This window comes from Desulfuribacillus alkaliarsenatis, assembly GCF_001730225.1.
In the GTDB taxonomy this organism is placed as follows: domain Bacteria; phylum Bacillota; class Bacilli; order Desulfuribacillales; family Desulfuribacillaceae; genus Desulfuribacillus; species Desulfuribacillus alkaliarsenatis.
Genome location: NZ_MIJE01000022.1, coordinates 57672 through 115342 on the forward strand (window position 1 = coordinate 57672; position 57671 = coordinate 115342).

General features: G+C 39.2%; 55 protein-coding genes (1 of these 55 only partly in view). 47 read left to right on the plus strand and 8 right to left on the minus strand.

Features of this window, described 5'->3' with window-relative positions:
- The 8 genes from BHF68_RS07610 to purN form a co-directional block, all read left to right on the plus strand.
- Positions 1-1151: the 3' portion of an NCS2 family permease gene (locus BHF68_RS07610; RefSeq protein ID WP_245669648.1), read on the plus strand. It extends 175 nt beyond the left edge of the window; only the last 1151 of its 1326 coding nucleotides appear in the window; its start codon lies off the left edge, out of view; its stop codon occupies positions 1149-1151.
- A gap of 142 nt (positions 1152-1293) precedes the next feature.
- Positions 1294-1779, plus strand: coding sequence for a 5-(carboxyamino)imidazole ribonucleotide mutase (purE, locus tag BHF68_RS07615; RefSeq protein ID WP_069643056.1), 486 nt, complete (start codon positions 1294-1296; stop codon positions 1777-1779).
- Positions 1780-1814: 35 nt separating this feature from the next.
- On the plus strand, positions 1815-3068 hold the full coding sequence (gene purK / locus BHF68_RS07620) for a 5-(carboxyamino)imidazole ribonucleotide synthase (protein ID WP_084019285.1): 1254 nt from the start codon (positions 1815-1817) through the stop codon (positions 3066-3068).
- 107 nt (positions 3069-3175) lie between these two features.
- Positions 3176-4471, plus strand: coding sequence for an adenylosuccinate lyase (gene purB / locus BHF68_RS07625; protein ID WP_069643057.1), 1296 nt, complete (start codon positions 3176-3178; stop codon positions 4469-4471).
- 27 nt (positions 4472-4498) lie between these two features.
- A complete protein-coding gene (purC, locus tag BHF68_RS07630) occupies positions 4499-5212 on the plus strand; it encodes a phosphoribosylaminoimidazolesuccinocarboxamide synthase (RefSeq protein WP_069643058.1) in 714 nt (237 codons plus the stop codon).
- Positions 5212-6606 carry an amidophosphoribosyltransferase gene (gene purF / locus BHF68_RS07635; protein ID WP_069643059.1) on the plus strand — a complete coding sequence of 465 codons (1395 nt, stop codon included), beginning with the start codon at positions 5212-5214 and terminating at the stop codon, positions 6604-6606. The genes purC and purF overlap by 1 nt, the downstream gene beginning before the upstream one ends.
- 58 nt (positions 6607-6664) lie before the next feature.
- Positions 6665-7735 (plus strand): phosphoribosylformylglycinamidine cyclo-ligase, encoded by a 1071-nt coding sequence (purM, locus tag BHF68_RS07640; RefSeq protein WP_069643060.1) that lies wholly within the window; start codon positions 6665-6667, stop codon positions 7733-7735.
- Positions 7695-8375 (plus strand): phosphoribosylglycinamide formyltransferase, encoded by a 681-nt coding sequence (gene purN, locus BHF68_RS07645; RefSeq protein ID WP_084019286.1) that lies wholly within the window; start codon positions 7695-7697, stop codon positions 8373-8375. The genes purM and purN overlap by 41 nt, the downstream gene beginning before the upstream one ends.
- Positions 8376-8507: 132 nt before the next feature.
- Here purN and BHF68_RS07650 read toward each other — a convergent pair whose 3' ends face one another.
- Complete coding sequence (locus BHF68_RS07650; RefSeq protein ID WP_069643061.1) at positions 8508-8693, minus strand: hypothetical protein; 186 nt, start codon at positions 8691-8693, stop codon at positions 8508-8510.
- A gap of 301 nt (positions 8694-8994) precedes the next feature.
- On the opposite strand from BHF68_RS07650, the gene purH reads away from it, so the two are divergent.
- The 4 genes from purH to BHF68_RS07670 all read left to right on the plus strand — a co-directional run bounded on the left by purH (position 8995) and on the right by BHF68_RS07670 (position 14210).
- Complete coding sequence (gene purH / locus BHF68_RS07655) at positions 8995-10539, plus strand: bifunctional phosphoribosylaminoimidazolecarboxamide formyltransferase/IMP cyclohydrolase (protein ID WP_069643062.1); 1545 nt, start codon at positions 8995-8997, stop codon at positions 10537-10539.
- Between the two features lie 64 nt (positions 10540-10603).
- Positions 10604-11893 (plus strand): phosphoribosylamine--glycine ligase, encoded by a 1290-nt coding sequence (gene purD, locus BHF68_RS07660; RefSeq protein ID WP_069643063.1) that lies wholly within the window; start codon positions 10604-10606, stop codon positions 11891-11893.
- A complete protein-coding gene (locus tag BHF68_RS07665) occupies positions 11883-12704 on the plus strand; it encodes a TIGR01457 family HAD-type hydrolase (RefSeq protein ID WP_069643064.1) in 822 nt (273 codons plus the stop codon). Before purD ends, BHF68_RS07665 begins: the two co-directional genes overlap by 11 nt.
- A gap of 324 nt (positions 12705-13028) precedes the next feature.
- Complete coding sequence (locus BHF68_RS07670; RefSeq protein ID WP_069643065.1) at positions 13029-14210, plus strand: mechanosensitive ion channel family protein; 1182 nt, start codon at positions 13029-13031, stop codon at positions 14208-14210.
- Between the two features lie 98 nt (positions 14211-14308).
- Here the strand turns inward: BHF68_RS07670 and BHF68_RS07675 are convergent, their stop codons facing one another.
- Positions 14309-15835 carry an SDR family oxidoreductase gene (locus tag BHF68_RS07675; protein WP_069643066.1) on the minus strand — a complete coding sequence of 509 codons (1527 nt, stop codon included), beginning with the start codon at positions 15833-15835 and terminating at the stop codon, positions 14309-14311.
- A 206-nt stretch (positions 15836-16041) separates the two neighbouring features.
- Between BHF68_RS07675 and BHF68_RS07680 the strand changes: the two genes are divergently transcribed.
- The 3 genes from BHF68_RS07680 to BHF68_RS07690 all read left to right on the plus strand — a co-directional run bounded on the left by BHF68_RS07680 (position 16042) and on the right by BHF68_RS07690 (position 20881).
- Positions 16042-18153: a methyl-accepting chemotaxis protein gene (locus tag BHF68_RS07680; protein WP_069643067.1), complete on the plus strand. Its 2112-nt coding sequence runs from the start codon at positions 16042-16044 to the stop codon at positions 18151-18153.
- A gap of 156 nt (positions 18154-18309) precedes the next feature.
- Entirely contained in the window at positions 18310-19602 is a 1293-nt protein-coding gene (locus tag BHF68_RS07685) for a diguanylate cyclase (RefSeq protein WP_069643068.1), read from the plus strand.
- A gap of 1 nt (position 19603) precedes the next feature.
- Entirely contained in the window at positions 19604-20881 is a 1278-nt protein-coding gene (locus BHF68_RS07690; RefSeq protein WP_069643069.1) for an MFS transporter, read from the plus strand.
- An 8-nt stretch (positions 20882-20889) separates the two neighbouring features.
- Here the strand turns inward: BHF68_RS07690 and BHF68_RS07695 are convergent, their stop codons facing one another.
- Positions 20890-21342 (minus strand): DUF5665 domain-containing protein, encoded by a 453-nt coding sequence (locus BHF68_RS07695; RefSeq protein ID WP_084019288.1) that lies wholly within the window; start codon positions 21340-21342, stop codon positions 20890-20892.
- A gap of 235 nt (positions 21343-21577) precedes the next feature.
- Here BHF68_RS07695 and BHF68_RS07700 point away from each other — a divergent pair, with 235 nt between their 5' ends.
- The 8 genes from BHF68_RS07700 to BHF68_RS07735 all read left to right on the plus strand — a co-directional run bounded on the left by BHF68_RS07700 (position 21578) and on the right by BHF68_RS07735 (position 32508).
- A complete protein-coding gene (locus tag BHF68_RS07700; RefSeq protein WP_069643070.1) occupies positions 21578-22681 on the plus strand; it encodes a DUF3048 domain-containing protein in 1104 nt (367 codons plus the stop codon).
- Positions 22682-22812: 131 nt separating this feature from the next.
- A complete protein-coding gene (locus BHF68_RS07705) occupies positions 22813-23121 on the plus strand; it encodes a YerC/YecD family TrpR-related protein (protein WP_069643071.1) in 309 nt (102 codons plus the stop codon).
- A 72-nt stretch (positions 23122-23193) separates the two neighbouring features.
- Complete coding sequence (locus tag BHF68_RS07710) at positions 23194-24210, plus strand: methyl-accepting chemotaxis protein (RefSeq protein ID WP_069643072.1); 1017 nt, start codon at positions 23194-23196, stop codon at positions 24208-24210.
- 31 nt (positions 24211-24241) lie between these two features.
- A complete protein-coding gene (gene pcrA, locus BHF68_RS07715) occupies positions 24242-26485 on the plus strand; it encodes a DNA helicase PcrA (protein WP_069643073.1) in 2244 nt (747 codons plus the stop codon).
- Between the two features lie 42 nt (positions 26486-26527).
- Complete coding sequence (locus tag BHF68_RS07720; protein ID WP_069643074.1) at positions 26528-27853, plus strand: putative manganese-dependent inorganic diphosphatase; 1326 nt, start codon at positions 26528-26530, stop codon at positions 27851-27853.
- Positions 27854-27874: 21 nt separating this feature from the next.
- Complete coding sequence (gene ligA / locus BHF68_RS07725) at positions 27875-29935, plus strand: NAD-dependent DNA ligase LigA (protein WP_069643075.1); 2061 nt, start codon at positions 27875-27877, stop codon at positions 29933-29935.
- 62 nt (positions 29936-29997) lie between these two features.
- Complete coding sequence (locus BHF68_RS07730) at positions 29998-30963, plus strand: glycosyltransferase family 4 protein (protein WP_069643076.1); 966 nt, start codon at positions 29998-30000, stop codon at positions 30961-30963.
- 57 nt (positions 30964-31020) lie between these two features.
- Positions 31021-32508, plus strand: coding sequence for an alkaline phosphatase family protein (locus BHF68_RS07735; protein ID WP_069643077.1), 1488 nt, complete (start codon positions 31021-31023; stop codon positions 32506-32508).
- A 56-nt stretch (positions 32509-32564) separates the two neighbouring features.
- On the opposite strand, the gene fdxA is transcribed toward BHF68_RS07735, so the two are convergent.
- On the minus strand, positions 32565-32735 hold the full coding sequence (gene fdxA, locus BHF68_RS07740; RefSeq protein WP_069643078.1) for a 4Fe-4S ferredoxin: 171 nt from the start codon (positions 32733-32735) through the stop codon (positions 32565-32567).
- A gap of 303 nt (positions 32736-33038) precedes the next feature.
- Here fdxA and gatC point away from each other — a divergent pair, with 303 nt between their 5' ends.
- The 9 genes from gatC (at position 33039) to rlmD (ending at position 40608) form a co-directional block, all read left to right on the plus strand.
- The gene (gene gatC, locus BHF68_RS07745; protein ID WP_069643079.1) at positions 33039-33326 is read left to right on the plus strand and encodes an Asp-tRNA(Asn)/Glu-tRNA(Gln) amidotransferase subunit GatC; all 288 of its coding nucleotides are present in this window, start codon (positions 33039-33041) and stop codon (positions 33324-33326) included.
- A gap of 51 nt (positions 33327-33377) precedes the next feature.
- Positions 33378-34844: an Asp-tRNA(Asn)/Glu-tRNA(Gln) amidotransferase subunit GatA gene (gene gatA, locus BHF68_RS07750; RefSeq protein ID WP_069643080.1), complete on the plus strand. Its 1467-nt coding sequence runs from the start codon at positions 33378-33380 to the stop codon at positions 34842-34844.
- Between the two features lie 13 nt (positions 34845-34857).
- On the plus strand, positions 34858-36303 hold the full coding sequence (gatB, locus tag BHF68_RS07755; RefSeq protein ID WP_367114264.1) for an Asp-tRNA(Asn)/Glu-tRNA(Gln) amidotransferase subunit GatB: 1446 nt from the start codon (positions 34858-34860) through the stop codon (positions 36301-36303).
- A 15-nt stretch (positions 36304-36318) separates the two neighbouring features.
- Entirely contained in the window at positions 36319-36534 is a 216-nt protein-coding gene (locus BHF68_RS07760; protein ID WP_069643081.1) for a hypothetical protein, read from the plus strand.
- Positions 36515-36841 carry a YbjQ family protein gene (locus BHF68_RS07765; RefSeq protein ID WP_069643082.1) on the plus strand — a complete coding sequence of 109 codons (327 nt, stop codon included), beginning with the start codon at positions 36515-36517 and terminating at the stop codon, positions 36839-36841. The genes BHF68_RS07760 and BHF68_RS07765 overlap by 20 nt, the downstream gene beginning before the upstream one ends.
- Before the next feature lie 115 nt (positions 36842-36956).
- Positions 36957-37823 (plus strand): hypothetical protein, encoded by an 867-nt coding sequence (locus BHF68_RS07770; RefSeq protein ID WP_069643083.1) that lies wholly within the window; start codon positions 36957-36959, stop codon positions 37821-37823.
- Complete coding sequence (locus BHF68_RS07775) at positions 37811-38032, plus strand: hypothetical protein (protein WP_069643084.1); 222 nt, start codon at positions 37811-37813, stop codon at positions 38030-38032. Before BHF68_RS07770 ends, BHF68_RS07775 begins: the two co-directional genes overlap by 13 nt.
- Before the next feature lie 117 nt (positions 38033-38149).
- Entirely contained in the window at positions 38150-38833 is a 684-nt protein-coding gene (locus BHF68_RS07780; protein ID WP_069643085.1) for a 4Fe-4S dicluster domain-containing protein, read from the plus strand.
- Between the two features lie 395 nt (positions 38834-39228).
- Complete coding sequence (gene rlmD, locus BHF68_RS07785) at positions 39229-40608, plus strand: 23S rRNA (uracil(1939)-C(5))-methyltransferase RlmD (RefSeq protein ID WP_069643086.1); 1380 nt, start codon at positions 39229-39231, stop codon at positions 40606-40608.
- Positions 40609-40822: 214 nt separating this feature from the next.
- On the opposite strand, the gene BHF68_RS07790 is transcribed toward rlmD, so the two are convergent.
- Entirely contained in the window at positions 40823-41401 is a 579-nt protein-coding gene (locus BHF68_RS07790; RefSeq protein ID WP_069643087.1) for a TetR/AcrR family transcriptional regulator, read from the minus strand.
- A gap of 195 nt (positions 41402-41596) precedes the next feature.
- Here BHF68_RS07790 and BHF68_RS07795 point away from each other — a divergent pair, with 195 nt between their 5' ends.
- The 15 genes from BHF68_RS07795 to BHF68_RS07860 all read left to right on the plus strand — a co-directional run bounded on the left by BHF68_RS07795 (position 41597) and on the right by BHF68_RS07860 (position 52884).
- Complete coding sequence (locus tag BHF68_RS07795) at positions 41597-42661, plus strand: alpha/beta fold hydrolase (RefSeq protein WP_069643088.1); 1065 nt, start codon at positions 41597-41599, stop codon at positions 42659-42661.
- A 329-nt stretch (positions 42662-42990) separates the two neighbouring features.
- Positions 42991-43374 carry a hypothetical protein gene (locus BHF68_RS07800; RefSeq protein ID WP_069643089.1) on the plus strand — a complete coding sequence of 128 codons (384 nt, stop codon included), beginning with the start codon at positions 42991-42993 and terminating at the stop codon, positions 43372-43374.
- Positions 43375-43438: 64 nt separating this feature from the next.
- Positions 43439-43597: a hypothetical protein gene (locus BHF68_RS15370; protein WP_176719900.1), complete on the plus strand. Its 159-nt coding sequence runs from the start codon at positions 43439-43441 to the stop codon at positions 43595-43597.
- Between the two features lie 317 nt (positions 43598-43914).
- On the plus strand, positions 43915-44130 hold the full coding sequence (locus BHF68_RS07805) for a DNA-binding protein (RefSeq protein WP_069643090.1): 216 nt from the start codon (positions 43915-43917) through the stop codon (positions 44128-44130).
- Positions 44123-44356: a hypothetical protein gene (locus BHF68_RS07810; RefSeq protein ID WP_069643091.1), complete on the plus strand. Its 234-nt coding sequence runs from the start codon at positions 44123-44125 to the stop codon at positions 44354-44356. Before BHF68_RS07805 ends, BHF68_RS07810 begins: the two co-directional genes overlap by 8 nt.
- A 55-nt stretch (positions 44357-44411) precedes the next feature.
- On the plus strand, positions 44412-45512 hold the full coding sequence (locus BHF68_RS07815; protein WP_069643092.1) for a plasmid pRiA4b ORF-3 family protein: 1101 nt from the start codon (positions 44412-44414) through the stop codon (positions 45510-45512).
- Positions 45513-45561: 49 nt separating this feature from the next.
- Positions 45562-46596 (plus strand): virulence RhuM family protein, encoded by a 1035-nt coding sequence (locus BHF68_RS07820; protein ID WP_069643093.1) that lies wholly within the window; start codon positions 45562-45564, stop codon positions 46594-46596.
- A gap of 112 nt (positions 46597-46708) precedes the next feature.
- On the plus strand, positions 46709-47665 hold the full coding sequence (locus BHF68_RS07825; protein WP_069643094.1) for a DNA methyltransferase: 957 nt from the start codon (positions 46709-46711) through the stop codon (positions 47663-47665).
- Between the two features lie 111 nt (positions 47666-47776).
- Entirely contained in the window at positions 47777-48088 is a 312-nt protein-coding gene (locus BHF68_RS07830; protein ID WP_069643095.1) for a type II toxin-antitoxin system RelB/DinJ family antitoxin, read from the plus strand.
- Complete coding sequence (locus BHF68_RS07835) at positions 48078-48404, plus strand: type II toxin-antitoxin system RelE/ParE family toxin (RefSeq protein WP_069643096.1); 327 nt, start codon at positions 48078-48080, stop codon at positions 48402-48404. The genes BHF68_RS07830 and BHF68_RS07835 overlap by 11 nt, the downstream gene beginning before the upstream one ends.
- Before the next feature lie 211 nt (positions 48405-48615).
- Positions 48616-49314 (plus strand): cell division ATP-binding protein FtsE, encoded by a 699-nt coding sequence (ftsE, locus tag BHF68_RS07840; protein ID WP_069643097.1) that lies wholly within the window; start codon positions 48616-48618, stop codon positions 49312-49314.
- Positions 49295-50179, plus strand: coding sequence for a permease-like cell division protein FtsX (ftsX, locus tag BHF68_RS07845; RefSeq protein WP_069643098.1), 885 nt, complete (start codon positions 49295-49297; stop codon positions 50177-50179). The genes ftsE and ftsX overlap by 20 nt, the downstream gene beginning before the upstream one ends.
- Positions 50180-50194: 15 nt before the next feature.
- Positions 50195-51625, plus strand: coding sequence for a DUF3048 domain-containing protein (locus BHF68_RS07850; protein WP_069643099.1), 1431 nt, complete (start codon positions 50195-50197; stop codon positions 51623-51625).
- A gap of 113 nt (positions 51626-51738) precedes the next feature.
- Positions 51739-52284 carry a helix-turn-helix domain-containing protein gene (locus BHF68_RS07855; protein WP_069643100.1) on the plus strand — a complete coding sequence of 182 codons (546 nt, stop codon included), beginning with the start codon at positions 51739-51741 and terminating at the stop codon, positions 52282-52284.
- 3 nt (positions 52285-52287) lie between these two features.
- Positions 52288-52884, plus strand: coding sequence for a rhomboid family intramembrane serine protease (locus BHF68_RS07860; protein WP_069643101.1), 597 nt, complete (start codon positions 52288-52290; stop codon positions 52882-52884).
- A gap of 148 nt (positions 52885-53032) precedes the next feature.
- Here BHF68_RS07860 and BHF68_RS07865 read toward each other — a convergent pair whose 3' ends face one another.
- Genes BHF68_RS07865 through fdnG form a run of 3 tightly spaced genes read right to left on the minus strand, consistent with a single transcriptional unit; the run spans position 53033 to position 57514 of the window.
- A complete protein-coding gene (locus BHF68_RS07865) occupies positions 53033-53671 on the minus strand; it encodes a formate dehydrogenase subunit gamma (RefSeq protein ID WP_069643102.1) in 639 nt (212 codons plus the stop codon).
- On the minus strand, positions 53643-54476 hold the full coding sequence (locus BHF68_RS07870; protein WP_069643103.1) for a 4Fe-4S dicluster domain-containing protein: 834 nt from the start codon (positions 54474-54476) through the stop codon (positions 53643-53645). Before BHF68_RS07870 ends, BHF68_RS07865 begins: the two co-directional genes overlap by 29 nt.
- Positions 54476-57514, minus strand: coding sequence for a formate dehydrogenase-N subunit alpha (gene fdnG / locus BHF68_RS07875; RefSeq protein ID WP_084019291.1), 3039 nt, complete (start codon positions 57512-57514; stop codon positions 54476-54478). Before fdnG ends, BHF68_RS07870 begins: the two co-directional genes overlap by 1 nt.
- Positions 57515-57671: the final 157 nt, after the last annotated feature.

Consider the following 57671-nt stretch of genomic DNA (forward strand, 5'->3'; position numbering starts at 1 on the left):
CAACGGTTATCGCTGCAACTATTGGTAGTTTGATTATGGGGTTATATGCTAACTATCCAATCGCGTTAGCGCCAGGTATGGGTCTGAATGCATATTTCTCATACACTGTAGTATTAGGAATGGGCTATTCTTGGGAAGTTGCTTTAGGAGCAGTATTCGTTTCCGGGGTATTATTCTTGATTTTAACAGTATCAAAAATACGTGAACTTATTATTAATGTAATTCCACCAGGTTTGAAAAGTGCTGTTGCAGCAGGTATTGGTTTGTTTATTGCTTTTATTGGTTTAAAAAATGCTGAGGTTATTGTAGGTTATGATGCAACACTAGTAGCGTTAAATCCTGAATTTCTGTCTGGGACACCGCTATTGACAATGATTGGTTTAGTAATTATTTCTTTATTAATAATTCGTAAAGTACCAGGCGGAATTTTTATTGGTATGTTAATTACAGCGATTATAGGTATTTTTATGGGTGAAGTAGTGCGACCAGAGGGTATAGTAGAGGCACCACCTAGTTTAGCTCCTACATTTATGGCGATGGACATTTGGGGTGCGTTAGAGTTAGGTGCATTGACAATAGTATTTGCTTTCTTGTTCGTTGACTTCTTCGACTCTGCTGGAACATTAACTGGAGTTGCTAAGCAGGGTAATATGTTAGTTGACAATAAGCTTCCTAGAGCAAGCCGTGCATTAACTGCAGACTCTGTAGCTACAATGTCAGGTGCAGCGCTTGGTACATCAACAACTACAGCTTACATAGAATCATCAGCGGGTGTTGCGGCTGGTGGACGTACTGGTATGACAGCTGTTGTTACTGGATTATTGTTCTTAGCTTCGTTACCGTTTTTCCCAATTATTAAAGCGTTAGCTTTATCGCCAGGGGTTACATCACCTGTTTTAATTATAGTGGGTGTATTCATGGCTTCAAGCTTAAAGGATATTGAATGGAAAGAGTTTTCCGAAGCAGTACCAGCTTTTATGACGGCGTTATTTATGCCGCTAAGCTTTAGTATCGCCAACGGTATTGCATTTGGTTTCATTGCATATCCGCTTGTAAAGGTTTTTGCAGGTAAGGCGAAGGAAGTTCATCCATTAGTATATATTATCGGTTTCTTATTCGTGCTCCGATTTATTTTCCTCGGAACGGACTAAGGCAATTGGAGATATTAAATTTTTAGAAATCTAGAAGTTCATAGAGAGGGCTCTTTTATAGGGTCCTCTTTTACTTCAAGTATGGATACATTAAAATACGATTAGCTATAAATAAAACCAGAGGAATATGGAGGATTATAATATGGACAAGCAGACCTTAGTGGGTGTTATTATGGGTAGCACTTCTGACTGGGAGACTATGAAACACGCATGCGATATGCTAGACGAATTAAAAGTACCCTACGAAAAAAAAGTAGTGTCAGCCCATCGAACTCCAGATTATATGTTTAACTATGCGGAGACCGCCAAGGATCGTGGGATAGAAGTTATAATAGCGGGTGCGGGTGGAGCGGCCCATTTGCCAGGTATGGTTGCCTCTAAGACTGAGCTACCAGTAATTGGTGTGCCTGTGAAATCTAGCAACTTAAATGGCTTAGACTCATTGCTGTCTATTGTGCAAATGCCTGGGGGCATCCCAGTGGCTACAGTAGCCATTGGCAAAGCAGGAGCGACCAATGCAGGAATACTTGCAGCGCAGATATTAGGGATTAAATATCCAGAATATCAGCAAGCAGTGGCAATAATGCGCCAAAACAAGAAGGACACGGTATTATCAGAGGAACTGTAATTTCAGAGGAACTTTAATTATGAATTGTTAAATGAATGAATGTAAAAGTATTGGGGTGTATTACTGTGGATGATAATAATAAGGTGATAGAACCAGGCTCTACAATTGGGATATTAGGTGGCGGGCAGCTTGGTAGAATGATTATATTAGCTGGGAAGGCAATGGGGTATCGATTTGTCACACTTGACCCGCATAGCAAATGTCCAGCAGCGCAGGTTTCCGATGACCATATTGTGAGTAAGTTTGACGATTTTAAGGGTGCTGATTATCTAGGTCGTAATAGTGAGGTTATAACTTATGAATTTGAAAATGTAGATTCTGCAGTTGCCAATAGGCTAGAGGAAAAATACTATTTGCCTCAAGGAAGCCTATTATTAAAAATTACACAAAATCGTAGCAATGAGAAGTCTGTTTTACGGTCACTAGGTCTACCAGTTGCACCATTTGAAGTTATTAAAAGAGATCCATACGAAGTAATCAATAATGAGCCATTAACACACCTTAAACTTGTATCAAAAGATGAGCGACGCTTAGAGACAGCACTGCTGAAAGCTGTAGATAACTTAGGGATGCCAGCGGTTATGAAGACAACTACAGGTGGCTATGACGGTAAAGGACAGTGGTTTATCCGTAATGAGCGCGATTTTATATCTGCTAGTAATGCTTTTAACCGTATCGAGTTTGTCAATTCAGATTTTATTGTTGAGAAATTTGTACCATTTGAACGAGAACTCTCCGTGATTGTAGCTAGGAATAAGAAAGGTGAAATAGAAACATATCCAGTAGCAGAGAATATTCACAATAACAGCATCTTGCATATGACAATAGTTCCAGCAAGAATTCCTGTCGAGGCTCAGGAGCAAGCACAGAAAATTGCTAAACAGCTAGCAATAGATATAGATCTTATTGGTTTGTTAGCAATAGAAATGTTTTATAAAGAGGATGGCACAATCTATATCAATGAACTAGCACCAAGACCACACAATTCTGGACATTATACAATGGACGCATGCATGACGTCGCAGTTTGAACAGCATGTGCGGGCAATCTGTAATTTACCATTAGGCAAGACTGATTTATTAACGCCAGTAGTGATGGTAAATCTATTAGGACAGCATATTGCTCCGTTTATGGAATCGATTCCTAACATGCCGAAAGAAGTAAAATTCCATTTATACGGAAAATCAGAAGCAGTATATAACCGGAAGATGGGACATATCAACGTATTAAGTGCAAGTGTTGAAGATGCATTAAGTATTATTAACAACCTACCGTTCATTGATGCATAACACTAGCTAGTTACTATGACAACAACGCGCAAGCTGCAATATATACAATAAGACCCAGTGGGTAAGATACAAACCAACATGATGGGTAAAAAAATGGAGGATAAGAAATGATAGAAAGATATTCAAGGCCAGAAATGGCAGCAATTTGGACAGAAGAAAATAAATTCAATGCATGGCTTCGTGTTGAAATAGAGGCTTGTGAGGCGTGGGCGGAGCTAGGTGTTATTCCGAAAGAGGATGTACAAAAGCTTTGGGATAAAGCAGGCTTTGATGTGCAGCGCATTCACGAAATTGAAGCAGAAACAAGACATGATGTTGTTGCCTTTACTAGAGCGGTATCTGAAACCCTCGAAGAAGAGAAAAAATGGGTTCACTATGGACTTACTTCAACTGATGTAGTAGATACAGCACTAGCTTTTCTAATAAAACAAGCGAATGATATTATCCGCAAGGATATTGAGTATGTTATAGAAGTATTACGTAAGCGAGCAATTGAGCATAAGGACACTATAATGATGGGTCGAACCCACGGTGTGCATGCGGAGCCAACAACCTTTGGCTTAAAGCTAGCCTTATGGTATGAAGAGATGAAGAGAAACCTTGAGCGCTTTAACCGTGCTGCTGAAGAGGTAGAGTTTGGTAAAATGTCAGGAGCTGTAGGAACCTATGCAAACATTAACCCTGCAGTAGAAGAGTATGTCTGTAAGAAACTAGGCTTAACCCCAGCGCCAGTGTCAACGCAAACTTTACAGCGTGATCGTCATGCGCACTATTTATCAGTTCTAGCTTTAGTCGGGACAACCCTAGAGAAAATCGGCGTAGAAATCCGTGGGTTACAAAAAAGTGAAGTGCGTGAGGTCGAGGAACGCTTCCATAAGGGGCAAAAAGGTTCATCAGCTATGCCGCACAAACGTAATCCAGTATCAAGTGAAAACATTTGCGGTTTAGCTCGTGTGCTACGCGGCAACATGGTTGCAGAATATGATTGCGTTCCACTATGGCATGAACGTGACATATCACACTCATCAGTTGAACGTGTAATCATACCTGATAGCACGATATTGCTAAACTATATGCTCAGACGTATGGGCAAAGTACTTGATGATTTAACGGTATTCCCTGAGAACATGCGTCGCAATATGGACCGCACCTTCGGACTTATTTTCTCACAAAGAGTATTACTTAAGCTGATTGAGAAAGGCATGTCTAGGGAAGCGGCTTATGATATGGTACAACGCAAAGCAATGCAGGCCTGGGAGGAACAGACCTCATTTAAGGGATTGGTAGAAGCAGAAGCAACTATAATGGAGCACTTGACGGAAGATGAAGTCGAGGATTGCTTCGATCCTAGATATCATGTGAAACATGTAGACACGATTTTCAAACGTATTGGTTTAATATAGTTTAAATTTTTAGGAGGGTATTTTTAAATGCAAAAGGGTCAAATGCTTTATGAAGGAAAGGCAAAGAAAATATTTCGCACCGATGACGAAAACATCTATTGGGTTGTATATAAAGATGACGCTACTGCATTTAATGGCGCAAAGAAGGGGCAAGTAGCTAACAAAGGCTTATTAAATAACAAAATAAGCTCATTATTCTTCAAAATGCTTAAAAAAGAGGGCATTGATAATCACTTCATTGAGAACATCTCAGAGAATGAACAGCTTATTAAAAAGGTTGAAATTATCAATGTAGAGGTTGTTGTCAGGAACGTGGCTACTGGATCTTTAGTTAAAAGGTTAGGATTCACGGAAGGCGAAGAATTATCAGAGCCAATTGTTGAATTTTATTACAAAAACGACGCATTAAATGACCCTTTTATAAACGAAGACCATATAAAGATTTTGAAGCTTGCAGACCCTGGACAGGTACAGCAAATGAGGGAGCAGGGTTTACGAGTAAATACAGTATTAAAGCGTTTTATGGAGCAGCTAGGTATTATATTGGTTGATTTCAAGCTAGAGTTCGGAGTAGACAGTGAAGGTAAAGTATTACTGGCTGACGAAATATCTCCTGATACCTGTCGATTCTGGGATATAAAAACCCAGGAGAAGCTAGACAAAGACCGTTTCCGTCAAGATTTAGGTGGCGTAGAAGAAGCCTATCAAGAAATTCTAAAACGATTGGAGGCCAAAATATAATGTGTGGTGTATTTGGCATCTTTAACAACAAAAATGCAGCTCAGCTCACGTATTATGCCTTATATGCACTACAGCACAGAGGTCAAGAAAGTGCTGGAATCGTAGCAAATGACAATGGCAATCTTAATTCTCACAAAGGACTTGGACTAGTTGCAGATGTGTTCACAGAAGAGAAAATAGAAACTCTGAAAGGCACTTCGGCTATTGGGCATGTGCGTTACTCAACAACAGGCATAAACTCACTACAAAATGTACAACCGATTTTCTTCAATTATCGTCGTGGAAACCTGGCAATTGCTCATAATGGAAATCTTGTTAATGCCCATCAGTTACGAAGCCACCTGGAGCGCCAAGGGAGCATTTTCCAGGGTACGAGTGATACTGAAGTAGCTGCCCACCTAATTGCCCGTTCAGGCTATGAGAACACTGAGGAGGCTGTCAAAGAGAGCTTAAGTATGCTTAAAGGTTCATATGCGATGCTATTCATGTCTGATACTAAGCTTATTGCTGTAAGGGATCCTAATGGCATTCGCCCACTTTCTTTAGGGAAATTAAATGGTAGTTATGTAGTTTCCTCAGAGACCTGTGCATTCGATACGATCGGTGCTACTTATATTCGTGACGTAGAGCCTGGTGAGATTATTATGATTACTAAGGACGGAATTACAAGTGATCGTATCACTAGCTTTCCAAAAAGAGCTACCTGTGTGTTTGAATATATTTATTTTGCGCGTCCAGATAGTAATATTGAAGGACTTAACGTTCATTCTGCTCGCAAAGAGCTTGGCAAAAAGCTGTTTCAAGAAGCTCCAGTAGTAGCTGATGTTGTCACGGGCGTACCTGACTCAAGTATTTCTGCTGCAATCGGTTTCGCTGAAGAAGCAGGAATTCCATATGAGCTAGGGTTAATTAAAAATCGCTACATTGGTAGGACGTTTATCCAGCCTTCACAAGAACTGCGCGAACGTGGTGTGCGTTTAAAGCTAAGTGCCGTACGTAAGGTTGTGGAAGGTAAACGTGTAGTTATGATTGACGATTCAATTGTAAGAGGAACTACTAGTGGACGAATTGTTAATATGCTAAGGGAAGCAGGGGCGACTGAGGTTCATGTGCGTATTAGCTCGCCGCCAGTAACCCATTCCTGCTATTATGGAATTGACACATCTGCTAGGGAAGAGTTAATTGCAGCTAACAAGACGATTGAAGAGATTCGCGAGCATATAGGTGCGGACTCATTAGCGTTTTTAAGTACTGACGAAATGATTAATACCTTTGGTGAACGTACAGATTTATGTGGTGAAGATAAGAACTGTAGCGGTTATTGCGAAGGTTGTTTTACGGGATCATATCCTACAGAGATAATAGAGCAGTCCAAGTTTAGCTTAGAGCGCTAACGAATTTAGTTTAGAACGCTAACAAGTTTAGTTTAGAACGTTAGGGAGGCATAATAGAATGAGTTTATATAAAGATGCTGGTGTAGATATTGATGCAGGTAATGAAGCAGTTGACCGTATGAAGCCCCATGTAAAGAAAACATGGCGTAAAGAGGTATTAACGGATTTAGGTAGCTTTGGTGCGTTATTTCAATTAGATTTACAAAAATTCCATGAGCCTGTTTTAGTTTCAGGAACAGATGGTGTAGGCACAAAGCTAAAAGTTGCTTTTGCCTTAGATAAGCACGATACGATAGGTATTGATGCTGTAGCTATGTGTGTTAATGATATCGTTGTGCAGGGCGCTGAACCATTGTTTTTCCTAGATTACTTAGCCTGTGGGAAGCTTGAGCCTGGAAAGGTAGAGCAAATCGTTAAGGGTATAGCTGATGGTTGTGCCCAGTCAGGCTGCGCTTTAATCGGCGGAGAGACAGCGGAAATGCCAGGTATGTACGCAGATGGAGAATACGATATTGCAGGATTTTCTGTAGGAGCCGTTAATAAAAGCGAAATCATTGATGGATCTAAAGTTGCAGAGGGAAGCGTAATTATCGGCCTTGCATCTAGTGGGGTACATTCAAATGGTCTATCACTTGTACGTAAGATAATTGCAGATAACAATATAGCTTTTACCGACTCATTTGCAGAGCAAGTTAGTACAAATTTAAGCGCTGATTTAGCTAATAAAACTGTTGGTGAGGTTATACTTGAGCCTACAAAGCTTTATGTGAAATCAGTCCTAGCTGTTAAAGATAATTTCGAGCTGCAGGCTGCTGCCCATATTACTGGCGGTGGATTTTACGAGAACATACCTAGAGTATTTCCTGAGAAATATAAAGCAGTAATAGAAAAAGATACATGGACAGTTCCGGCTGTGTTTAGCTTCCTGCAAGAAAAAGGCGGAGTACCAGAGCGTGAGATGTATCGTACCTTTAACATGGGTGTCGGGATGATGTTAATTGTTCCAGCAGAGCAGCAGGAGCAAGTACTAAAGTTTCTTGCTGACTTAGGTGAGCAGGCTTATAAAATAGGACATATAGAGCAACGAAATGCTGAAGAAGCAGGTGTCATCATTAGTGGAATCGAATAATCATAAGCAGAGTAATTGTATTACTAATAGAAATTCTAAGCTAGCTGTTGCTGTACTGGCTTCAGGAAACGGATCAAATCTACAAGCATTAATTGATGCCCAGCAAGAAGGAAGTCTATCCTATGAAATCAAAGTCGTAATTACGGACAAGCATGGTGCAAGAGCAGTTTCACGTGCAAGGGAATCCAATATAGTAGCATATGAGTATGCACCGAAAGATTACCCATCAAAAGCAGACTATGAGCAGCAAGTCCTTAACTGTCTAAATAAACATAATATTGAACTGGTGGTTTTAGCAGGCTATATGCGTATTGTTGGAGCAACACTTTTAAACGCATTCGATGGGCGGATGATTAATTTGCATCCGTCACTGCTACCATCCTTTCAAGGAATTCATGCGCCACAGCAGGCCATTGATGCAGGTGTTAAAGTTTCGGGCTGTACAATCCATTTTGTTGATGAAGGATTAGATACGGGACCGATTATAGCGCAGCAGCCTGTTACTGTAACATTTGCTGATAATGCGGATACATTACAAGCAAAAATCCAAAAGCTAGAACATAAACTAATCGTCGATGTCGTAGAGCTAATTGCCCAAGGGCGTGTAAAGCGTCATGGGAGGATTATAGAAATTATATAGTGTGGGTATGTGTGGGTAAGTGCATGGGAAACGAATCCAACTCACTCACTAAGGTTTCCGACTTTGAAAGTGTGGGCAAGGCGCAGAGGTCGCATTCGACCCATGAACTAACGCTTTCAGCTTTAACATTCGCTAAGCTCGATTACCTAAAGCTCCCAACTCGCAAACTACACTCGGACACGGAAGCTTCTTAACGGTAATCTTCACTAAGCGACTGTACAAGCCTCCAGCAAAAGGTTCAAGCTGCCGAACACGACCCCTACGCCCAGTAGGATGCAAGTTAACAACTGTTTCACAAGTTTGTTCCGTAGAACCCATTCCCCATGCACCACACGAGAGATTGGAAAATATATTTTCAAGCAGTCAGCATAAATATCGTTATATTGTAGCGGTGATGAGTGGGAATGTGTGAAGGAGCGATCTATAGTGACAGGCTACTACTAGCTCTTAGTGCAGGATAGGTTGGAACTTCAACTGTCTGACCGAAGGGAGTTTTGAAGTTTCCCTATCCAAACTTAGAGCTAGTGGAGCCGAAAACGGGTGAGCGAGTTTACATATTTCTACTCATCACTTCTTCATCGTTACTCATCACAAAAGATAGAAAACGGAGGTTATAACATTGAAAAAACGAGCCCTTGTATCTGTTTCTGACAAGACGGGAATTGTCGAATTAGCAAAACAATTAATAGAGTTAGATGTAGAGATAATTTCTACAGGCGGAACGAAAAAGTTATTACAGGAAAATCAAGTGCCAGTTATCGGCATATCTGATGTAACAGGGTTTCCTGAAATCCTAGATGGTCGTGTTAAGACCCTTCATCCTAATGTGCATGGGGGTTTACTAGCGCGTAGGGACTTACCTGCCCATGTTGAGCAAATGAACGAGAATAATATCGAGGCTATCGACTTTGTTATTGTAAATCTATATCCATTTAGGGAGACAATTTCAAAACCTGATGTTACCTTAGAAGATGCGATTGAAAACATTGATATTGGTGGTCCAAGCATGCTACGCTCAGCAGCTAAAAACCACAAGGATGTTATCGTACTTGTAGACAGCAAGGATTACGCTCCTGTTCTTAATGAATTAAAGGAGCAGGGTGAGGTTTCCTATGAGACGAGACTGGCGCTAGCAGCGAAGGTATTCCGTCATACGGCAGCTTACGATTCGTTAATTAGCAAATATTTATCAAAACAAGCAGGTCAAGTATTCCCTGAGAAGCTAACTATGACCTATGAAAAGATTCAAGATTTACGTTATGGAGAAAATCCGCATCAAAAAGCAGCTTTTTATCGTGAAGCACTTCCTGATGTAGGTAATATAGCGACTGCTAAACAACTCCACGGAAAAGAATTATCATATAACAACATTAACGACGCTAATGCGGCCTTAAGCATCGTTGCAGAATTTACTGAACCAGCAGTAGTAGCAATTAAGCACACAAATCCATGTGGTGTTGGTGTAGCTAGAGATATTTTTGGTGCCTACCAAAAAGCATATGAGGCAGACCCTGTATCTATTTTCGGTGGGATAGTGGCCTTGAACCGTGAAGTAGATGGACTTACGGCAAATGCCATGAAGGATATTTTCTTAGAAATTATTATTGCACCTAAATTCTCAGAGAAGGCATTAACTATACTTGCAGCTAAGAAGAATTTGCGCTTACTAGAAGTAGACATGGAGCAGCTAGCAAACAACGCTAGAAACCCATTTACTTCGTTAAAAGTTGGTGGAGGAATTTTAGTTCAAGGGCAGGATACTAAGACGATTAATCAAGGTGATTTAAAAGTTGTCACTAAGCGTCAACCAACTACTGAGGAAATTACGCAAATGCTGTTTGCTTGGAAAGTTGTAAAACACGTAAAATCTAACGCAATTGTACTGGCAAAAGAAGATCAAACAATTGGTGTGGGTGCTGGGCAAATGAACCGTGTTGGTTCAGCTAAAATTGCCATTGAGCAAGCTGCAGATAAAGCAAAAGGCTCCGTACTTGCTTCAGACGCTTTCTTCCCAATGCCTGACACAGTTGAAGCAGCGGCGGCAGCTGGTGTAACGGCGATTATCCAACCAGGTGGCTCGATTAAAGACGAGGACTCTATTAAAGAGGCGGACAAGCACGGAATCACAATGGTGTTTACTGGAGTTAGGCACTTTAAACATTAATTTACGCGGATAGGTTCATTAAGGGTAAGAATTTTACTGTTGGGAATTTTTGAGGAGGATGATTATGCGAATACTTGTAGTTGGACGTGGAGGGCGTGAACACACATTAGCTTGGAAGCTTGCGCAAAGCTCAGAAATAACAAATGTATATGTGGCGCCAGGAAATCCAGGAATAGCTAGAACGGCTAAATGTGAGTGTGTTGATATAGACGAGTTAAATATGGAAGAGCTTGTTACCTTTGCTATTCAAAAGACTATTGATTTAGTGGTAGTAGGCCCAGAAGCACCTCTATCTGCAGGATTAGTTGATGAGATGATAGGGGCAGGGATTCCAGCATTTGGACCTTCAAAGGAAGCGGCACAAATTGAGGCAAGTAAAGAGTTTGCTAAGAAGTTAATGGTTGAAAACAATATCCCTACGGCAGCATATGCGTCGTTTACCGACCTTGAATCAGCGAAGGAGTATGTCAAACAGCAGGGGGCACCAATTGTTGTCAAGGCGGACGGTCTAGCAGCAGGTAAAGGTGTAGTTGTGGCGATGACGGAAGCAGAAGCTTTAGATGCCCTAGATCAAATAATGGGTGATAGCATTTTCGGTACGGCAGGAAGTCGTGTTGTTATTGAGCAATTCCTTGAGGGTGAAGAGGTAACGATAATGGCCTTTGTCGATGGAAAAACAATTAAGCCAATGGCTATGGCCCAGGATCACAAACCGGTATTTGATAATGATGAAGGACCGAACACGGGAGGTATGGGTACTTATTCTCCTGTACCACAATTTGCTGAGTCGTTAACAGATGAAGTTGTTAAGACTATTATTCAACCAACTGTGGAAGCATTACAGAAACAGGGAATCACATATAAAGGTGTACTATACGCTGGTTTGATGGTTACTAAAGATGGTCCGAAGGTTATAGAATTTAATGCTCGATTTGGTGATCCAGAGACACAGGTAATCCTGCCGAGGCTTGAGACTGACATTATGACTATATTTAACGCGGTGATTCAAGGTAAATTGGAGTATGTAGACGTTGAATGGTCAAATGATGCCACAGTTTGCATAGTTATGGCGTCAGAGGGTTACCCAGGGAATTATGATAAGGGTAGACCAATTCGAGGTTTAGAGGGAGTTGCTGAGGAGTTCGGCAATAATGTTGCTGTATTCCATGCGGGTACTAATGAGAAGGATGGTCAGATAGTTACTAATGGAGGCCGGGTTTTAGGTGTTATGGGTAGAGGAATAGACTTGCTTCAAGCTAGAGATAATGCATATCAAGCAGTTTCTAAGATAGAATTTGCAGGTGCTCACTATCGCACTGATATCGGTTTAAAGGCGATTAAAAATGTACAATAACGATAAGCAAGCACTTCAGGCAAAGCGATACAAAGGGTACTTTCTAGATTTAGATGGAACTATTTATCGAGGGACAGAACCGATTCCTGAAGCGATTGATTTTGTTAAGAATTTACAAGAGCAGGATATTCCGTTTCTGTTTCTTACCAATAATTCGTCGAAAACACAAAAGCAGGTAGCTGACAAAATATGTGCCTTTGGTCTTGATATAACTGAAGATCATGTTTATACATCAAGTATGGCTGCAGCTAGGTATTTATTAGAGACAAATAAAACCAGTGAAGATAAACAAAATGATACAGTAAGTGTCTGGATAATTGGGGAGGATGGACTTAGGGATGCAATGCAGTCAGTTGGAATTCCTGAGAACGAAACAAATCCCACTTATGTAGTTATGGGTATTGATCATTACATCAGCTATGAAAAACTTGCAACAGCTTGTTTAGCAATAACTAACGGCGCTAAGTTATTAGCAACGAATTTAGATCGAGCAATACCGACAGAACGGGGCTTGCTTCCTGGCAATGGTTCCCTAGTATCTGTAGTGACGACCGCAACTGGTGTAAATCCAATAGTAGTTGGCAAACCAACAAGTATTATAACGAGATTTGCCCTTGAAAAAATAGGCTTATCGAAGGAAGATGTAATTATGGTTGGAGATAATTATGACACGGATATACGTACGGGCTTTAATGCAGGTATGGACACACTGCTAGTATATTCAGGCTTAACAACTAAGGAAGAAGTCTCAACATATGAGCAGAAACCTACATATGAAGTAGATACGCTAAAGAACTGGGATATTTTATAAGTCTAATTAGATAAGTCGGCTATTAACAAGTTAAATACCCATAAGGTATCTTATTACTAGACATAATTGACTATTAGGTTGGAATATGAAATAATGTTATTAGAACTAAGCTAACATGTAATAGCAATAAAGCTTATTACTGTTTCTTACCCCGACATTATATTTGAAGAAAGGCAATTTAATATTGCGTATCTTCAGGGGCTGCTAAACTAGCAGCTCTATTTTTTTGCTTAGCATTATGTATACAACTTGATTTGATACATATACATGTTACTATTAAATTACAAGGCTGATTAGGATTTAGAATTTGGAGGAGCAATATATATGGATTTGACTGTTTTTAACCATTACTTTGAAGGTATTATACTAAACTGGCAGGAAGTCCTTGCCCATAGGTATTTTTATGCAACTATTGTTGTCATAGCATTTTTTGTTTTTCGAAAGCTTGTGGTAAATCGAGTATTTCGTTTTGTTGCGAAGCGATTAGAGGTGAAGACAACAGCTGACAAAGAGTGCATTCGGACGCAGCTTTTTCAAAAAATATTTGCAGCAGTGTCGTATTCTTTAAGGAATATCTTTTTTATTGTTGGACTTATTACAGCTGTATATATTGCCCAATTTTCACCACGGGTTGAATTTGTGTTTATTCACTTTTTGAGATCTTTAATTATTTTTTTCGTAGGGCTAGGCTTCTACAGATTATTAGATGCTTTGAAGGTTGATATTGATAAACTGTTTAAGTTCTTCAATGAGAAGTTCGATAAAATTCTAATAGATTTTACATTGAAGGTTTCTAAGGGTCTAGTGATAGTAACTACGGTGTTATTGATTATGGATGTATGGGGATTTGAAGTATCAACCTTTATTGCTGGGCTTGGACTAGGGGGATTAGCTTTTGCGCTAGCAGCAAAGGATTTAGTGGCTAATATCTTTGCTGGCTTTGTTGTTATTACTGACAAGCCTTACTCAATTGGTGATTGGATTGAGAGTCCTGACGTGGAAGGGACGGTAGAGGAAATAACATTCCGCAGTACGAAGGTTAGAACCTTTGCCAATGCAATTGTAACGGTTCCTAATGCTAAGCTAGTTGATGGGGCAATTACTAACTGGACGAGAATGCGTAAGCGTAGAATTAGCTTCAAGCTAGGTGTCACTTATTCTACTTCAGTGACGCAGTTGCGTACGGTGGTAAAACGTATTGAAGAAATGTTACGTAGTCATCCTGAGGTTGACCAAGATGTTATTTTTGTGAAGTTTAACGAATTTGCGGATAGTAGCTTAAATATATTTATGTATTATTTTACAAGAACAACCGTCTGGGGTGAATTTCTAGCTGTTAGAGAGGACACTCTTATGAAAGTTATGGAGATTCTAAAAGAAGAAGGGGTTAGCGTTGCGTTCCCATCCCGTTCTTTGTACATTGAGAACAGCGATTGTGATAAGGTTAAGGAGACGAATTCAATTAAAGATGAAAATATAAAAACTGAGCAAGATAAAGAGGTATAACAAAATTGTTAAGTACAATATAATATTAATAACTATACAAAATATAAGAACTATACAAGCTACTAGATTGTGACCTAGTTAGTCTTGTATAGTTCTTTCTATCTTTTTGAGGCCTCGGCCTGCTTTTTAATTTCTGTAAGCATACCTGTAAACATAAAGCAATGTGCAGGCACAAGCGAATACCAATATATTAAGCCCTTTAAGCCTTTAGGTTCAAAGTAGGCAGTCTGCTCAACAATGACACGGGGGCTTCCTGAATCTTGATTTTCTGAATCTGTATTTCCTAGGTTTGAATCTTCTAGTTCATTAACTTTGTAGACTAACCAGGCCTTACCTGGAAGCTGCATTTCGGCTCGCAAACATAATAGTCTGTTAGGCTCAAGCTCCTCAACGCGCCAAACATCTAAAGGATCACCGACCCTTAAGGTAGTGTCACAGCGACGGCCTCTGAGAAGTCCTACTCCACCCATGAGCTTATCCCAGAAGCCACGGATTTTCCATAGAGTATTAGCGTAAAACCAGCCTTTGGCACCGCCGATACACTGAATTATGGAAAATGCTGTGTCGGCATTAGTGTTAAAGACCATTGACCTCGATTCAATGAACATGCCTTCTTTTTGAGCATAGGTTCTCCATGATTGCTCTGTATCTTGTTCTTGGTTAGATGGTAAGTTCGATGAAGCTATGGAACTAGACCAAATTGTTGGCAAGCTATTAGTTTTGTTATGTTCGATTGCTTTTTGGATAGCTTCTTTACAGCTCATTGGTTTTATAGTTGGAAATATTATTCTGGCTATATTATCAGTAACTACAACTTTGTTTCTCATTCCAGATATTAGAGGTATAGCCATTGTTTTTGAGATTGGGGTAACTAGGTGAACCCAACGTGCAGATAGCTCTGGTGTAAGAACTGGAACAACTATGATTCTACGTTTAAGGCCACGGAGTTTAGCGTATAGCAGAAGTAAACCCTTGTATGTAATGGTGTCTTGTGAACCAATTTCTATGACTTTTCCAATAGAATCAGGGGTTTCTATTGCAGCACTTAGATACTGCAATACATTATCTACGGCAATTGGTTGTGACTTTGTACTAACCCATTTAGGTGCAATCATAACAGGTAGGCGCTCTACGAGATATCTAATCATTTCAAAGGAAATACTGCCAGCTCCGATAATTTGCGCGGCACGAAATTCCGTTACAGGTATACCAGACTCTCGCAGCGTATCTCCAGTTATATGACGGCTTTTTAAATGTTCAGATAAATGATCAGCATCAGAGCCTAAGCCACTTAGGTAAATAATCCTTTGAACTCCAGCTTTTTTTGCTGCTACTGAAAAGTTTCTAGCTGCCTCTATATCTTGACTGTGGAAATTTCCTTTCTTAGCTTGTCCCATTGAGTGAATCAGATAATAAGCGACTGTAATGCCTGTAAAAACATCTTTTAGAGATTCAGGATTCAAAGCATCTCCCTGAATAAACTCTGCTTTACTCCAGCCCATACCTAGTAACCGGTTGGTGTTTCTAGTAAAGCAACGAACGGAATATCCCTTTTCTAATAATAATGGCACAAGCCGCCCACCTATGTAGCCAGTAGCACCAGTTACTAATATTGTATCTTTCACAGCTAGTCCTCCAAAACAGTATAGTGACACAAACAATTGCGAATTGGAACAAAAGGGTTTAGTTACTAAAAAATCATCATAGGTTTATTATACCATGAAAAATAGTTTGGGTTTAGGTCTAAAGTGTGAGGCATGTCATTGTTGGAAAGACCGAAACGATATACAATATCAGTACAAGGTGCGCCATTATAAAGGAGGGATTGTATATGTTTAATATACTGCTGAGGCCGATTGAGTTGCTGATGAATAGGTTGTCGTACATTAAGAAATTCATGGTTATTTTAATTGCAGGTGGAGCTTTAGTAATGCTAATTAATTATTTTTTGTTAAGTGAAATTAATGACAAAATCAAGATAGCGGAAGCACAATTAGTTGGAGCTCAGTATAATAATCAATTAAAGGATTTATTACGTGATTCTCAGCAACATCGTGGGTTGTCAAATGCGTATTTGAGTGGTGACGAGACAGTCAAAGGAGATTTAGAGAAACTTCGGGCTAGCGTTGACAATACAATCCAATCTATCTCCACTAATCGAGTGAACTTCCAACAAGCAATACAAGATGAGAATACATGGAATTCAATTGTCCAGCAATGGAATTCTATCAAAGCTAATTTTAATAATTATACAGAGGAAACAAGTTTTTCTGAGCATACAGTTATGGTAGACTACATACTAGCACTTATTAAAGATGTAGGAAATCAATCTGGATTAATCCTAGATACAGAATTAGATAGATATTACTTGATTGACGCCACTATTAATGAATTACCAGCATTATCAGAAGATATGGGGCAGTTACGTGCCCAGGGTGCTGCTATTATTAATCATGGTTATATTAGAGCAGAAGAAAGAATCGAAATACTTACATTGCAACGATCTGCTTTAATGAAGCTAGAGGATTTGATAGAAAATCTGCAAGTAGCTTTACAGGCAAATCCAAAGCTAGTTGATGAATTAAGACCGCTCATGGATACCCTACAAACAAACTCTAATATTTACCTTGATTTAGTAGAGAGGATGTTTATTACCGAAGAGCTACAACTATCTGATGCTAGACAATATTTTGCAATAGCTACAAGTGCGATAAATTCTGGTTTTAATATCTACGAGTTTGTTAGTGATTATGTAGATGAAGCATTTGAACAAAACCTACAGACGCAGAAACAATATAGATATATATTGGTAATAATGACACTAGGGGTTTCAATAGTAGTTTTATATTTCTTTGCTGGATTTTATGTATCAGTTATTAAGTCTATCAACACTTTAAATGAAGCTGCTAGTGCAGTTGCTAAAGGAGATTTAACTGTACGGGCACAGCTAGAAACTACAGATGAGCTTTCGCGTATAGGTAGAGCGTTTAATGAAATGGCTGACTCCCTAGCAGAACTAATAGCGAGTAGTAAAGAGGCTGCCAATCAGGTTGCATCCTCCTCGGTCGAACTTTCTGCAAGTGCTAGTGAAACGATGAATGCAACTAACGAAATAGCGCATGCAGTACAGGATGTAGCAAGTGGCGCAGAGTCCCAGGTGGAAAGTGCTAACGAGAGCTCCAGGGCTATGGAAGAAATGGCACAAGGAATTACAAGAATTGCAGAAAGTGCCTCTATCATAGCTGAATCAGCAGGTGAGATGTCTACTAAAGCATCCCACGGGAATGATAGCCTACAGGCAACGGTTGAACAGATGGGAGAAATACAGAAGGACACTGATAAAACAGCAAACACAGTAAGTGCGTTACAGCAAGATGCAGAAGAGATAGGTAGCATATTACAGCTGATTACAGATATATCTAGCCAAACAAATCTACTAGCGTTAAACGCAGCAATTGAGGCTGCTAGAGCTGGTGAGGCTGGTAGAGGCTTTGCTGTTGTAGCTGATGAAATTCGTAAGCTTGCAGACCAAACAGGTCAAGCAACAGGTCAAATTAGTGGGCTGATAGAGAAGATTCAGATGAATGTAAAAGGTTCTGCAGATTCAATGGCTAGTAGCAAACAGCAGGTTGATTTGGGGATAGCTAATATTAATGCTGTTAATAAAATGTTTAAGGATATAATCGATGTAGTAAATGATGTATCAAGGCAAATTGAAGAGCTCTCGTCTGTATCAGAAGAGATGGCAGCTGGATCTGAGGAAATTAGCGCCTCTGTACAAGAGCTTGCTAATATAGCTAAGCATACCTCTGACCAAACACAAAATATAGCTGCATCATCTGAAGAACAATTGGCCATTATGCAGGAAGTAGCTAAATCTGCTGAATCGTTAGAGGGAACGGCGAACGAATTAAGTAAGTTAGTATCACGATTTAAAGTTTAAATCATAGAATTTAAAGATATAAACGTATTAGTTAATGAGCTCAAATATTTTTGGGCTCATTAGTGTTTTCATATTGCATTGTTTCCTTTATAAGGTAATAATATATTTAGATTATAGCAGGGCTAAATATATAGAAAAAGTAGATTGGGTGGACACATGGGGGAGCATAAATACTTTACTGTTAATACGTTTTTAGTGTTTCTTATTATACTAATCTCAATATTCTGGGTGTATTCTATTACTGCAGAATTACATAGTACAGAAGAAACATATGTGAATTTAGCAATAGAAACAGCTGAATCTTACAGTGAGGCTGTGAGGGATATAAGGGATTGGGCGACGCGACATGGAGGCGTTTATGTACAAGTTACTGAGGAGAATACGCCGAATCCTTATCTGAATACTGAAAACAGAGAAGTAATAATAGACAATGATTTTATACTTACTAAACTGAATCCTGCATATGTAACTCGTCAGGTTTCAGAAATATCTGACGAACGAACAGGTATATATTTTACTGTAGTCAGTATTGAGCCAGTGAACCCAGCGAATATGGCAGACAGCTGGGAGGAGCACGCATTAGATAGTTTTACTAGAGAAGGAGCAGACAAGGTATATGAGGTTATAAAAACAGAAGCAGGACAATTATTTCGATATATAACACCAATATACTTAGTAGAAGGTTGTAAGGGCTGTCATGAGGAACAAGATCGACCAGTTGGCGAAGTAAGGGGAGGAATATCAGTTGCATTTCCTTATGAAGCCTTTGAGAAGTCTAGGACAGAGCAACTAGTTCGCAACATAATCATTTATACGATTTTTTATTTATTATTTATATTTTTTGTTATTTTCTTCGGCAAGAAATTAGTATATGCTGAAAAAGAAAGACAAGTGCTATTTGCTGAACTGGAGAAGATAGCCCATACAGATAAACTAACTGCTCTAGCCAGTAGACATTATTTCTTTATAAACCTTGAGCAAGAAATTCAACGCCATAAACGTTATGATTCTATTCTTTCTTTAATAATTATTGATTTAAATAACTTTAAGCAGATTAACGATAGATACGGACATTTAATAGGAGACGAGGCTTTAAAGTTAGCTAGTCAAATTATTAAAGATAATATTCGCACAACAGATTTGGCAGGAAGACTCGGTGGAGATGAGTTTGTAATTATGCTGCCGGAAACTGGTATAGAGCAGGCGGAAGAAATAGGAGAGCGGCTTCGTGAATCATTTGAACAAGCAGTTTTAATCATCGGAGAGGGCAATCAAAAAGTTGATATAAGTGCTTCGTTAGGAGCTAGCAATATAAATCTATTAGAAAAAGATCAAAGTATAGAAGAGGTTAGAAATCAACTAATAGCTAAGGCTGACAAGGCAATGTACAAAGCTAAGAAAATGGCAGTTGCAAATGGCGGAAGCTGTATTATGATATCGGAGGATTAGAATGGCACGGATCACTAAATGGGAACCAGAGGATGAACAGTTTTGGGAACAGGAAGGCAAGCGACACGCCTATCGCAATCTTTGGATTTCTGTACCAGCTTTAATGCTAGCGTTTGCTGTATGGCAGGTTTGGTCTGTGGTAGCGGCTAGCTTAAATGACATTGGCTTTAACTTTACACAAAGTCAGTTATTTACATTGGCAGCATTGCCTGGTCTTACGGGGGCATCTTTAAGACTAGTATATACATTTGTAGTGCCGATTTTTGGTGGGCGTAACTGGACGGTAATAAGTACAGCTTCTTTATTGATACCAGCAATCGGTATTGGATTTGCTGTACAAAATCCAGACACCTCCTTTATGACTATGGCCATTCTTGCTGCCTTATGTGGGCTTGGAGGCGGAAATTTCGCATCATCTATGTCTAACATAAGCTTCTTTTTCCCAAAGAAAGCGAAGGGCACTGCCTTAGGGATAAATGGTGGCATAGGAAATCTAGGGGTAAGCTTAGTTCAATTATTAGCTCCGATTGTTATTACTGTAGGTATATTTGGCGCTATAGTCGGCTCACCACAAATACTGCCTGATGGCACGAAGGTTTGGATGCAAAATGCTGCCTTTGTATGGGTGATTCCTATCGTAGCAACGGCAATTGCGGCATATTTTGGCATGGATAATCTTCCTAACATCAGAGCATCTGTTAGAGAGCAGGCTGTTGTCTTAAAGAATAAACATACCTGGTTGATGACGAGCCTATATGTCATGTGCTTTGGGTCGTTTATCGGGTATGCTGCTGCATTTCCATTAGTAATTAGAAATGAATTTCCAGAAATAAATGTTTTTCATTATGCTTTTTTAGGCCCATTAGTGGGGGCGTTAATTCGTCCATTTGGGGGCTGGATGGCAGATAAGATTGGTGGAGCGTTAGTTACGTTTGTGGATACAATAATCATGATTATAGCGGCCTTTGGAGCAATTTATTTCTTGAGTATGAATCAATTTGCAGGATTTTTAATTATGTTTATTATATTATTTGCAGCCTCTGGGGTAGCCAATGGATCAACATTTGGTATGATTCCGAATATCTTCCCAGGAGCGCAAGCCGCTGCCGTAATTGGTTTTTCATCGGCGATTGCAGCCTATGGTGGCTTCTTTGTACCCAAGCTTTTTGGCTGGGCAATTGGTTACGCTGGCACTATAAGTATAGCAATGTACTTACTTATTGCTTACTATTTTGTTAGTCTGTTTATTACTTGGTTTTGGTACTTGCGAAAGTATTAAAAATATAATTAGAAGTTTGGATAGTTATTAACGCGATAGCTTTCAATCCACTCAAGCAGTTCTGCTATGTATTCGCCAACAAGTGGTAGGGTGACGATTTTACTTAAGATGTAAAGTGCAATAGCAAGAAACACTGCAGTTCCTACTGTTAGGCCGATACCGCGGGCAAGCCCAACTAAGAAGTTAATACGAATAATTCGCCACGGACTGCCGTAGTTCTGTAGTATATCCTCAATGCGTGAGCCCTCCATGCGACTAGCAATACTATCTAATTTACGATTCAATGCAGAGATTTCATCGACTTTCTCTAAGACATCTTCAAGTCTATGCTCTGTTGACACTTCAGGCTTGTTAGTCACTTCTTCTGTATCCTCGGTGCTTTTGGCAACATCTATTTTACTCTCTTCTAGTTCCTTCGTTTTTAATTCTTTTATTTCTTTATAATTGATTTTTTTAATCATTATTGGAGCCGCTCCCTTCATTAATAAAAATAGAAAATTAATAATTTAATATTGCGTGTATATACACTATATGTCCAATTATTAGCGATATATAACAATGCTGCATACTAAATTATACTATCGTGGACAAGAAAAGAAAAATCTGGAGTTGTAGTTTATATTCATTTAAGCAGGATTCTTTAGTGGCTATGTAGAATATCTCTTAGTGATATATAGAAAGGGGATCAGTTTCGTAATGAAAAAACAACTACAGAGGCTAGTTGAGCAATGGAATCAACTAGCAACTCACTGGAAAGTCGCTTTAGCTGTTGGTATCGTAATTATGCTTATCACTCCGCTGGCAATGTGCACTCGTAGTGAAACTGCTGACACTATACCACAGATAGAAGAGCCAGAAGAAATAGAAGTGGTGGAGCCAGTTGAAGAAGAACCAGAAGAAGTTGAAGAAGAGCCAAAGGAGCCTAATTATAGAGCTCCATTAACCTATGAGGGAATGGATAGACCAGTTAATAAACGTCCTTATGCCGTTCTAATAGAAAATAGTCCACAGGCTAGACCGCAATCGGGCTTAGATAAGGCCGATATTGTTTACGAAGTGCTAGCAGAAGGGTCGATTACAAGGTTTATAGCAATATATCAAAGTCAGTTCCCTGAATCTATAGGACCAATACGTAGTGCTAGAAAATATATGCTTGATATAGCTGGTTATTATGACGCTGTAATTGTCCATGCTGGTGGTAGCCCAGGGGCCTTGGAACAAATAAGAAGACAACAGCTACCGAGTTTGTCAGAGATTATTAATGGGGCGTATTTTAAACGCGAGAGCTTTCGCAGGGCTCCACATAACGTTTATTCAAACGTAGAGCTATTGGATAAAGGTGTAGAGGCTAGAAACTATAGGCAAACATATAATTTGCCAGAGATTCCGTTTGCGCTTGACAAAGAGATACGTGGCGAAGACGTAACGGAGGTTTTAATTCCGTATAGTTCTACCTATCAGGTGAAATATCGCTATAGCGATTTAACGGGTAATTACCATAGATTTATTAATAATATGGCTCATACTGATTTAGTTACTAATCAGCAACTGCAAGCAACAAACGTATTTATAGTATTTGCCCGCCATAGTGTAATGGATAATGAAGGTCGGTTAAATATTAACTTAGAATCATCAGGGAGAGGGTACGCTCTACAACAGGGTACAGTCCAAGAAGTAACCTGGAGACATGAGGGTGGAGTCGTCCGCTATTATGTAGGAGGCCAAGAGATTGAACGACTTCCTGGGAATACGTGGGTGCAAATTGTACCTGATATTGTAGCCGTTTCTATTCAACAATAGAAATTATTTAGTAATAAAAATGTCATTTGCTTTTCTTCTTGCTTGGATTCCTGTATAATGCTATTAAATATCAATGCAACGCGTTAAAGTATCATAGATGCGTGGGAGTTAGTTTAGAAGGAGGAATTTAGATGCAATTAGAAAAGCTGAGAGAAGATAAAATTATAAAGCAGTTATTTGCTGCTATATTAAAACTTGAGAATATAGATGAGGTTTACCAGTTATTCGATGATTTATGCACGGTAAATGAAATACAGTCAATGGCTCAAAGATTAGAAGTAGCTAGGATGCTCCGTTTAGGATATACCTATAATCAGATAGAAAAGGAAACGGGGGCTAGCACAGCAACAATCAGCAGAGTGAAGCGTTGTTTCCAATACGGTACAGATGGTTACAAACTAGTGCTTGATCGATTGCAAGATACAGATAAAACCCCTTAAGGGGTTTTTTTGCCTTTAAGCTTTATTAGGGAACAGAGTTATTAGAGAAAAAAGAAATAGAGGAGAGATAATATGGAACCAGGTAAAGGACAAGCAAATCTAAATGTATCTATTCTGCTAAATGAACTTAAGCAAGCAAATAAAAAAATGGAGGACGTAATTAAGACTATTAATCAGATAGCTTCACAGGCAAATCTCTTATCGTTAAACTCCGCGATTGAAGCAGCAAGGGCTGGAGAAGCTGGTAGAGGCTTTTCAGTTGTAGCAAACGAGATTAAACGCTTTGCTGACCAGAGTCTCTCTACGAATAAAAGCAGTTATGAACTAATCCATAATATACAGAAAAAGGCTAATGAGGTAATAGCCGTCCGTACAGTAGATGTCGCATATGATACGATTGACAAAATAGATCGCAATCTATTTGAACGTAACTGTGATGTACAAGCATGGGCAACATTCGATGCAGTTATAAATTCTGTAAAGCATCCAGAAGATAAACAACGGGCAACTGATGCGACTAAGTTTATGAAGAACATAGTAGATATTTATGAAGTTTACTATGATATGTTTGTCGTAGACACGAATGGTACAGTAATTGCTGCTGGTGTGCATCAGCACCTAGTAGGTCGAAGTGTAGCTAATCGAGAGTGGTTTACAGAAACAATGAAAAGAAATGATGTAGTAGTAACAGATATGTATTATTCAGAGATGATGCAAGGACATGCAATGAATTACTCGTGTCCAGTAAGAGACGAAAAAGGAAATATATTAGGAGTCTTTACAACGAGATTTAATTGGGAATTCATCTATGATATCATAGATACTGTGAAAATTGATGAACGCAGTGAGCTATATGTTATAAATAAGCATGGCAAAGTAATCGCATCGAAAAACCGTAATGAAGTACTAACAAAAGATTTGAGCAATCTAGAGGCAGTGAAAAAGATTAAATCTGGAGATACGGTTGGTTACACCATTGAAACAGAGTATGGAAAAGGCGAGGTTATCTATGCCTACTGTTTAACTAAGGGCTATAATGCATATAAAGGATTAGGTTGGTCAGTAATAGTCGGCGAAGTTATAGACTAAGATGAACCATTAAAATGGAAGGTTGGTTTGATTGAATTTACTAGAGGGTTTGAATCCGGAACAAAAGCAAGCTGTTACAACAATAAATGGCCCATTGTTAATCATGGCGGGGGCAGGTAGTGGGAAAACTAGGGTGTTAACCCACAGGGTCGCCCATTTAATAGGTAAAGGGGTCGCCCCTTGGAATATCTTGGCTGTGACATTTACGAATAAAGCGGCAAAGGAAATGAAGGAACGTGTGCAAAACATTGTAGGCTCTAAAGGATATGATGTTTGGGTATCGACATTTCACTCACTATGTGTGCGTATTTTGCGTAAGGATATTGATAAGATTGGTTATGAGACAGGGTTTACGATATTAGATAGCTCAGATCAGCTAAGTGTCATTAAAGGCATAATGAAAGCAGAGAACCTTGACGTGAAAAAGTTTGACCCCCGTGGTATCCTTTCATTGATTAGCCAAGGGAAAAACGAACTGCTCACACCAGAAGCCTTCAGTCGTAGGTTTACTGGCTATTTTGAAAGTATTGCAGCTCAGGTTTATGAGAAATACCAAAAGAAACTGAAAAGTAATAATGCCTTGGATTTTGATGATATTATTATGCTTACGGTTAAACTATTTAAAGACAATCCAGAAGTATTGGAGTTTTATCAGCGTAAGTTTGTCTATATCCATATCGACGAGTATCAAGATACAAACAGAGCGCAGTATATTTTAGTGCAATTATTAGCAGATTATCATAAAAACATTTGTGTCGTAGGGGATTACGACCAGTCAATTTATCGTTTCCGCGGCGCAGATATCCAAAACATTCTGAGCTTTGAGAAGGATTACCCTGATGCGCAGGTTATCAAGCTGGAGAAGAACTATCGCTCCACAAAGAATATTCTGTTAGCAGCTAACGAAGTAATAAAGCATAACACTCAGCGAAAAGAGAAAAACCTTTGGACAGATAATGAGCATGGGGACAAAATCCAGTTCTATCAGGCCTATAGTGAATATGATGAAGCACAATTTATTACACAAAAAATTCTCGATAAGGTGAATTCAGGAGCTACATATAAGGATATAGCAATTCTTTATCGTACTAATGCCCAGTCCCGTGTGTTTGAGGAAATGTTTATGAAGTCTAACATTCCTTATACAATCGTCGGCGGTTTAAAGTTCTATGATCGTAAAGAGATTAAAGATGTGTTAGGATATTTACGTTTAATTGCAAACCCTAAAGATGACACAAGTCTCGTGCGTATAATCAATGTACCTAGACGTGGAATTGGGGCAGCGACAATAGATAAAATAGCAGAATATAGCACAGCTAAGGGCATATCTATGTATGAAGCCTGTCAAGATTTATCTGAAGTAGGGTTATCAGCAAGGGCTGTTTCAAGTGTACAGAGCTTCTTTACCTTAATCAGTACTCTACGCTCAATGCAGGAATTTCTACCAGTTACAGAGCTTGTGGAAGAGCTGTTGAAGATGTCAGGCTATCGTAAAGAACTACAAAATGAACGCACCCTAGAAGCACAGTCGCGTCTTGAAAACATAGACGAGTTCATATCTGTTACGACAGAATTCGAGAAAACAGCAGAAGATAAATCACTAATTGCTTTTCTAACAGACTTGGCGCTAATCTCTGATTTAGATAAACTAGAGGATGAAGGTATAGCTAATAGTGATGCAGCTATACAAGGGCAAGTCGTATTAATGACAATGCATAGCGCGAAAGGATTAGAGTTTCCAATCGTATTCTTAGCTGGCTTAGAAGAAGGTATCTTCCCACATAATCGCTCATTAATGGATGAGACAGAAATGGAAGAAGAGCGTCGTCTCTGCTACGTTGGAATTACCAGGGCAGAAAGAGAGCTATACATGACCTGTGCGAGCGCACGCATGTTATATGGTAAAACCCAAAACAATATGCCGTCACGTTTTCTTGAAGAAATACCAGCAGAGTTTATGGAACGTACGGGCAATACAGTACTCAGAAGTAGTCATACTATCGGAACTAACAATTATTCCATGGGAACTAGTAGAGCTAATATTAACTCATCAGCTAGCACCGTGCGTAAAGGTGCGCGCAAAATTGAAGTCCAGGGTGCTGACCTAAATGAATCCTGGAACGCTGGAGATAAGGTTGAGCATAAAGCCTGGGGGATTGGAACGATTGTCTCTACAAAAGGTGAAGGTGACCGTCTTGAGCTTACAATCGCCTTTGATAAACCAATTGGTTTGAAAAAACTATTAGCAAAGTTTGCCCCAGTTAAAAAGCTTTAGTTGCTTATATAGACTACATTTAAAATTTGGAGGTTGAATAATATGTCAGAAAAAGTATATGTTTTAGGTCATAAAAATCCAGATACAGATTCGTTTTGTGCAGCTGTATCGTATGCGCGCCTTAAAAATCGTCTCGGCGATGAAAAAGTAGTAGCAGGCAGATTAGGAGATGCTAGTGCTGAGACTAGCTGGGTCTTCGATTATTGGAAACAAGAGCTACCTGAATTTGTAGCAGACGTAAAACTGCGGGCTAAAGACATTATGAATAAGGAAATGCTTGTAGTGGCTAAGCGGGACTCCTTAAAAAGTGTAGGAGAAAAAATTCATAATACGGAAAGTAATCATGCCTTTGTTTGTTGTACTGAAGGTAAAGCACAAGGTATTGTAACCCTTGGTGACCTAGGCGCTTTTTGCTTGGAGAAGGTAACGAAAAGTCAGGCTGGAGAAGATGTTAATGCGAATGAAATCTTAGAGCAGCCAGTTTCAGACTTGATGAGCACACAGATGGTAGCAATTGATGCCGAAGCAGAAATGGATAAGATTAAATCGGTTGTACTAAACAATCGATTCAGAAGCTTTCCAGTAGTTAATAAAGATAATCAACTGATTGGCTCCATTTCTCGTCAAGAGGTCATTACAGCAAAACCTAAGCAAGTCATTTTAGTTGACCACAACGAGAAAAGCCAAGCAGTTTCTGGAATTGATGAGGCTGATGTAATTGAAGTAGTTGACCATCATCGAATTGGTGATGTGCAGACTATGGGGCCGATATTCTTCTTAGTAGAGCCAGTTGGATGCTCGTGTACAGTTGTTGCAAAGCTGTATAAGATGAATGGCTTAGAGCCTGAGCCAGAGCAAGCTGGACTAATGTTATCTGCAATTATCTCTGATACTGTATTATTCCGTTCACCAACCTGCACAGATGAGGATGTTAAGGTTGCCGAAGAATTAGCTGCTATCTGTGGTGTAGACCTACAAGCATACGGAATGGAGCTACTAGGCTCTAGTAGTCCGCTGACTTCGAATACAGCAACGGAAGTACTTAACACAGATCTAAAGGAATTCTCATTGGGCGGTAAAAGCCTAATGATTGGCCAGGTAATGATGACAGATAACCAAAAATTCCGTGAGCGTAAGCAGGAATTATTAGAAGAAATGCAGAAAACACTAAACAATAATGAATTAGATTTCGTTGGATTAATGTGTACAAATATCTTAGAGGAAGCCACATATTTCCTTGCCCTTGGAGATACAGAAATAGCTGAGAAAGCATTCGGGAAGCCTGTACAAGATGATGAAGTACATTTACCAGGAGTGTTATCTCGTAAAAAGCAGATTGTACCACCAATAACTAAAGCCCTTACCTAAACTCTGATAGATGGTGAAATGATGGCAACTGACAAAACACAGCTGCAGACAGTTGAAAAGGAATTAAATAATTTAAAAGAGCAAATTGAGGACCATAACTATCGCTACTATGTTTTAGACGCACCAGTTATATCTGATACAGAATATGATCAGCTTATGAAACGGTTATTAGACATGGAAGCGCAATATCCAGAACTAGCTACGGCAGATTCCCCTTCACAAAAAGTAGGGGGTCAGCCGCTGTCGCAGTTTTCAAAGGTTGATCATTTGGTACCGATGTATAGCCTTAGTAACGCCTTCAACGAGAATGATTTGCGAGAGTTTGATCGCCGTGTTAAGAAGGACTTAGGAACTGATCAGGTTTCCTATGTATGTGAATTAAAGATTGATGGACTGGCAATCTCCTTGTACTACGAGCAAGGAAGACTTATCCGAGGTGCTACCCGTGGTGATGGAACGACCGGTGAAGACATAACGGAAAACCTTAAGCGCATTGGCTCAATTCCGTTGAAGCTTCGTCAACCTGTAACCCTAGAAGTACGTGGGGAAGCTTTTTTATCGAAGAAGGAGTTTGCTCGTATAAATCAAGAGCGTGAAGAACAGGGTGAAATGCTATTCGCGAATCCTAGAAACGCAGCGGCAGGCTCCCTGCGTCAATTAGATCCTAAGGTCGTAGAAAAACGTGCCCTTGATGTTTTCATGTACGGATTAGGACATACAGATCAGCAATCATTAGCTGCAGCACACCTGCCGATTGAAAAACAAGCCGATATTTTTAGTGTTTTTCAAGAGCTCGGCTTGAAGACGAATAAAGAAGTAAAGGTTATAGCAAACATCGAAGAAGTGATAGATATTGTCCAGTATTGGCAGGAGCATCGTCAGCAGCTACCCTATGAAATCGACGGTCTAGTTGTGAAGGTTAACTCATTCCCTCAGCAACAGCAGTTAGGTTTTACTGCGAAAAGCCCACGGTATGCAATTGCCCTTAAATTTCCTGCTGAACAGGGGATAAGTGTAATAGAGGATGTCATATTTAGTGTTGGACGTACAGGTGTCGTTACACCAACGGCAGTGTTACAGCCAGTCCAGCTAGCAGGCACAACCGTTAGCCGCGCGACATTACATAACCAAGACTTGATTACCGAAAAGGATATTCGCATCGGTGATACTGTTTTAGTACAAAAAGCAGGGGATATCATTCCTGAAATTGTACGTAGCATAACGGATAAACGCACAGGAGAAGAAAAATCGATTGAATATCCCAAGGACTGTCCTGCATGCGGTAGTGAATTGGTGAAACTAGATGGAGAAGTCGCGATTCGTTGTATCAACCCAGCATGCCCAGCACTTAATAAAGAAGCAATTATCCACTTTGTTTCAAGGAATGCTATGAATATAGACGGCCTTGGTGAAAAGGTTGTCATTCAATTATTTGATGCTGAGCTAATTCGAGATGTAGCAGATTTATATTTCTTATCGAAGGAGCAGCTACTACCACTAGAACGGATGGGCGAGAAATCCGTCGATAACCTTTTAGCAGCTATTGATAAGAGCCGAAGTAATTCATTAGAAAAGCTGATTTTTGGTTTGGGGATACGCTTTATAGGCAGTAAAGCTAGTAAAATCCTCGCAGCCCACTTTCAAGATTTTGAAGCTTTACAGAAGGCAAGCTTTGAAGAATTGATAGCCATAAATGAAATTGGCGATAAAATGGCTAATAGCATTATTGCATATTTCAAAAAACCTGAGTTTAATACATTGCTTGAAAAACTTAAGAAAGCCGAAATTAATCTTCAATATGTAAGTAGAGCTAACAACACAACAGGTAATACGGACAATATATTTGCTGGAAAAACAGTTGTCCTGACAGGTACACTGGAGAAGCTGACCCGTAAGGAAGCATCTGAGAAGCTAGAGCAATTAGGAGCTACGGTGACTAATAGCGTAAGTAAGAGTACGGACTATCTTGTCGCTGGGGAAAAGGCTGGCTCTAAGCTGAAAAAAGCCCAGGAGCTAGGTGTTACTATTCTAACGGAAGAACAGTTGCTGGAACAGCTCGGTTTTTTAACAATGCTTATATAAAATGAGTAGTAAAAAATAAAAAGCAGGGGAAAATAAACGCACAGCCCAATGGAGGGATTGATGTGGCGTTTATTTTTCCTTTTTTTACGGCATTTTTAATTACATATTTGCTAGTGCCTATTACCCGTAAAATTGCTTTTCGATACGAGGTTATAGACAAACCGAATCATCGTAAAGTCCACGTTGACCCTATACCACTATTAGGTGGTTTAGCCATTTTTATCGGTTTTGGTGTAACGGTGCTATTATTTGTACCACCGTCCATGAAGCTTTTTATCATGTTCTTAGCAGGTTCAGTCGTACTTTTAATCGGCATGGTAGACGATTGGTCTAAGGCTCATGGCAAAGACTTCCCAGCCCTACCTAAACTGCTCGTACAAATTATGGCTGCTAGTATTTTAATCTATGGAGGCATTCAAATAACTGGGATACGTGGCTTTGTTTTTGCTGAGCAAACAGCTTGGTATCTGCCACATGGGATAGGAATTTTAATTACTATTATCTGGATTGTTGGCATTATGAATATGCTGAATTTTCTAGATGGACTAGACGGTTTAGCAACAGGAATTGCAGCCATATCAGCTATGACGCTGTTTTTTATCGCATTGATACAAGGTCAGGAGGCCATAGCTATTCTGTGTATTTCCTTACTAGGTACCACCCTTGGGTTCTTAAAATATAACTTTCATCCCGCTAAAATTTTTATGGGAGATGCTGGTGCCCTGTTTCTTGGCTGCATACTCGCTGCAATTGCTATTGAAGGAGCTTTTAAAGGTGCAACCCTTTTTACATTGATTGTACCCTTGCTAATCTTTGGAGTTCCAATATTTGATACAGTTTATGTAATGTTTAGACGCTGGCGTGAAAATCGGCCAATCCATGTAGCGGATAAAGGGCACGTACATCATAGGCTAATGAAGCTTGGGCTCAACCAGGTACAAGCTGTAACGTTTATATATATCTTAGGAATATGTTTTTCTCTGCTTAGTGTAGTAATAATTTTACTTTTCCTTATGTATTCGACTTAGTTACAAAAAAAATCATTTGAAGCTTTATAGTGAATTATGTGCGAGAGGTGGATATTAATGAAGAAAAAAGTTGTACTAGTATTAGTGGATTCATTACTACCTGGACCACTTGAGCAAGCAATGAATGAAGGAAAGGCACCCAATCTTACAGCAATAGCGAAGTCTGGGAGCTTTATTAAAGAAGGAGTCACTGTGTTTCCGACCATGTCCTGCTCCATTGATACGTCATTAGTCACAGGTGTATTTCCAGATAAACACAAGATTCCTGGACTAGTCTGGTATGAAGCAAATGAAAACAGGGTCGTCAACTATGGCAGCTCCTTTGGTACTGTATGGCGTCTAGGATTCAAACAAGTGCTTGAAGACATATTATATAAATTAAATAAGGAGCACATGAGTGCTAAAGTTGAGACGATTTTTGAAAACCTGGAGCGTAAGGGAAGAACGGTAGCAAATATTAATATTGCAGCTTATCGCGGCAAGCAGAATCACGAGGTTAAACTACCTTTTTTAGTAAATGTTGCAAGCGGTTTTTCGCTAAAAGACCCTGTACGTGGATGTAAAAATTTAGCCTTGGGGAAAATCGTTAAACCAAAGCTCTCGAAGCCTTACGAGATGTTAGCACCTACTTCCCTGAGGAAACGTTATGGAATAAACGATGAGTACTCGATTGAGATTTTTATAGAGCTAATACGGCAAAACCAATTAGCTGATTTAACACTCATTTATCTTCCAGACCTAGATCAAAAAGTCCACAAGCACGGTACGAAAAACATGATTAAGGAAACAGAAAAAATTGATGAAAAAATCGGGAGGTTACTAAAACCTTTAGGCGGAGTAGATAAGGCGTTAGAAGAAACAATTTGGATTGTAATAAGTGATCATGGACAGACGGATATTGATAGTAATAAGAAAAATGCCTTAATACCATTACAGGATTTATTAAAAAAGTTTAAAATACATAACTTCCGTGAAAAAGTAAATTCTTCTGTCGATGACGTCGTAATTTGCAATAATGAGCGTGTTGCTTATATATATCCTTTCAGGTTAAAGAAGGATGATATTATTGAAGCGCTTAAACAGGATAGTAAAATAGATTGGATTGCTTATCCTGATGGGAATAAAGTGGTAGTAGAAAAGCGAGAGCAAAAAGATGGCTACTCTGATGATCTTAAGCTCATCTATAGTAAAGATGGTGAGTATGTAGATCCTTATAATCAGGAATGGGATATATTTGGCGACATGCGTGCATTGGATCTACATGTTGTAGGTAAACACTTGACTTATAAAAATTACCCAGATGCTCTGATGCGCCTATACGGTGCGATTTTTGCTCAACGCACTAAGGATGTATTAATTGTTACTGCAAAGCCAGGACATGAATTTGAATCACAGGGAAGTGCCAGCCATAATGGAGGTGCTAGTCACGGGTCGCTTCATCGTCAGGATTCTGAAATACCTATTATTATTGGTGGTACAGATAAAAAACCGAAGTACCCACGGATTGTAGATATGAAAAAGTTTCTAATGGACTTAATGCAATGATTAAAGACACTGCCTCGTTGGCAGTGTCTTTATAAGTAATACAAGTATTTTAGTTTTTATGCAGGGTTTGGAGCGTCAGTTGGGCAAACATCTTGGCAAGCACCACAGTCGATGCAAGTATCAGCATCAATTACGTGGATTGAGTCACCTTCAGTAATTGCGTCCACTGGGCAGCTGTCAACACAAGCACCACAGTTAATGCACTCTTCGTTAATTTCGTAAGCCATATGTAAGTTCCTCCTCTTTATCTATTTGTTATTTAAGTTATTACTACATAGAGCTTGAAAAGCTTGTATAAAATATAACTGAATCACTAGTAGGTTGTCAATCGTTAGTAAAATAGTCAACTTTAGAACAATGAAGCTCTATAAAAGCTAATATAATAGGCTTTTTAAGAGAATGTTGAATTTAAGTTAAAACTATGAATAAAAATTTATATTTAAATTTGCACATAACAATAGTTACTTTTGCTTTTAAAAACTCCTATATGGTATAATAATCAAATGATTTTACCAATGGAGGTGGATCCTTTGAGTATTACTGTGAAGGATGTTGAGCATGTTGCTAACTTAGCAAGACTTGAGCTGTCAGAAAAAGATAAAGAGTTATTTACAGAGCAGTTAAATTCGATTCTGGAGTTTGCAGAAAAATTGAATGAACTGGACACAGAGAATGTACCACCAACAAGCCACGTGCTCGATATAAAAAATGTTGTCCGCAAAGACGAGGTTAAGCAATCATTACCTAGGGAAGAAGCTCTGCGTAATGCACCAAGTCAAGAGGAAGGCCATTTTAAAGTACCAGCTATTATAGAGTAAGTTGGAAACTGGAAAAACTGAGAAAGCTAGAGTTTAAAGGAGGGACAGAATTTGTCTATCATAGAAAAGAGTATTCGTGAAATACATACATTACTACTAAATAAGGAAACAACGGTGTCAGAGCTTCTTAACACAGCTTGGAGCCGTATAGAAGAGACTGATAATAAGGTGAATGCCTTTGTTACTCTGAATAAGGAAAACGCACCACGCCGTGCAGATCAGCTTGAGCAAGAAATTGCAGACATAACAGACGTGGACGACCTTCCTATTTTGGCAGGTATTCCAGGTGGGATTAAGGACAATATCTGCACACAAGGTATGCCGACTACCTGTAGTAGTAAAATCCTTTCAGGCTATAAATCGCCATATAGCGCTACAGTTATGAAGCGACTACATGCTGCAGGAGCTGTTCCTGTTGGAAAGCTAAACATGGACGAATTTGCCATGGGAAGCTCAACGGAAAACTCATCGGTCCAGCTTACAAAAAACCCATGGAATCTTAACTACGTTCCAGGAGGATCTAGTGGTGGTTCAGCGGCGAGTGTAGCGGCTGGACAGGTTGTATTTTCATTAGGCTCAGATACCGGTGGCTCTATTCGACAGCCTGCAGCCTACTGTGGTGTTGTTGGATTGAAACCTACATATGGATTAGTATCACGTTATGGCTTAGTAGCTTATGCGTCATCATTAGATCAAATAGGACCAATTACGAGGAATGTTGAAGATACAGCAGATGTTTTACAGGCAATCGCTGGCTATGATGAGATGGACTCAACCTCAGCGAATGTGCCAATCACTAACTATCGAGAGGCACTTACGGGAGACATAAAAGGCTTAAAGATAGCTATTGCTCAAGAGTATATGGGTGAAGGAATTGACTCTCAGGTGCGAGAAGTAATTGAACAAGCAGTTAAGCAACTAGTTTCTTTGGGAGCAGAGGTTGAGTACGTGTCGCTGCCACATACAGAATACGCTTTACCTTGCTACTATCTATTAGCATCAGCTGAAGCATCCTCAAACTTAGCCCGTTACGATGGCGTGAAGTACGGTATCCGTGCTGAAGGTGTTAAGGATTTATTAGATATGTATAAGAAGACTCGTAGTGAAGGCTTTGGAGATGAAGTTAAGCGCCGTATCATGCTTGGAACATATGCTTTAAGCTCTGGCTACTATGACGCTTATTACCTGAAAGCACAAAAGGTACGTACTTTAATAAAGCAGGACTTTGATAATGTGTTTGCTAAATATGATATTATTATCGGGCCAACTGCACCAACTACAGCATTTAAAATTGGTGAAAAAACGTCTGACCCATTAACAATGTATCTAAATGATATTTGTACAATTCCAGTTAACCTGGCAGGACTTCCAGCAATCAGCATTCCGTGTGGATTTGTGAACGGTCTACCTGTTGGATTGCAGATTATTGGTAAAGCCTTTGATGAGTCAACTGTATTAAGAGCGGCACATGCATTTGAACAATCTACAAATTATCATAAACAACGCCCAACCCTATAGGTATATCCAGGAGGTGAATAAATTGAAATTCGAAACTGTAATTGGACTTGAAGTCCATGTTGAGCTACATACAAAGTCAAAAATCTTCTGCGGCTGCTCCACAGCATTTGGCGCACCTGCTAACAGTCATACATGCCCAATTTGTTTAGGACATCCAGGAGTTCTACCTGTTTTAAACGAGCAGGCGTTAAACTATGCAATCAAAGCATCCTTAGCGTTAAACTGCAAAATTAATCAAGAGAGTAAGTTCGACCGTAAAAACTATTTCTACCCAGATCTTCCAAAGGCTTGGCAAACGTCTCAATATGACAAACCTGTTGGAGAGCACGGATATATTGAGATAGACCTACCAAGTGGTGAAAAGAAACGCATCGGAATCACACGCGTGCACTTAGAGGAGGACGCTGGTAAATTAGTTCATGCCGAAGATGGCCGAGGCTCCCTGGTTGACTACAATCGGGTTGGTACACCACTGATTGAAATTGTATCAGAGCCAGATTTGCGTTCGCCAGAAGAAGCTCGTCTATACCTAGAGAAACTAAAAGCAATAATCCAATATTGTGATGTTTCCGACGTAAAAATGGAAGAAGGCAGCCTACGCTGTGATGCTAATGTTAGTATCCGACCATTCGGTCAGGAGAAGTTCGGCACTCGTGCAGAGCTGAAGAACATGAACAGCTTCCGTGGCGTACAAAAAGGTCTAGAATACGAAGAAAAACGTCAAGCAGCAGTAATCCTTGACGGCGAAGAAGTCGTACAGGAGACGAGACGCTGGGATGATAGCGCTGGCAAGACCTTTACTATGAGAAGCAAGGAAGAGGCCCATGATTATCGCTACTTCCCAGAGCCAGACCTAGTTAAGATGGAGATAACAGACGATTGGATTGAGCGACTGCGTGCAGAAATCCCAGAGCTACCAGATAAGCGCAAAGAACGCTATATGGCAGACTATGGATTATCTGCCTATGATGCGAGCGTTATTACATCATCGAGGGAAGTTGCTGAATTCTTTGATAGCACGATGGAGCATTGTAAGGATGCAAAATCAGCAGCAAACTGGATTCAAGGTGAATTGTTAGGATACCTAAATGCTAACAACTTAGAGCTTAAGAATATATCGCTGCAGCCAGAGAATCTAGGGAATATGATTGGTCTGATTGAAAAAGGAACCATCAGCACGAAAATAGCCAAAACCGTTTTCCAAGAAATGCTCACAAGCAACAAAGACCCTCAGGAAATCGTAAAGGAAAAAGGTCTCGAGCAAATTAGTGACGAGGGAGCAATCCTTGAGATTGTTAAAAAAGCAATTGCAGACAACCCGAAATCCGTAGAGGATTATAAGGCAGGTAAAGAGCAGGCAGTTGGCTTCTTTGTCGGTCAAGTGATGAAGGCAACCCGCGGTAAAGCGAATCCACAGATGGTTAACAAAATGATTGTTGAACAGCTAAAAAGTCTGTAATAGGCGGTGAAGTATATGGGGATGGTACGCACGGCGGGTCTGATTTTAATAGCTATAGGTTTTTTAGGATTTATGAGTACTAGTTTCTTTGCGTTGACGGGGACGTATATAAATCCTGCTATATATATAGTTTTGGGAGTATTGGGGGTAGTTGTCATATTTTCAAGTCTTATATACGAGCGTATACAGGACGAACGAAAGGACGATGACGATGATCTTAGTCAATACTGAAACAGTACCTGGTAAAAAGATAGTCGAGACAGTAGGCTATGTTAAAGGCAGTACCATTCAAGCCCGCCATATCGGGCAGGATGTACTAGCGAGCTTTCGTAACATCGTAGGTGGAGAAGTCAAAGAGTATACAGATTTAATGAATGAAGCGCGAAAAAAAGCTGTCGGTAGAATGGTTAAAGAAGCGAACGCCAGGGGAGCTAATGCTATTGTTAATATTCGTTTTATGACTGCGCAAATCGCTCAAGGTGCTGCTGAAATACTAGTATATGGCACGGCTGTAATCGTAAAGAACGAACATGCTTGAAAAAACAAAAGGTATTAATTATACTGCTTAACGTATCATAGGGGAAACGACTCACATAGCATATATAAAACTATGCTTACGAGTCGTTTTTCAAAACACAGAGGGGGAGATTTTTTTGCAACCAGTATATACACCAATAAGTTTTCTGAAAAGATTCCTCATAGGTCAAGAACAGAAGCTAACTGTGGCAGAACTAAAAGAGCAGTTAAAGGATTTTGATAGTTATTTTCAAAGTGCTTACAACATGGGATTAGAAGATTTAGTTGATACAACTATAGATCAAGAGGATTCTCCATTTATTATAGACGCTTCAAGCACAATTCTACTGCAGGAGTTTCCAATTAAGATGAATAATTTAGCATATGATTATCTAGTGCAAGTAGGTAAGCCGTTAACTAAAGATAAGATAATTAAACAATTATCTAAGCGTACAAAAACTCCATATAATCAGGTAGAAAAACAATTGAATTTGGAAAAAGATATGCGTTTTGTCGAAGTATATGGATGCGACCGCTGGTTACTAACAGAATGGGAAATCTGCAATGATCAAGTATATAATCTATTACGGGGTCGCGATAGTAAAGAAACTAATAGTACCCATGTCTATCAATTAATATCGACTAGAATCCAGTCCAAGGAAGGGCCAAGAAATATATGGTTGCCTGAAATGGACGAACGGTTTACGATATGTGAAAATGGGAAAGTATTTATTGAGGAGCTTGACGGGGAGGTAACTTGTATGAGAGATAACAACATAGAAAAACTGGACGCTACGGGCAATGAAGTTCATAAAAAAATAATTGAGCAGCTTGAGCAAGGTCTATATATTTTGAAAAAGCGCAACGAGCGTATGTCAGAAGAAGTTGTGCAGTTTTTTAATAATAACAATTTAGATGCAATCCATAAACTCATGGAGGAAAAAAAGGCTAACAAAGAACTACAGCATGATGTTAATAAGTTGATAGAAAAATGGAAAGTATAAATAATAAACGCTTCGATCGTCTACGTAAAGTCGTTGAAAAGCTCAAAGATAGAGAACTGACCTATGAATTAGATGTTCTAAATAGATTTGACATACTAGACATGGAAGGTATTGAAAAACTCTCCCGCGAGAGACAGTTGAAGCAGGAGCTGCGAAAGCAACTAGAGTTATTTATAGCAAAATATGAGCATAAAAACAAAAGCCTGTGAAAAAGTTATTTAAAAAAGTGACAAATTTTCAAAAGTGTGTTGAATACCACAGAAATGATTGTTGATGTATGCTAAAATACACTGAAGGTAGATGTTAAACATTTAAGGAGAGAGAATATGAGCAGTCTACAAGCACATACAAGAAATGGCTTCTCTATCTATCAGTGTAAAGCCGAAACTGATTGCTATAAATCGATTCATAACACAAGCTCCGTTGCTAAAAGAATAAAAAAATTAGTGACTGAGTTAAATTTAGATGAATTCATCCGTAATAAATTTGGTGACAGACTATCTAAGCATCATGTTTTTGACATTGTGTTCTCAGGCTGTCCGAATGGCTGTTCTAAGCCACAGATTAATGATATAGGTATTATGGGTCGATCCATTATCGCCATAAATCAAGCTGAATGCATTAGCTGCATGAAATGCATTCGCGCTTGTAAAGAGAATGCCCTGAAAATAGTAGAATCAGCTGTTATTGTCGACGATAAAGCTTGTGTAGGTTGTAGTGAATGTGTCCGCGCATGTCCAGTCGATGCAATTATTGAAACAAATAAAGGGTATAGAGTTATTGCTGGAGGGCGTCTAGGTAGACATCCACAGCTCGCCTTAGAGGTAGTTCCATTTGTGAATGAAGCAGAACTAGATTCGGTAGTTAGAGGTCTTATAGAGTATTTTAAGGAGTACGCAACCACTGAAGAACGACTTGCAGACACAATTGCTAGACTGGGTATAGAATCGGTACAACAATACCTACAGAAGAATTATTTACAGAAAAATACTGAAGAGCAATCAGCATAGAAAGTTAATAGATTACTGCAAGAGCGCATGTGTAAGCGCTCTTTTTTATGCTGTAGTATATTGACTAAAGTTAGTCGCCATGCTATAATCATGAAAATGATAATTGTTATCACAAAAAGACGGTGGAGGCTTGCATATGGTTAAAAAGGTAGCGTCAAAATGTAACTGCAAGAATTGTCAATGCCACAAAGGTGGCTGCGGGTGCAATAGTAAGTAATAATTGATATACTATGCTGTTGAAAAGAATAAAAAATACTAAAGAAACCTGTAGTTGGTTTCTTTTTTTATATTAGATGAACTGGGATAGAATTGTATCTTATATATAATATCATGTATACTAAGGCTAGAAAATAGTCACTGTTTAGTGGATGTTTATAAAAGGGGTCGTTGTTAAGATGAACAGACAAATTCCTGTGCAAAAAAATCAAACAATTGAATTACATATACATACACTTGGACACGATGGTCAAGGGATTGGAAGATACGAGGATTTTACAGTTTTTGTTCCTGAAGCATTACCAGGAGAATACATACAAGCAAAGATTATAAAAGTTCAAAAAAATTATGCGGTTGGAAAGTTACTAGAGATCTCTGATAATAAAACAGCCTCATTAAGAGTTGACCCACTATGCGGAATTGCAAAGCGGTGCGGAGGGTGTCAATTACAGCATATGGACTATCAAGCTCAACTCTTGTTCAAGCAGCAACTTGTTATAGATAATCTAGAGAGAATCGGGAAATTTAAGGACATTCAAGTTCATCCGACAATCGGAATGGAAAATCCATGGAGCTATCGGAACAAAGCTCAGGTTCCTATAGGCTCTACTGATTCTGAGGCTGGTCTAATCAGTGGATTTTATGCTGCTAAAAGCCATGAAATTATACCCTTTGATAGCTGTGCAATCCAGCATTCACAAAACGACGAGCTTGTACTTGCCGTGAGAAAAATCGCTGAGAAATATGGTGTTTCGGCATATAATGAGAAGCTACACAAAGGCTTGTTAAGACATATTGTTGTTCGAACTGCTTTTACGACCAATGAAGTAATGGTTGTCATAGTCGTTAATGGGAAATCAATGCCGCATCAAGATAAGATTATAAATGAAATTGCTACTTTGTCAGCAAACATAAAAAGCATATGCTTAAGTATTAATACGAAGAAAACGAACGTAATCTTTGGTGAGCAAACGAAGGTACTATATGGATCTGATAAAATATTTGACTACATTGGAGATATTCGTTTTGGCATCTCGGCAAGATCTTTCTATCAGGTCAATCCAGTTCAGACGGAAGTTTTATATACAAAAGCATTAGAATACGCGGCGCTTACGGGGAAAGAAACAGTTATTGACGCCTATTGTGGTATAGGGACTATCACTTTGTTTCTTGCACAAAAAGCAAAGAAAGTCTACGGTGTTGAAATTGTCCCAGAAGCAATTGAAGACGCTAAATATAATGCAGAAATCAACGGCATAACCAATGTGGAATTTGCCGTAGCTAAGGCGGAAGATTGGATTCCTAAGCTATCCATTCGTCCAGAAGTCATAGTGGTTGACCCACCTAGAAAGGGCTGCGACCAAGCTTTACTAGATACAATTATAGATATGAGACCAAAGCGAGTCGTCTATGTTTCCTGTAATCCTAGCACATTAGCAAGAGATTTACGGATTTTAGCAGATGGCGGGTATGAGCTTAAAGAGGTGCAACCAGTTGATATGTTCCCACATACCACACATGTGGAGTGCGTAGTCTTGATGTCAAGGGTAGATAAATAGAAAGGAAGAAAGAGCTTATAAATAAAGGGTTTCAAGATATTGAGTTTTTCTCATGGCTGTTTTGCTAGAGCGGCTCATATCAGGAAACCCTTATTTTTATTGTTAGTGGCAAATTATCAAAAGCTGTGAAAGAAAATTATGACAAGAGTGCAATACTAGAGCTAGTGAGAATTGTGGTATATCTAAGGTTTACATCCTGATACTTTAACAGTTATTACTTTCCCTTCAAACCATTATACATTAGCTTACCTATATCAATTCTCTGATTAATCGTAAGGGGAGTTGATAGAATTCCGCTAATGGCCTGAACATACATAAGTATTGACTCCGTTGACAACTCACTGTCAATCTCACCTTCAAGTTTGCCCTGTTCTATAAATTCAACAAATAGGGGTTTAATTTTTGTATCACCATATGCTTTTAAAAATTGCTGCATCTGAGGTGAGGAGATTAATTCATTGCTCATAAGACCATCTGTTTCTCCAGTTATAAGTTCTCCCAAGGATTTCATGTTTTCTATATGAATCATATTTAGTTTCTCCTTATATGACAGATCACTAGTCATAAAGGTTTTAAATTCTAATGCTTTTTTGTCCATATAATCAAACATAACTTGTCTAGCAAGCTCTTCCTTGCTACCAAAATAATTATATATACTAACCTTTGAAACATTAGCTTTTTCAGCTATATCAGTAATTTTCACAGCAGCAAATCCATCTTTTGCAAAAAGTGTAAACGCTGCAGATAAAATATCTTTCATTTTTTCTTGCCTTCGCAATTCAAAACCATTCATATATTTCACCTCAAATTTATTATATCAAAAATTTGAACTGAATCAATAAATTAGTTCATATTTATATTGACAAATATATATGTCGGATATATTATGAACTTCTAGTGATGAATAGTTCATATAATTTTTTGAAAAAAGCCGAAGTTAAAGGTGATATAGAACAACGAAATAAGCTAGCGCAGGAGTTGTAAACCCATGCATCATAAAAAAGCAAATACATTAAAAAGGAGAAGGAGAGCTATGATTATAGTTGGTACTATTTTTTTAACGATTTTAGCAGGATTAACAATTTGGATTTTAATAGCAGGTCCAAAACTCCCGCCAGAAACGGACGCTATTATTGATGAGGTACTAAATAATGAGTTACCCGAACTATTTGTGGGTAAAACAGGTGTTGTTACATCAGATGGTTTGGATATTTGGTATGAGTGTATTTCTCCTGAAGGTCAGTCGAAAGGGACTGTTTTGCTTAACATTGGAATGGGAGGCAGTGCTTTAGATTGGCCTCCAAAATTTGTGCGGGAATTTGTTGACTCCGGCTATCAAGTAATTCGTTACGACCAAAGAGGAACAGGGATGTCTGATTGGGTTGCTGATTGGGATAATAAAAATCCATATTCGTTAGTAGATATGGCAGGAGATGCTGTTGCGGTACTAGATTCGCTTGAAATAAATGAAGCACATATTGTTGGTCTGTCTATGGGAGGAATGATATCCCAAGAAATTGCTATCAATCATCCTGATAGGGTTACCACTCTTACGCTGATGTTGACAACGGGTCATCATATAGATCCTGAATTACCAGGACTAACCTCACGTTACTTTATTAGTTCTATGGTAAAGGGAATTCCATTTTTAAAGTATCGTATAGCAGGCGGTGAGAAAAATTTGATTAAGGGACGGATTGCGCAAACAATTAGTGGGTTAGGATATGACGTTGACATCAAAGAAATTGCTGAGGTGGCTTTATATGATCTTCGAAAGCGAAAGGGTTTTAACTTTAAGGGAGTATTACAACATAGAAAAGCTGTGGACGTTACCCCATCACGATATGAAAAACTAGAAACGGTAGATATTCCTACTCTTGTAATCCATGGAACTGAAGACCAATTTATGCCAATTGAACATGGAAAGAAGCTCGTAGAAATAATACCAAATGCAAAGGGCTTGTGGATCGATGATATGGGCCATATTTTTCCATTTACCGACATGGATGAGATAATGAAAGATATTATCAGGCATTTAGAGACTGTAAAATAAACTGTGTAAAACAAAATGCCAAGGGATCGTTGGAATATCGGATTTAACAAAGTTTTAAGCAATATAGAAATATTTAGATGCTGGCCGTTAAGCGTTGGCATCTCTTTTTTTCTTTTTTTGGAAACATATCTATAGCTTTGACAACGATTCCGTCGCAAGGTGCATATACATCTGCAAGCGGATTGCCTTTGCTTTTGAACGATATGTTGAAATCTAAAAATTACTTTTTCTCTAGTATTTGAGTAGATATCTAATGAAGTTAAGTTTACAATTGTAAAGAATACTAACGTGATATTTATAAAAGTAAAGATGCGTGAAATTTAGAGGTTATGTCAATATGTCTAAATATTAGAACAAACCTAGAGGAACATCCAGATATCAATTTAAGAAGATTAGCTGATATAGAAAATTATTTTAAACAGTTGGCTGAATTACATAATAATTTATACAATATTACCAAGCAGAAACAAATGGGATTAGATGCTAAACTAAGATGGAACAATACAATTCTTAAAAGACGAGAGGAGCTCGAAAAACAACTTCTATACCATTATAATAAAGTGAAAAGTGAGACTTCAGAAATGAAGCAGCACTTAGATCAGTTAATTAGTAGTAGCAAAGGTTCATTTATTAATGAAAATATTGACTTGCAAGTAGAGTATGATGAGGAAGGAAATATTGTAGAAATACAAAGATTAAAACGGGTAAATTAAATAACGCATATGTATAGTTATGATATCTTTTGAGTCTTAACGAATATTGAAATGGGGGAGAAACATGGGTATTTGTATTACGGTTATCTTAAAAGAGGTTAGAGGATTTGACAGATCATTTCAGCTTATGTATCAACCTAATCCTATCTGGACTCAGAATGAAAATTGGATCTCAAAAGATACTAGTAGAATAGGCTTTGATTTAAATGGTAGATTTGAATAGCTTTTGAACTACTGTCAGAAAAATAATCATGTTATTTCAGATGATAAAGAGTGCGTAGTATGTTATAGAAAAGAGTTTAAAAAGTATTCGTCAGAAGAAATTAAAGGATTAATTGAAGATGTTGAGCGAAACGGTTTTAAGTACACAGTAGTCGAATACTAGAAATAAATACAATAATTAAAACAGCACCTAGATTTTAATTAAGGTGCTGTTTTAATTATAGCTATTGAGTATGCCAATAAGATAGAAAAAGCGCCTAGAAACTATTAACGTATAACAAGAAATATTGTATAATGTGATGAAAGGAGTTGGAACAAATGGACAAGAAGCAAATAGCGGAAAATCTATGTAATTCTACCGAAGCGGCAGAGATATTAAATGTTACTCGTAGTCGTGTCAATCAATTAGTTGATCAAGGCAAACTTCTACCTTTGCGAGAGTTTTCAAAAGACAAGGTGTTTTGGAAGCCTGACGTGGAAGCTCTAGCTCCAGAACTTGAAAAATTAAGAAAGAAGTATAGACCATATGAATAGATACATAATGACTCTTGAAGAATTAGAAAGATATTTAGTTATAGATGACTTCACTTTTAGTTATAAGGGCAAGGATTATTTTATTTGCCCTTTAGACGGAGTGTTTTCAACAGGCGAGTTTGATAAAGAACCTTTTGATTATAAAACTTTTGATGACCTTATCAATGATTTCCTACTCGAAGGAAAACCATTAAAAGATGTTATCGGCGATATTGAACCACATTAATAATAGTGCTTTATGCGATGTTAGGAAAAGAACTATTTTATAAGGAGAAGAAAACATGCAAATTGCACTTACTAAAAAACTATCGGAGGCCATGGGCATAAATCCTCCAGCGGTACATGAAGATGGAAATCCGCTTTTTTCTTGGACAGCAAATTGGACAAAGGTTTGGGATAATCGTAGAGTAGAGGATATGCTTGTGCTGGTTAACAATGCAACGCGCTTTACCGTTGCAATTTACCAAGTAAAGCGAAAGGATTTAAAAAATGTAGCAGAAATGATGAGAACGGCCATTTCAAATACACTTCTGTCCATGAATTTAAACCCAGATCTAGTACAGGAATATATGCAATTGGCGGGCGAGGTGGAGTTCGCGCAAAATCGTAACAGACAGACAGCGGCGTGGATAACAAAAGCGGGACAGGAATGTGCTTTTCATGTTGGGAATGAATATAATGGCATTGCAAAAATGTTTAGTGATACAGTTGGACTTTCTGCAAATTACCGCATTGTCAATTATTCTGGCAATAATTACGAGGGGTTCTACCCTTACAAATCAATGATTAATGCACTTTCTGAACTTACAGGAAAGCAAGCCTATAAATATCGTGCCTTTGAATTGATGATTACACTTGATTTGGAAGTATACAAAGCGGAGCGGAGAATTATTGTACCTGCTGATATAGAATTTACACGCTTACACAAGGTGTTGCAGTCGGTCTTTGACTGGGAGAACTGTCACTTATATGACTTTACTATCTCTGATGACAACAATGGTGTAACGGTTTCCAGACTGGTTCCATTTGAGGAGGATCTGGAGTACGATGAGAACGCTACTTTAATGAAAGGGCATACCTTATCGGAGTTTTTTCCAGAGTGCAAGCATATGATCTATACTTATGATATGGGGGATAACTGGGAACATGAAATCAAGTTTGTTCGTGTGATCGAGGAGCATGACAAGGAATCGCCCTATTTGCTAGAAGCAAGTGGTCAAACACCCCCTGAGGATGTGGGCGGTGTGGGAGGATTTGTGAGCTTCCGAGAAATTATGCTGAATCCGAATCACCCAGAATATGGCGAAATGAAGGAATGGGCAAAATATTGGACAATAGAGCTCGTTGATTGGAAAAGCCGTCCTAGAGTCATTATGGTATAGTTGCTCACTTCCCAACCATAAGCAAGTGAGTTATAGGAGGCTAGAGAATATGGTAAAGAAAAATGAGATTACAATCCGTAGTTCTGCCGCTGAGTATCTGACTTTTGTTGCTTCAACGGGAGAAAACCAGGACAACTTTGAAATACGATATGAAGATGAAAATATATGGCTGACACAGAAAATAATGGCTGTATTATATGGTGTTTCGATATCTGCAATCAACCAACATCTAAAAAAGATATTTGATGATGGTGAGTTGGTGGAGGATTCAGTTATTAAGAAATACTTAATAACTGCCGATGATGGGAAGCAGTACAAGACAAAACACTACAATTTGCAAGCAATTATTGCCGTTGGATTTAAAGTGAACAATGATTGTGCAGTTCGTTTTCGAAAATGGTCGGGTCAAATTGTCAAGGATTATACCATTCAAGGCTGGACAATGGATAAGGAACGTCTGAAAAAAGGACATATGTTCACCGATGAATATTTTGAGCGACAATTGCAAAATATTCGTGAAATACGCCTTTCTGAGCGTAAATTCTATCAAAAAATAACAGACTTGTATGCCACCGCCTTTGATTATGATAAGGATGCAAACACAACCAGGCGTTTTTTTCAGACAGTTCAAAATAAGATGCATTGGGCTGTGCACAGACATACTGCAGCAGAGCTAATTGTTGAACGTGCGGATGCAGAAAAAGAAAACATGGGCTTGACTACTTGGGAATCAGCTCCAGATGGAAAAATCGTAAAAGCGGATGTATCGATTGCTAAAAACTATTTAAACGATAAAGAAATGACCTACATGGAGAGAATTGTATCGCTCTATCTTGATTACGCAGAGCTACAGGCTGAACGTCAGATTCCAATGAGTATGGAGGATTGGGCTAAACGACTGGATGGTTTTATGGAGTTTAATGGTAATGAGATATTGACAGATATAGGGAAGGTTAGTGCAGAACAAGCCAAGCTTCATGCGGAAACTCAATTTGAAAAGTATCGTATTGTGCAAGATAGATTGTTTATGTCTGATTACGATAAGTTCTTGCTTAAGTTTGAAGAGCAGACAAAAAAGAAATAATTGAAAGAACCTGTGTTTATAATTCCGACTTGAATTTGTTGACACTATCACAGTTTTAGGTGTATTTCCTCGAAATACAACTAATGTTTGTTAAGGCAAGGGTGGATGGAGCATGAGCTATTTATACATTTTGAATTATCCAATCTATGAAAAAGAATTATGTGAGTTAGAAATTTATAGATTATTCAAGCAGAAAACATATAATAAATATGTATTTTCAGATGTTGATTTGGAGGATGGGAAAAGTGTATTTATAAAATATAAATTAAAAATTTTGGACAGCCAGCAAAGATTTGATGAATTGCTTAGAAGTATTAGTAACAGAGGGTACATTTATTATAACTTCAAGATGCTTTACTTAAAGCACGCTGAAAATGATGTAGAATATCAAAATTCATTTAAGAAGATCCGTGAAGTTTGCATGCATATAAAAGGTAGCGCAAATATCAAAAAGCCTGAATTAATCCTAGGGATAACGAAGATTAAAGACGTTTGGTATTTCGGAGAGACATGGACACATAATCAAAGCTGGCAGAAGCATATAAATAAGCCACACAGCTATTCTATGTCTTTAAGTGCGCGCTTTGCTAAAGTAATTATCAATATAGCTAGTGAGAACGATAAGCATAAAAGGCTTGTTGATCCTTGCTGTGGTGTAGGAACTACGTTGTTAGAAGCAGCGAAAATGGGTGTCTTAATCGATGGCTACGAAATAAATAAAGAAGTAGCGCGCAAGGCAAACAAGAACCTGCAATTTTATGGGTATGATTTAAAAGTACAGCAACAAGACATGCTTGATATAGATAAGCAGTACGATACGGCAATTTTGGATATACCGTATGGCGTGTACAGTTCCGTCGATAGCAAAGAACAATATATGCTAATTCGCAAATGCCACTTAATTGCTGATGAACTAATCCTAATTGCTTTTGAAGACATGAGTGAAATGTTAATTGCAGCTAATTTTGTAATAGAAAGTGCTATCTGTGTGACAAAAGCAAAATTCAAACGGTACGTATACTTAGCCAAGAAACCAACTAAAGTTACAAAACATTTGACCAACATTTAATTGACAAATACACAGTTTAGAATAGTTGATAACTTTGTACTACAAGCTCAATGTATTGCATATCGCAATACAAAGTGGTAAAATATAATTATAAGTAAGGAGGCGATGTGTATGGCTAAAACTACAAGTATTTTTGCTCGTGTTGAGCCAGAAATAAAAGAACAAGCAGAAATGGTGTTAAATAAATTGGGCATACCAATGTCAAGTGCTGTTAATATTTTTTTAAGACAGGTTGTTATACAAAATGGACTACCATTTGATGTTAAAATTACTCATAATAAAACCCTTGCATTTGAGGATTTAACAACTGAAGAGTTTCACTATGAAATTGAAAAAGGTTTTAGTGATTTAAGGTCAGGTAGGGTTGTATCTGCAGAGAAGGTGGCTGAGCGAATCACTAAGGAATATGGGCATGAGTTTTAAAGTTGTTTATACTGAAGAATCAGAGCAGGATCTTGTTAATGTCTATAGTTACATTGCAATGGATTTACTAGTGCCAGAAACTGCGAAAAATCAAACCAATAGAATTATGAAAGCAATTAAGGATCTAGATTCATTGCCCTTTCGGTATAAACTCTATCAAGATGAACCGTACCATAGTAAGGGTTTAAGAGTTATTCCAGTTGATAAATATCTTGTGTTTTATATAGTCATTGAAGAAGAAAAGACGGTCGCAATAATAAGAATAATGTATGCTGGACGGAATATAGACTTGCAATTGTCAAATACAAAAATATAGATTAAATACTAAACCCATGATGGCACCTTTAAGTAGGTGCTTTTTTCATGCTCATTTAAATTTGCTATTCCAGCAATACAACCGAGCAGTATATGAAGGATAATCTCGAAAAAAGTCGAATTATATATAAGCAAGTCAAAGCAAGTCGAATTAGATAAGCAAACAAAAATCGCTGTAGTAAATCTATATTAAAAACCAGGGAGAGCTGACATTGATTGATTTTAAGCAAGCATCGAAACTTTATTCAAACCGCACACAACCTGCCGTATCAAATATATCTTTGCAAGTGGACCGCGGCGAATTTGTTTTTTTTGTTGGTCCAAGCGGCGCAGGAAAAAGCACACTTATAAAGCTGATATTCCGCGAACAAGCTCTCACTTCAGGAGAAATCAAAATTGAAGGCCGAGATTTGTCGATATTAAAGGAAAGTGAACTTCTCAGCCACAGAAGAAAGATTGGCATGGTGTTTCAGGATTACCGACTGCTCAAGCAGAAAACCGTATATGAAAATGTGGCATTTGCCTTAGAAGTTATAGGCCGCTCTCCCGAGGAAATTCGGAGTAAAGTGCCTGCCGTACTTGCAGAGGTAGGTTTGGCAGGGAAAGAGAAAGCATTCCCAACTGAGCTATCTGGTGGAGAGCAACAAAGGGTTGGTATAGCTAGGGCTATTGTAAAAGATCCCTTGATAATTCTCGCCGACGAGCCTACAGGTAACTTAGACCGAGATAATGCTTGGCAGATCATGGAGCTTTTTGAAGCTATTAATCGTAGAGGCACCACAGTAATAATAGCTACCCATGCCTTAGATATGGTTGAACATATGAAAAAAAGGGTTGTTGCTTTAGAAAACGGTCTTATAATTCGCGACGAAAGGCAGGGGAGCTATAGTTATGAACATAAATGCATTTAAATATTGCTTGCGTCAAAGCTTTATTTCCCTGCGTAGAAATATCTGGTTAGCCACTGTTACCGCTGGTATTATCGCTATTTCCTTGGTAATCCTGGGTGGCTTTTTGCTCCTCGCTGTAAACGCCGATCAAGTACTGCGCGATATAGAAACCAATGTGGAGGTTGCAGTTTTCCTAGAAGATGGTACTAGTCCCAGTTCAATTGAAGCATTATTGAGTAATCACCATTTAGTACATAGCTTTGTTTTTGTTTCTAAAGCGGAAGGACTGGAAGAATTCGGCCATAAAATGGGTGACCGTGTTTTACTGGCTGGAATGGATGGTGAAAATAATCCTCTGCCAGACATGTTTCGTGTCAAGGTCATAAGTGCCGATGAAGTAGCTACACTTGCCGCGGATGCTCGCCTGTTTCCTGGAGTGGAAATGGTTGATTACGGAGAAGAATTGGTTGGGCAGTTGCTTCAGGCAACCAATTGGTTGAAAAATTTGCTGATAGGTATAAGTAGCATGCTGGCTTTGGCAGCTATCTTTCTAATTGTAACCACAATCCGCTTATCCGTTATGGCACGTCAGGATGAAGTAGGGATTATGAAATATTTAGGTGCCAGTAACGGCTTTATCCGTTTCCCGTTTTTGCTGGAAGGAATGGTTATGGGATGGACTGGAACGCTGGTTGCAATAGCTGTACTTGGTGCGGCATATTCTCGCTTTACTGCTTCCCTACAACAGGATGCAATGATTGTATTTATCCAACCAGTGACGGATATAGAAAGGCTGTTGCCTATATTTGTCGGACTGTTGCTACTGGGGACACTAATGGGCGGGCTTGGCAGTTTAATATCTGTCCGTAAGTTCCTGCGTGTGTAATAGGGGGACAAGGATATGAAAATTCGCGAGATAAAAACCATTACGATCGTTCTTATAGTATTGATTTCAGCTATAGCAGGTCTTTACAGCGTTTCTTTCGGAAATGAACAAGTCCAAGAGAGAATAGACAACACCCGAACACAGATTACAGAAATCGAGCAAATTATTAAAGCAATGAATGAAGATATTAAAGCTAGGGAAGCTCGTTTGTTAGAGATAGAGGACGAACTAGCTAAATCAGAACAGCAACTTATCCAGTCAGAAATCAATTTGGCTGGAGCAGAGGAACGTATTGGCGAAAAAAGCCTAGTATATGGCGATAGGCTACGTAGTGCATATATGACAGGCGGTCTGTCGTATCTGGAGATGCTGCTGTCTGCTGATAATATTGGAGATCTGATTATACGCACAGCCTATATCAAACGCATACTGAACAAGGACGCAGAAATAGTTGCTGCTTACAGCGAGGAATACGAAAATCTATCAGAGCAAAGAGCTATATATGCCGAGCAACACCAAGGAATCGAAAATATGCGCTTTGAAATGCAGGCACAAGCGCAGAATCTGACGGCACAGCGCAAAGAACAGGACGAACTATTGAAACGTGCACGTGACCAGTTGACTTTTGATTTGGAGGGAATAACACCCCAGGCAGAACGTGAGCCAATCTACGGTGTCGTAATTGATAATGCAAGCCCAGCTCGGCCGCAGCATGGTCTGTCCCAGGCCTCAGTGGTTTATGAATATGAAGTGGAAGGAAGAATAACGCGCTACCTTACACTATTTTCCACACTACCCAAGAAAGTAGGCCCTGTCCGTAGTGCCAGGGAGCATAGTATTATGCTGGCTATGGAAAACAATACACACTATATCTATACCAGCGCCGGTACTGACGTGCTTAGGTTAATCGATGCTTGGAATGTGGATGGAACGAATGCCCTTTATTCACGTAGTTCAAGCTTTTTCCGTGACTCATCACGCAGGGCACCACATAATTTCTATGTAGACTTGTCTACCTTTGGAGCGGTTGAACAATCGAGTGATGTAGTAATTCGGCCAGCATACCTAAGTAGACAAGGAACTGATGTTAACACGGTATCTTTACAATATAGTAATAATTTGCGCATTAAATATGAGTATGACACAAGACAGCGTGCATACCGTCGTTTTGTTAACGACCAGGGGCACAATGATGCCGAGGGCAAGAGAATCATGGCTCGAAATATCATTATTCAGTATGTGCCACACAAAACAGACTTAGTAGGGCGGCCTACCCCAGATATAGTTGGTTCAGGTACGATTGACTATTATGCGCTGGGACAGCATTTCAAGGGAACATGGCGTAAGGATGACAAAGAGTCTTTGACTCGCTTCTTCTACGAAGACGGTACCGAAATAGAGCGTATTTACGGCCAAACATGGGTCCAAATTGTCAGACCAAATTAACAATAGTGAAAAGTGGAAAAAGTATTGACAAATAGCAAAAGCATTATTATCATTACTAATAATGATAATAATGCTTTTGCTTTAAAATGACTAATAATCAGGGAAGTGAAGCAATGAAATCAAAAATCAAAGCATTGATCCATCCAATCCGGATGAGAATTATGCAGACCTTATTGGATGGTAAAAAGATGACGGCCGGTGAGATTGCAGAGAAGCTAGAGGACATTCCCCAGGCAAGCCTCTATCGCCACATCAACGCCCTCTTAAAGGAAGAGATTCTTACCGTGGTCAGCGAAAACAAGATTCGAGGTACTGTAGAGAAAGTCTTTTCTAAGTCTGCAACATTGGAAAGTTCAATGGCAAAGGAACTTGATGAAGCCTCCAGGGAGGACCACTTCAACTATTTTTTCAGTTTTCTAATGGGCTTGCTTGGAGAATATGAGGAATATCTGCAGGAAGAGAATATCGATTTTGAAAAGGACGGAGTAAGTTTCAGACAGTGCACTGTGTACCTCAGTGATGAGGAATTTATGGAATTAATGATGGGCATAGGAGAAAAACTGTTTGCAGCAATGAAAAAAGAGCCAGGGGAGAATCGGAGGCTTAGAACCATTGCGAATATCGTGATTCCCTCAAAAAAGTACAATGAGAAAGGATAGAACATGGGAAAAAACTTAGCTAAGTATAAAACGGTTTTGCAAGACGCCCCAATAACTATTGCAATCATCGCAATTAACATAGCAATTTATATTGCCCTAAATACAATTCCCAATCTAGCAAATCAGTTATTACTTGATACTGAACTAAAGATGATACAACAGAAGCCTTGGACTTTGGTAACAGTATTTTTTTCGCAGCAACTCCATATTCACCTGCTGCTTAACATGGGTTTACTTTTTGTTTTTGGGAGGGAGCTAGAGAAGAATATTGGATCAGTCGCTCTTTTGTCTACATATATGGTATGTGGAATATTAGGTAGTCTAACGTTTCCGTTCTTTGCTCCTATAATCGACTGGACTGGCGGGTCAGTGGTTGGGGCTTCTGCAGCAGTTTGGGGGGTAGTTGCTGCGGTTGCAGTGCTTTTACCAAACATAAAGTTTGGGGGATACGCAGCAAAATATTGGACTCTAGCATTATTTGTTGGTAATGCAATTATATTCATTATGAATCCAGATATCTCAATAGGAGCCGCTGCTCATGTTGCAGGGATAATAGCTGGGCTGGTGTGTGGGTATTGGTTAAAAAGGTACCAATATTAATACTTTCGTCTATGTTTTATGAAACTAAAAAGGGTAAGGAAACAAGTATTCACTGGATTGAATATAGCAAAAAGATCACGTTAAAAAACGTGATCTTTTTGCTATTTGTAATGATTACTATTTTTGTTTTTTCACAAAATACTAATTGTTAGTTCTTCTCTGCTTTATAAACATCATTGTACCACTGGCCGTGGTTCTCTATCATATATTTCTCAGAAACTTTACCATGTAGCATTGCATTAATTGATTCATTAGATACTGGGTTAAGTAATGCCAAGTAAATATGTCCAATCGCTCCACATGTAGCGATTACAAAGAATGTCGCGTGGAGTAATGGTGCGATTGTTCCAGGACCGCTTAACCACATGATTAAACCAGTTGTAATCAATACAAGTCCACTTACTACTTGGATTAATGAGTTGATTTTTTCCCCGCCGTTGTAAAAACCTTGTGGTGGTATTTCTTTTTTAATACCTAATAATTTGTGCGGGAATGTTTTCAGAAATCCGATGTCTGCGCTGGTGATTTTTATTGACTCACCTAACCAAGCAAATACGTCTTTAGGTCTCATTAGCAAAGGTAATACGATAGCTGCGATTAAAAACACACCTGCTACCCTGTGTACTACCATCGCGCCCTCGATACCGCCAAACATCGGTGCCATCCAGTCAAGTTTTGTACCAAAAAGCATGTAACCTGTGATTGCTAAGGTTATAAAGCTGATTGCGTACATCCAGTGCGCTACGCGTACCGCTGGACTAAAGCGCTCTATCATTTTTTTGCTCATCGTGATATCCTCCTTCCGCCAGCTTAGAACTCTCTACATTCACGAAAGCCTTGCGGCGTGTGAATAAGAATGCTAATCCTGTTCCTATGAGAGTTGCAGCAATTGCTAAATTACCAAACGGTTGAACAATATCTTTCCACATACCGAGTGTCGGAGCTAATGTTGGGTTAACTGGTAATTCATAGTTCTGTGGCCCATCAGGTAATACGTATATGTTACCTAAGCCTCCTAGTTCGTTTTTACCGTAAATCTGCGCATTAGGGAAGCGTTTCTGCGCAGCTTCTAATCGCTTATCTGCTAAAGCCGACATCTCATCCCACGAACCATACATAATTGCTCCAGGCATACATGTCTTTTCACAGGCAGGGCGCAAATCATTTGCTATTCTGTCAATACAGAAGGTGCACTTCTTCATTTTCTCATTTACTTCATCAATTTTCGGAATATCGAACGGGCAGAATGGAACACAATACCCACAGCCGATACAGTTTTCCTCGATACGATATACCGCACCTAGCTCCGATTTAGCTAACGCATTATTAGGACAGGCCTTAAGACAGCCTGGATCGCCACAGTGATTACAGCTATGTTTACGAAAAACCCACTGCACATCTCCGTTGCTTTTTTCTTCCTCAAAAAACTTTATCATCGTCCAACGTAGAGGTGAATTATCCATATGAGATTGATAGGAACCAGTGAATTCACCAATTTCGCCTGGTAGCTGATTCCAGTCTTTACAAGTTACTTGACAACCACGACACGCCGTACAGCGTGTCACATCGATTAGCCTCGCCATTCTTACCATTACGCATTCACCTTCCTAACGTCAACCAGGAACGCTTTGTACTCTGGTATTTGAGTATTAGAGTCGCCCACCTGAGCAGTTAAATTATTCACCATTTCACCTTGTACTAAGCCTTTGTATCCAAAGTGCCAGGTCATCCCAACTTGGTGAACTTCCTTGCCATTAATATTAAACTTATTAGAACGAGCTGTTACCATTGCTACTGCTTTAATAGCACCTCGTTTAGATAAGATTTCTACAGTTTCACCGTTTTTAATACCTTTAGATGCAGCTAAGTCTTTGCCTATTTCAATAAATGACTCTGGCATTAATTCTGCTAACCATGGCATATTACGAGTGGTTGCTCCTGTATGCCAATGTTCACAGACGCGCCATGTTGAGCAAATAATTGGGTACTCACTATAATCGCCACGGGTATCTGGCGCCGTTTTGCCAATGAAGTGGGCTGGGTTATTCTGGCGACCATTAAATGTATTATCCGTCGGACTTTCCCACGGCTCATAATGTTCAGGTAATGGTCCGTCTGCTAATCCACCAATCGCAAATAAACGACCTACTAACTCAGTAAACATGATGAATGGTCCATTGAGCTCACCGCTATCAGTACGTAACGGAGCACCACCATCAACTACATCATAACCAGACCATCCGCCAGCTTGTGACCATTCCATGTATTTTCGTTCTACCAATTTGCCTTCTTTAGGATCATACACTCGCAGTCCAGCCCATGGCTTGCCGTTAGCATCAACAGACGCACGATTATAGATAATACGACGGTTAACTGGCCATGCAAAACCCCAGCCTAGGTAGGCACCCCAGTCTCCTGGATCATCCACCATGCGGCTCTTAGTCCGGTTACCATGGGTTTCAGTATACATGCCTGAGTAAATCCAGCAGCCGCAGTCGGTCGAACCATCTTCCTGTAAGCCGATAAAATTATTCATTAACTTGCCAGTAGTTAAATCACGACCGTTAATTTCACGCATAACTGCATCAATAAAGTTCGCATGACTTGCCTCAGGATCTGGATAGTCCCAAGTCATAGCTAAAAAGCCTGCATCCTCTGGTTTATTACTACCTGCATATAACGATTTCAAAGTCCTTGTTAGGCGATCTAACACCCATGATTCACTTCGTACATTACCTGGCGCGTCAACAGCTTTCCAACGATATTGGATAAGACGGCCACTGTGTGTAACTGTACCTTCCTTTTCGAAAAACGTTTCCATTGGCAACAAAAATACCTCTGTGTTAATACTTGCTGGGTTAGCACCTGGTCGCTTCCAATATGCTGCCGTCTCTGTTTCAAATGGATCGAGACATACTAACCACTCAAGCTTATCTAAACCATCTAACATTTCATACGTATTAGGTCCTGCTACGACAGGGTTTTGTCCCCATGTAATCATACCTTTGACAATCTCAGCATTCATATTCTCGAATAATGCTTGGTGATGGTAAGCGCGCCCTGTAGCTCTTCGCTTAGGAATCCAGCCATAACCAAAATCATTATCCTCTGTAGCAGCATCGCCAAACCAAGCCTTGAGCATACTTGCAATGTATTTTGGACGGTTTGACCACCACGCTGGTGCCGCTGGAGTAGTCGCATTGTACTCAGCTAACGTAGGCAACGCCTCAGTTGGAGCTGGAAGGTAGCCTGGCAACAGATGGAATAAGCAAGCCATATCTGTCGATCCTTGTACATTAGAGTGTCCACGTAATGCATTAACCCCTGCCCCTGGAATACCGATATTACCAAGTAATAATTGAATAATAGCCATTGCACGGATATTCTGTGAGCCTGATGTAAATTGCGTCTGACCCATTGCGTACAAGATAGAGCCAGCCTTACCACTCTCTCCAGTTGTACAATAGATATCGTACACCTGTTGTAATTTATCGATTGGCGCACCACAGGATGCCGCAACTTTCTCTAATGTATACCTAGCATAATGCTGTTTCAATATTTGATACACACAACGCGAATCACTTAACGTCATATCCTTAAGCGGTTTGCCATCTTCATCAAGCTTGTAGCTCCAGTTAGACGTGTTATACGAGCGCCCTGAATCATTATAGCTATCAAACAAACCAGTAGCATCATCAAAACTATATCCATCGCTGACAATCAATGCAGCGTTAGTGTAATGTAATACATAATCCCTGTGTTCTAAGCTATTCTCTAAAATATAATTAATCATTCCACCGTAGAAGGCTATATTACTACCACTGCGAATAGGACAGTATAGATCAGATACTGCCGATGTACGCGTAAAACGAGGGTCAACGTGAATGATTTTGCAATCCCTTTGCTCGCGCGCATCCATCAACCATTTAAAAGATAACGGATGATTCTCTGCTGCATTACTACCACATATTAACGCAACATCAGTATTACGAAAATCTGTCCAGTGATTCGTCATAGCTCCTCTACCAAATGAGGCCCCCAGACCGGCGACCGTAGAGCTATGTCAAATACGAGCCTGATGTTCAATATGCGTTACGCCCAAACAACGCATTAACTTAGAAACTAAATATAAATCTTCGTTACCAATAATCGAGCTACCTAGACTAGCGATAGCATCAGTGCGTGATACAATATCGCCCTTATCATTAGTCAACTCAAAGCTCTCGTCACGGGTTTTTTTGATTAAGTTAGCGATGCGGTTAATTGCCCACTCCCATGTACGAATCTCCCACTTAGCCGAGCCTGGTGCACGATATAACAATTGTGTAACACGCTGCTCATTATCATGGGATTGACGAACTGCTGCACCCTTGGAGCATAGCGTACCTTTGTTACTCGGATTGTCTGGATCCCCATCAACAAATGCTAGTTTGCCATCGACAACCTGAGCGATAACGCCACAGCCTCCCGAACAGAAACAGCACACGGACGGATACTCGCGCGCTGTAGTGGTACGTAGCTTAAAGTTCTCTGCAGCAGCAGTTGACACTTTAAAGCCTAAGTTACCTACTAGCGCAGCGGTCGAACCTACACCCGCGAGCTTAAGTAAATTACGTCTTGATAGCTTCATTTGCTCATTCTCCTCTTTTTCTAATTGAATTATGAATTTTTTTTGTAGTTTATGAGTACATTTTACTGCTGATATAGGTAAAAAACAACTAGTATTTTTCCAGTTGATGCTAGAACTTTTAAATGACTAAAATAATGAAATTAGTTTAATTTTCAAG

Coding starts and splice junctions, on each gene's coding strand:
- purN (WP_084019286.1), top strand. CDS start 7,695: ATGCTGAAGAAGCAGGTGTCATCATTAGTGGAATCGAATAATCATAAG.
- purD (WP_069643063.1), top strand. CDS start 10,604: ATGCGAATACTTGTAGTTGGACGTGGAGGGCGTGAACACACATTAGCT.
- BHF68_RS07810 (WP_069643091.1), top strand. CDS start 44,123: ATGAATAGATACATAATGACTCTTGAAGAATTAGAAAGATATTTAGTT.
- BHF68_RS07690 (WP_069643069.1), top strand. CDS start 19,604: ATGGCACGGATCACTAAATGGGAACCAGAGGATGAACAGTTTTGGGAA.
- BHF68_RS07765 (WP_069643082.1), top strand. CDS start 36,515: ATGATCTTAGTCAATACTGAAACAGTACCTGGTAAAAAGATAGTCGAG.
- purC (WP_069643058.1), top strand. CDS start 4,499: ATGCAAAAGGGTCAAATGCTTTATGAAGGAAAGGCAAAGAAAATATTT.
- ftsX (WP_069643098.1), top strand. CDS start 49,295: ATGAACATAAATGCATTTAAATATTGCTTGCGTCAAAGCTTTATTTCC.
- BHF68_RS07815 (WP_069643092.1), top strand. CDS start 44,412: ATGCAAATTGCACTTACTAAAAAACTATCGGAGGCCATGGGCATAAAT.
- purK (WP_084019285.1), top strand. CDS start 1,815: ATGAATGTAAAAGTATTGGGGTGTATTACTGTGGATGATAATAATAAG.
- rlmD (WP_069643086.1), top strand. CDS start 39,229: ATGAACAGACAAATTCCTGTGCAAAAAAATCAAACAATTGAATTACAT.
- BHF68_RS07760 (WP_069643081.1), top strand. CDS start 36,319: ATGGGGATGGTACGCACGGCGGGTCTGATTTTAATAGCTATAGGTTTT.
- BHF68_RS07820 (WP_069643093.1), top strand. CDS start 45,562: ATGGTAAAGAAAAATGAGATTACAATCCGTAGTTCTGCCGCTGAGTAT.
- BHF68_RS07735 (WP_069643077.1), top strand. CDS start 31,021: ATGAAGAAAAAAGTTGTACTAGTATTAGTGGATTCATTACTACCTGGA.
- BHF68_RS07720 (WP_069643074.1), top strand. CDS start 26,528: ATGTCAGAAAAAGTATATGTTTTAGGTCATAAAAATCCAGATACAGAT.
- BHF68_RS07650 (WP_069643061.1), bottom strand. CDS start 8,693: ATGGGTTCTACGGAACAAACTTGTGAAACAGTTGTTAACTTGCATCCT.
- BHF68_RS07685 (WP_069643068.1), top strand. CDS start 18,310: ATGGGGGAGCATAAATACTTTACTGTTAATACGTTTTTAGTGTTTCTT.
- BHF68_RS07855 (WP_069643100.1), top strand. CDS start 51,739: ATGAAATCAAAAATCAAAGCATTGATCCATCCAATCCGGATGAGAATT.
- BHF68_RS07695 (WP_084019288.1), bottom strand. CDS start 21,342: ATGATTAAAAAAATCAATTATAAAGAAATAAAAGAATTAAAAACGAAG.
- BHF68_RS07850 (WP_069643099.1), top strand. CDS start 50,195: ATGAAAATTCGCGAGATAAAAACCATTACGATCGTTCTTATAGTATTG.
- purE (WP_069643056.1), top strand. CDS start 1,294: ATGGACAAGCAGACCTTAGTGGGTGTTATTATGGGTAGCACTTCTGAC.
- BHF68_RS07700 (WP_069643070.1), top strand. CDS start 21,578: ATGAAAAAACAACTACAGAGGCTAGTTGAGCAATGGAATCAACTAGCA.
- BHF68_RS07860 (WP_069643101.1), top strand. CDS start 52,288: ATGGGAAAAAACTTAGCTAAGTATAAAACGGTTTTGCAAGACGCCCCA.
- BHF68_RS07865 (WP_069643102.1), bottom strand. CDS start 53,671: ATGAGCAAAAAAATGATAGAGCGCTTTAGTCCAGCGGTACGCGTAGCG.
- BHF68_RS07705 (WP_069643071.1), top strand. CDS start 22,813: ATGCAATTAGAAAAGCTGAGAGAAGATAAAATTATAAAGCAGTTATTT.
- BHF68_RS07670 (WP_069643065.1), top strand. CDS start 13,029: ATGGATTTGACTGTTTTTAACCATTACTTTGAAGGTATTATACTAAAC.
- BHF68_RS07870 (WP_069643103.1), bottom strand. CDS start 54,476: ATGGTAAGAATGGCGAGGCTAATCGATGTGACACGCTGTACGGCGTGT.
- BHF68_RS07795 (WP_069643088.1), top strand. CDS start 41,597: ATGCATCATAAAAAAGCAAATACATTAAAAAGGAGAAGGAGAGCTATG.
- BHF68_RS07805 (WP_069643090.1), top strand. CDS start 43,915: ATGGACAAGAAGCAAATAGCGGAAAATCTATGTAATTCTACCGAAGCG.
- fdxA (WP_069643078.1), bottom strand. CDS start 32,735: ATGGCTTACGAAATTAACGAAGAGTGCATTAACTGTGGTGCTTGTGTT.
- BHF68_RS07825 (WP_069643094.1), top strand. CDS start 46,709: ATGAGCTATTTATACATTTTGAATTATCCAATCTATGAAAAAGAATTA.
- BHF68_RS07790 (WP_069643087.1), bottom strand. CDS start 41,401: ATGAATGGTTTTGAATTGCGAAGGCAAGAAAAAATGAAAGATATTTTA.
- ligA (WP_069643075.1), top strand. CDS start 27,875: ATGGCAACTGACAAAACACAGCTGCAGACAGTTGAAAAGGAATTAAAT.
- purM (WP_069643060.1), top strand. CDS start 6,665: ATGAGTTTATATAAAGATGCTGGTGTAGATATTGATGCAGGTAATGAA.
- BHF68_RS15370 (WP_176719900.1), top strand. CDS start 43,439: ATGGGTATTTGTATTACGGTTATCTTAAAAGAGGTTAGAGGATTTGAC.
- BHF68_RS07800 (WP_069643089.1), top strand. CDS start 42,991: ATGTCAATATGTCTAAATATTAGAACAAACCTAGAGGAACATCCAGAT.
- BHF68_RS07835 (WP_069643096.1), top strand. CDS start 48,078: ATGAGTTTTAAAGTTGTTTATACTGAAGAATCAGAGCAGGATCTTGTT.
- BHF68_RS07830 (WP_069643095.1), top strand. CDS start 47,777: ATGGCTAAAACTACAAGTATTTTTGCTCGTGTTGAGCCAGAAATAAAA.
- BHF68_RS07665 (WP_069643064.1), top strand. CDS start 11,883: ATGTACAATAACGATAAGCAAGCACTTCAGGCAAAGCGATACAAAGGG.
- purB (WP_069643057.1), top strand. CDS start 3,176: ATGATAGAAAGATATTCAAGGCCAGAAATGGCAGCAATTTGGACAGAA.
- BHF68_RS07775 (WP_069643084.1), top strand. CDS start 37,811: ATGGAAAGTATAAATAATAAACGCTTCGATCGTCTACGTAAAGTCGTT.
- BHF68_RS07680 (WP_069643067.1), top strand. CDS start 16,042: ATGTTTAATATACTGCTGAGGCCGATTGAGTTGCTGATGAATAGGTTG.
- purF (WP_069643059.1), top strand. CDS start 5,212: ATGTGTGGTGTATTTGGCATCTTTAACAACAAAAATGCAGCTCAGCTC.
- BHF68_RS07780 (WP_069643085.1), top strand. CDS start 38,150: ATGAGCAGTCTACAAGCACATACAAGAAATGGCTTCTCTATCTATCAG.
- BHF68_RS07710 (WP_069643072.1), top strand. CDS start 23,194: ATGGAACCAGGTAAAGGACAAGCAAATCTAAATGTATCTATTCTGCTA.